Raw genomic sequence first — 53,198 nt, 5'->3', positions numbered from 1 at the left:
GTCGTAGTATGGCCTGCAAGCGTGCGACCAGCTCACGAGGGTTACAAGGTTTGGGCATGTAATCGTCTGCGCCGACTTCAAGGCCCACAATCCGGTCGGTTTCATCCCCCCGGGCTGTTAGCAAAATCACGGGAAGATGGGTTTTACCTCGCAATTCACGCAGCACATCCAGACCATTGATGTCCGGCAGCATGATATCCAGAACCACAATATCGCAATCCTGCCCCAAGGCCAGCGACAGACCGTCACGGCCATTCGCCGCCTCTCGCACACTGAAGCCTTGTGTTGTTAAATAACGCGCCAGCAATTGCCTCAGCTCATCGTCGTCTTCGACCAGCAATACCCGATTCTGCATTTCTGCCCCTCAACCTTTATCTGCAGCTAGTCTAGCACGGTGCCCCGGCGCCTCTGCTGCGCCAACTTTTCCCTTTACCCAACCTTTACACAAGCCTGACGCTCACTGACGTTTTAAGGGCGTAACATGGGTTCCGTAGACAGTCGAAAATCACGAGGAACACATCATGAAAGTACATACTTCTGTAATGACCGCGGGCGTACTGATGGCCGCTCTGCTCGCAGCCAGCCCTGCTGCATTTGCCTATGATCACAAAGGAATGGATCACCACGAAGGCAAACGGGACAAACAAGAAATGTGCGAAGACTTCCGCGAAGGCAAAGGAAAATTTAGCAAGGAGCACCGGGATGAACGCCAGAAAGAGATGCAGGAACATCGCGCCGAAATGGCCGACCGCCTGATGCTCACCGATGAGCAGCGCGTGATCTGGAGCAAGATGCACGACGAGCGCCAGGAAAAGCATCATAAGCGCATGGAAAAGTGGCATCAGAAAATGGAAAAGCGCTGCGACGACATGAAATAGTGATCAACCCTCGGGTTCTGTCGTATGGTATGGCCGTCGTTTCACAGAGCTCAATATCACCATGGCAGCACCCGAGATCACGGTAACAACCTGCGCCAGCATCGCGGACATTCCGCAAGCGGAGTGGCTGCGGCTGGCCGGTTGCACCAACCCATTTCTTCGCTACGAATTCTTTCAGGCGCTGGAGGCTTCCGGCTGTACCCGCCCGGAAACCGGCTGGACACCCAGCCACCTGATTTTCCGTCTAAACGGTCAAATCTGCGGCGTAGCGCCGGCGTACCTGAAAAGCCATTCGATGGGCGAGTATGTGTTCGATTGGGGCTGGGCGGAAGCCTATCAGCGCCATGGCCTGCCCTACTATCCAAAACTGCTGATCGCCGTGCCCTTTACGCCCTCTCAAGGCCCACGCTTACTGTTGGATGACGAAGCCAGAGCCCGGCTAGTGCCGGAAACGCTGGACGACCTGCTCACCAACCTGACGGCACAACTTGGCGCACATTCCTGGCACCTGCTGTTCCCCAACGCAGCGGATCAGGCTTTACTCGGCCATGACGAGGAGCTCCATCGCATAGGCTGCCAGTTTCATTGGCACAACCGGAACTACCAACACTTTGACGACTTCTTAGCGGAACTCACCTCCCGCAAACGCAAATCCATCCGCAAAGAACGGCGGCAGGTAGCGGAGCAAGGCATCCGCTTTCGCCATCTTCATGGGCGAGACATCTCGGATCAGGTGCTGTCAGCGTTTTACGTGTTCTATCAGGCCACCTACCTGAAGCGCGGCCAACGGCCCTATCTCAACAAAGCCTTCTTCGAACAATTACGAGAAAACCTGCCCGAGCACCTGCACGTGATCATGGCCATACGAGACGGCGAAATGATTGCCGGCGCGCTGTTTCTGGCAGGCGAATCAACGCTTTATGGCCGCTACTGGGGATGTCTGGACGAATACAACCATCTGCACTTTGAAACCTGCTACTACCAAGGCATTGAACTTGCGCTAACACTAGGCCTTCAGCATTTCGATGCCGGCGCCCAAGGCGAGCACAAACTGGTGCGAGGCTTCGAGCCTGTCATCACCCACTCTTGGCACGGCATCTTACACCCTGGCTTCCGGGACGCGATTGCGGAGTTCACCCGAGAAGAAGCCGAGCAGGTGACCGGCTATTTTGACGATGCCCACTCGGTGCTGCCCTTCAGGCAACAGGATCAGTAATAGGCTCTATACTGTAAGCCTAGAACAGGAATTCGACGGAGGTCGAACGCCATGGATGCCGGTCAATTATGGACCATGCTGCCACTCCACAATCTGGCGCTCCTGCTCGCCGCAGGAGCCTCATTGCTTGCCCTGATGGCCATGTTGCTGACTCTGGGTGCCCGAAAGCGCAACAAGCAGCAAATCGCTGCGCTGAGGGAACGGGCCGACAGCCTCTGGCGGGAAGTGGACGAAATGCGCGTGGTTGATTTTAATCAGCCGCTCGGCGCCAAAGTATCCGATCAAGGCTCACGGCTGGATCAAGAACGTTACCGCACCGAGAAGGCAGCCTATGAAATCATCTGGCCGAAAGTGTGGCATCTCCACGACCGGTTGGGCATCTTTCTCCGCGCTGTTGAAGCGGGGGAAGCGGCAAACGAATTGCGCCTTGAAGCTCGCCAAGCCGCCATTGAAGCCCGAAGTCAGCTGAACAAGGGCCGCCCGTTTTGCAGTGAAAACGTTGAAAGTCTGGCCTCAAGGCTGATAGACACAGAAATCAAAGCCCACCTGGCCGCCTGCCAGCATCTGGATCAGAAAAAAGAAGCCGCCAGCGCTCCGTCCAATCATGACCTGCGCGAGCTTCAGGATAAATGCCATACCCTGCACGATGGCGAAGCCCGGGAGCTGCTGGACCAACTAGCATCAACCATCCGTCACCGCACGATAAGACACTCCTAGTAAACGCCAGTACGGACCACTAGCCGAAGTAGCGCACCAGAGCCGCTGCCACCAACCCCACAGAAATCGCCGGAAGCGGCTTGCGGATCGCCAGCATGGTGATTGCCGTAGCCACCAAGGCGGCCAAAGCGCCCGCATCGCCGGACACGGCCATAGGCACGATGATCGCAATCAGAACGGAACTGGCCATGGCGTTGATGAAACTTTCAACCCGCGGGCTGATTTTCACAAACGACATGGCGAAAACACCACCAAAGCGGGTTACCAAGGTGACCAACGTCATGAGAAGAATCAGAACAAGAACGCCGACCGAAGTGGTTTCAATGGTCATGACAGGCTCCTTCTTGCTCCGAGTTTTCAGAGGCTCGAGGCTCCAGCCAGAACAGCCCTACCGCTCCGCCAGCCAAGGCGCCAACAACCACGTGCATGTTGGCAGGCAGCCATTTCCAGGCCGCAAGGGAGGTCACACCAGCGACCAACCAGACCACCACAACCCGAGGCGTGGCTTTGCCGCCCAACACCATCGACAGCAGGAAACAGCCAAGGACCATATCCAACCCAAACGCTTTCGGGTTCTGCAACAAACCGCTGAAGTAGGCACCAAAAGCCGTACCCAATACCCACGCCAGCCACAACACCACGCCACCGCCCAGAATAACTTCTAGATTGCGCCTGCCGTTCTGGTAGTCCTGCGCCGAGACCGCCCAATTGGCATCCGTCAGGAACAGCAACAAGCCATACCGCCGCGCCGGCGATACGTCTTTCAGCATGGGATAAAGCGAGGCTCCCATCAGCAGGTGGCGGGCGTTGATCGCAAACACCACCACAAGCATGGGAATCACCGACACTTCCGCCCCCCACAAGTCCAACGCCCCGAACTGCGAAGCGCCGGCAAATACCGTAAAGCTCATCAGAATGGACTGAAACGGGGACAGGCCGGTCTGAGTCGCCGCCAATCCGAACGCGGCACCAAAGGCGACAACGAACAGGGATATGGGCAGTAACCGGAAGAACTCAGCACGCACCTTGTGCGGCTGAAATTGGTAAGAATAAGTATGAGCAGACATCAAGAGAAACTAAGCCGAAACCTGAGAAACACGAATAGGTAAAAACCACTAACCAAAATTATTTTCCGCCCTCAACTCAAACATTTATGTGCAACACTCACATTTTTCAAAGCACACAAACTCAACACCTGTTGACGTACACGTAAACTTCATCTAGTTTATTTTTCGTCCAGTCCCAAAAGGACAACCCGGCAAATCCACCGGGTAGGACTGATGAAATCTAACATCCGGCCAAAAGCCGGGATTACAAAAACAAGACCTAACCTACCGCCGCGATCCGGCCAGGTAGTAGAGGATTTCAACATGTCAGATCTTTCACGCTCCCCCAAGGGGCTGCGTCCCGTCAGCCTTGACGATGTCTGGAAAAAAGATGCCGGCTCTGTCTACATGAACGGCAGCCAGGCTCTGGCGAGACTCCCCCTGCTCCAAGCCCAACTCGACCGTAACAACAATCTGAACACCGCCGGCTTTATCTCCGGTTATCGCGGATCTCCCCTTGGCGGTTTCGACAAGGTTCTGTGGAAAGCCCGGGACCATCTCAAAGAACGGAACATTCACTTCTTGCCCGGTGTGAACGAAGACCTGGGTGCTACCGCTGTCTGGGGCAGCCAGCAGGTCAACATTTTCGAAGGCGCACGCTACGACGGCGTGTTTGCGCTCTGGTACGGCAAAGGCCCGGGCGTCGATCGCACCGGGGATGTCTTCAAGCACGCCAACGCGGCGGGCACCTCCCGGTTTGGCGGAGTACTGGCGGTTGCTGGCGACGACCACGCCTGCAAATCCTCCACTCTGCCCCATCAGAGTGATTACGCGTTTCTCGATGCCGGCATGCCGGTACTGAACCCCGCCGGCATTCAGGACATTCTCGATCTGGGCCTCTATGGCTGGGCCATGTCACGGTTCAGTGGCTGCTGGATTGGCTTCAAAGCCCTGGCCGAGAATATGGATTCGTCCATTTCGGCCAATCTGGATCTAAGCCGGATCGACATCCGCATTCCCACACAATTTCCAATGCCGGAAGGCGGTCTGAACTCCCGCTGGCCCGACAAACCCATGGAGCAGGAAGAGCGCCTGCACCGGTACAAGTTAGAAGCGGCTAAAGCCTTTTGCCGAGCCAACCGGCTGGATCACACCGTGCTTCCGGTCAAACAGCCCCGACTGGGCATCGTCACCACGGGCAAAGCCTATCTGGATGTTGTTCAGGCGCTTGCTGACCTTGGTTTGGGCGATGAGGAACGTGAAGCCATCGGGTTGGCCGTCTACAAAGTGGCCATGCCCTGGCCTCTGGAACCCGAGGGCATTTATGAATTCGCCTCGGGACTGGAAGAAATTCTGGTGGTTGAGGAAAAACGGGGATTGATTGAAGAACAGATCAAAACCCAGCTCTACACCTGGCAGGATGGCCAGCGCCCCAACGTGATTGGCAAAAAAGACAATCAGGGCAACGACCTGCTACCGACCATCGCCGAACTGACCCCGGCCATGGTGGCACGAGCCATCGCCTCCCGCCTGGATGGCCGCTATTGCAATGACAAACTGCAACAGCGACTCGGTTTCCTGACCGAGAAAGAGAACAGTCTGGCGCAACCCAGAGAGCGACTGGAGCGGACACCTCACTTCTGTTCCGGCTGCCCGCACAATACCTCAACTCAGGTACCCGAGGGCAGTCGGGCCCTCGGCGGCATCGGCTGTCACTACATGGCCACCTGGATGGAACGGGGCACCGACACCTTCACCCAGATGGGTGGTGAAGGCGTTACCTGGCTTGGCCAAGCGCCGTTTACCAACCAGAAACACGTCTTTCAGAACCTGGGTGACGGCACCTACTTTCATTCCGGCATCCTGGCCATTCGCGCAGCCATCGCCTCCGGTGCCAACATCACCTACAAAATTCTCTACAACGACGCCGTCGCCATGACCGGTGGCCAGCCGGTGGACGGCACTTTGACCGTTCAGCAGATCAGCCATCAACTCTACGGCGAAGGTGTACGACGCATTGCGGTGGTCAGCGATGATATCGACAAGTATCCGTCCCGGGCCGATTTTGCCGACCGCACCACCTTCCATCACCGGGATGATTTGGACGCGCTGCAACGTGAAATGCGGGAGCTTGAAGGCTGCTCGGTGATCATCTACGACCAAACCTGCGCGGCCGAAAAACGCCGGCGCCGCAAGCGTGGCACCATGGAAGACCCGAACCAGCGAGTGATGATTCACTCGGATGTGTGCGAAGGCTGCGGAGACTGCGGCATTCAGTCCAACTGCTTGTCAATTCTGCCCAAAGATACGGATGCCGGGCGTAAACGCACCATAGATCAATCTTCCTGCAACAAGGACTTTTCTTGTGTGCGCGGTTTCTGCCCCAGCTTTGTCACGGTCAAAGGTGGCAAGCTGAAAAAACCGGCCGGTATCAGCGCTGACGTAGACTTCCCCGAGCTTCCGGAACCCACTCCTGTTACCGGCAGCAACCCCTACGGCATTCTTCTGACCGGCGTGGGTGGTACCGGCGTGGTTACCGTGAGTGCCCTGTTGGGCATGGCGGCACACCTTGAGGGCAAAGGCGTCTCGGTGCTCGATCAGGCCGGTCTGGCCCAGAAGTTCGGCGCGGTAGTCAGTCATATCCGCATCAGTGACAAGCAAGACAATATCCACGCCGTGCGCATTCCCGCCGGCGAGGCAGACCTGATGATTGCCTTTGACCTGATGGTCTCCGCCACGGACGATGCCCTGGCCAAACTGGATAACCGTTTCTCGCGGGCGGTGGTCAACACCGAGAAAGCCATGCCCGCGGCCTTTACCCGAGATCCGGACATCCAGTTCCCGGGCGAAGCCATGGAGCAGACCGTCAAGGAGGCTTGCCGACCCGATGGCAGCTGGTTCCTGAATGCTGGTGACCTTGCCAAAGCTCTGATGGGCGATGGCATGGCGGTGAACCTGTTCACCGTTGGCTTCGCCTGGCAACAGGGTCTATTGCCACTGAGCGCCGCCGCCATTGAGCGTGCCATTGAGCTCAACAATGTGGCGGTTGAGAAAAACAAACAGGCCTTTCTTTGGGGCCGCCGTGCCGCCCACGACCTGGACCGGGTGATGGCTTTGGCCTTCCCGAAACCGCAGGGCACGCCGGTGCAGGTCATGGAAACCACAGACCAGCTCATCCAACGCAACATGGCACACCTGACCGACTACCAGAACGCCGCTCTGGCCAAACGGTACGAAAAACTGGTGCGCCAAGCTGAACAGACTATCTCTAAAAAACTGGGCCGGGACCCGCTACTGCTCCGGGCCATCGCCGAGAACTACGCCAAAGTACTGGCCTACAAAGACGAGTATGAAGTGGCACGACTGTTCAGCAATGGCAGCCTGCGCAAGCAACTCGAGGAACAATTCGAGGGCGATATTGAGCTGGAATTCAATCTGGCACCACCTCTACTCAGCCGCGGTAAAAACGGCGAACGGCCGAAAAAGCACACTTTCGGCCCCTGGATGGAAACCGTGTTCGCCTGGCTGGCGAAAGCCCGTGGCCTGCGCGGCACCCCGCTGGACCCATTCGGGTACTCCGCCGATCGGCGCTTGGAGCGCAAGCTCATTCGGGAATATGAGGCAGACGTGGTTTTCCTGCTCAAACATCTGAGTAAAGACCACGCCGATGCGGCACGAAACCTGGCTAGCCTGCCCGCGAAGATCCGCGGTTACGGGCCTGTGAAAGAATCCGCCTATCACGCCACCCGAAAAGAACGGACGCAGTACCGGGCCGAACTGAACCCCGGGGAACGGGCCCATCAACAAATTGCCAATGCGGCGGTCTAAAACAAAAACGGCCACCGCAGGCCCCACAAGGGTAGCGGTTGGCCACCGAGAAGAGGTGAAACGCCATGAACGTATTCAGCCATCCGGAGTTCGATAACCACGAACATCTGTCTTTCGTCTGCGATGCCGAAACCGGCCTGAAAGGCATCATTGCCATCCACAATACTTCACGGGGAGCTGCACTCGGCGGTTGCCGAATGTTCCCCTACGCCAGCGATGAAGAAGCGCTGAGGGATGTCCTGCGTTTATCGAGAGGAATGACCTATAAATCTGCCCTGGCCAATCTAGACTTGGGTGGCGGCAAGTCGGTGATCATCGGCGACCCGCGAAAACACAAGACCGAAGCCTTGCTTGAGGCTATGGGCAGGCACTTGGAAAGCCTCGGCGGCCAGTACATTGCCGCTGAAGATTCCGGCACAAGCGTGCCAGATCTGAAAGTGATGGGCCGCCACACCCGGCATGTGGCCGGCGTAACGCCCCGAACCGGGTTTGATGGCCTGCCCAGCACGGGCGATCCCTCGCCGGTAACGGCCTACGGCACCTTTATCGGCCTTAAGGCTGCAGTGAAACACAAACTCGGGACTGATGACCTGACCGGTTTGAAGGTGGCGGTTCAGGGTATCGGCAATGTCGGCTTCCGCCTGGCCCGCTACCTGAAAGAGGCCGGTGCCGAACTGTGGGTCACCGACATTCACACCGACAACCTCAAGCGGGCGGTGGACGAATTGGGGGCAACGCCCGTTGCTTCCGATGAAATTCTGGGATTGCCGGTAGATGTTGTAGCCCCCTGCGCCATGGGGGCCGTGCTGAATGATCAGAGCATTCCTGCGATCCGGGCCGCTATCGTGGCCGGCGCCGCCAACAATCTCCTGGACCGTCCCGAGCACGATGCCGCTCTTAAACAGCGCGGCATCCTCTATGCCCCGGACTTTGCGATCAACGCCGGCGGCATTATTGATGTGTTTTACGAGCGTACCCAAGGCTCACCAGAGCAAATTCGAGCCCATGTGGACACCATTGGTGACACGCTGTCCGAGATATTCCAGCGCTCAGATCGCACCGGGCTTCCTACCGGTGCGATTGCCAATGAACTGGCAGAAGAGCGCTTCAGAAAGCATGCCTCGGGTGCCGGGCTTGCGCCCAAACGGCTGGCTTGCACCGGATGACCTGACTCCGGTGCTTCCCTTTGGGAGCTGCAGAGTTCTGCGGCTCCCCTTTTAACCCCTGAAACAAAAACAACACCTTCGGGAGATCACTATGTCTGTCACTTCATCCGGCTCCGCTACCTATTCGGGTGCCCTTGAGGGCTCCAACGCGAAACGGGGGCTCTGGTCCTCACGGCTCGCCTTTATTCTGGCTGCCACCGGTTCCGCCGTCGGGCTCGGCAATATTTGGAAGTTCCCCTACGTCACCGGCGAAAACGGTGGTGGCGCCTTTGTACTGGTGTACCTCGCCTGCATTGCCGTGGTTGGTATCCCCATCATGATGGCCGAAGTCATGATTGGCCGCCGGGGAGGTCGCAGTCCGGTCAACAGCATTAGGCTCATCACCGAACGCGACAGACTTAACCCAGCCTGGAAACTGGTGGGCGCTATCGGCGTTCTCGCCGGTTTCTTAATACTGTCGTTCTACTCCGTGATTGGTGGCTGGGCCATATCCTACGTAGGCACAACCGCCAGCGGGCAACTGGCCGGGCAATCGGCAGAGGCCGTGGGCGCCATCTTCTCTGGTTTGCTGAGCACCCCTTCTACCCTGTTGCTCTGGCACACTGTGTTTATGGCGTTGGTGATGGTCGTGGTGGCCCGGGGCGTTCGCTCCGGCCTTGAACGGGCCGTCAGCATCCTGATGCCCGCGCTGTTTGTATTGTTGCTGGTGGTTGTCGGATATGCGATGACCACCGGCCATTTCGGTCAGGCTGCGGCGTTCCTGTTTCAGCCGGACTTCTCCAAGCTGACCACCTCCGGCGTGCTGGTGGCCCTTGGCCATGCATTCTTTACGCTGAGCCTGGGCATGGCGGTGATGATGGCTTACGGCTCCTACCTGCCGAAGAACATTTCCATCGCCAAAACGTCCATCACCGTTTCTGTGGTGGATACCGGCGTGGCACTTTTGGCGGGCTTGGCGATCTTTCCGATTGTCTTTGCCAACGGACTGGAGCCGGGCGCGGGTCCTGGTCTGATTTTCCAGACCTTGCCCCTCGCGTTTGGCCAGATGCCCATGGGCTCGCTGTTCGGCACTCTGTTCTTCGTGTTGCTGGTGTTCGCTGCCTGGACGTCCGGCATTTCTCTTCTGGAGCCCATCGTGGAGTGGCTAGAAGAACAGAAGGGTATGAACCGGACCGTCAGCACCCTGGCCGCTGGCGTCGTGTGCTGGGCTTTGGGCATTGCGTCTGTGCTGTCACTGAACTTGTGGGCCGACGTAGCGCCGCTGGGATTCATCCCTATGCTGGAAGGCAAAACCATTTTTGACCTGCTGGACTTCTTCACCGCCAACATCCTGCTGCCGCTGGGTGGTCTGCTGGTCGCGCTGTTTGCGGGTTGGGTGATGTCTCGTCAAGCCATGGAGAACGAACTGTCGCTGTCACCGGGCATGTTCAAGCTGTGGTTTGTCACCGTCCGCTTTATCACGCCGGTCGCTGTGGCTATCGTGTTTATCTACAACCTGATGTAACCAAAAGCCCGGGCGGCGCGCTGCCCGGGTTTAACTTGGCTTTCGGGCCACGTAGACGGTGTTGAAGGATTCCCGGTTTTGGAAGGGGTTGAAGAAGCTGACAACGTGGCAGGCCACATCCTCAAACACTTCATTCAGAACAGCCATAAATTCTGCGTCTTCGCCTTCGTTTGACCACATGGCAAAAATACCGCGCGGCTTCAGCTGCCGGGCCATAAGGCTGATGTTTTTGGTGGTGTAGAAGCTGGCACTGGAGTCGTGAAGTAATGCTCTAGGCGAGTGGTCGATGTCTAATAAGATGGCATCAAATTCTTTACCGGGTGCCTCGGGATCAAAACCACCGGTAGCCGGGTCTGCTACGGCCATGTCGAAGAAGCTGCCGTGTACATATCGGTGGCGGGGGTCGTCGTTTTGTTCTTTGCCCAGGGGCACGAATTCTTGCTGGTGCCAGCCGATGACGGGCTTGAGGTATTCAACCACGACCAGTTCGGAAACACGTTGGTGTTTGAGAGCAGCGACGGCGGTGTATCCCAAACCAAGGCCACCGACTACCACACTGAGGTTGTCACCTTCGGTTTCGTTCAGGCCAATATCAGAGAGAGCAATTTCGGCGTCCACGAACATGCTGGACATGAGAAATTCTTCGCCCAACTTCACTTCGTAAATATCCCGCTCACCCAACGCCGGTATCCTGCGGCGGCGCAGTGTGATTTCCCCGATCACCGAGGGTTGGCTGTCTATTTGTTCGAAAAGCAGTCCCATTTTTTGGCTCTTCCGGTTTATCAGTTTTGGGGAACGGTTTTGTTTGGGAGTTTGCTGCCACTAGCCTTCTAGTTCGTGCAATCGCCAGTGGGTAGGGCGCTTCCAAAAACCGCTCCTTCGGCACCCCTCCGGGGTCCGGCCCGCAATCACAGATTGCGGTCGTTCATCTGTCGCATGAAGCTCCGCTTCATAAGCGCTCGGCTGAACCCATGTGACGCTTCTGCTCCGCCATCCATGGCTGCGCACATTTTTGGAAGCGCCCTACCCACCGGCTTCGTTGTTCTACTCCCCGGTTCGCTTATTTCCTGAACTCTCAAGACAAGCCTTTAGGCTATTCCGCATCTTCTCGGTGCCAAGCTCATTCATCAACGCGATATTGCGGTCGGGAATACCATCCACGTCGAGATAGTTATCAATCGCTGACTCCAAGCTCGCTTCCCGCAACAAATGCAGCATAGGGTATGGAGAACGGTTCGTGTAATTCTCTGCCGCATCGGCCTCGGTGTCGGCGAACTGGTAATTCGGGTGGAAGCTGGCGATCTGGTACACGCCTTCCAGTTCCAAGTATTCTAACAACGCATCCGCAGTATCCAAGAACTCGTTGTAGGCATAGAAATCCTGCAAAACACCCGGGTGAATCAACAATGTGGTTTCAACGTCCGGCTGATCTTCCAGCAACTGCAGCTCAGCATGCAGCGCCTGCACAAGTTCGTCTTCGGTCTTGGCTTCCGTCACCACAAACCGAACCCGGTCTTTCACCAACTCACGTTTTGCAAACGGGCATAGGTTATAACCAACCACAACGTCTTCAACCCATTTTCGGGTTGCCATAACAATCTCAGAATCACTCATGCTTTTATCTCTTGCTTAGTCGAAACCCACTCAAAAGCATGAGCGGACGTGTGGGTGGCCCCTTCCAAAAATGTGCGCAGCCATGGATGGCGGAGCAGAAGCGTCACATGGGCGTGCCGAAGGAGCGGTTTTTGGAAGGGGCCACCCACACGTCCGCCGGCACTGCAGTCTGACTACTACGAACAGCCGTCTCTCAAGTAAAGCCTAGATTAAAGGTAACCCTGACTCCGCAAGTAATCATCATAACTACCGCTAAAGTCCGTAATCCCATCCGGCTTCAACTCGATAATCCGAGTCGCCAAGGAAGAAACAAACTCCCGGTCGTGGCTCACGAAAATCAGCGTGCCCGGATAGTTCTCCAGCGCCAGGTTCAACGCCTCGATAGACTCCATATCCAAGTGGTTGGTGGGCTCATCCAACAACATCACGTTCGGCTTTTGCAGAATCAGCTTACCGAACAGCATCCGACCCTGCTCACCACCCGACAATACCTTCACCGATTTACCAATGTCATCACCCGAGAACAACATCCGGCCCAGCGTGCCGCGAACCAACTGCTCGCCGCCGGTGGTCCATTGCGCCATCCAGTCGGTCAGCGTGTCATCTCGCGCAAAGTCTGCGGTGTGGTCCTGCGCGAAGTAACTCACCTTTGCACTGTCCGTCCACTTCACTTCACCGGCATCCGGCTCGTAGGCACCGGCCAAGCACTGCAGCAGCGTGGTTTTACCAATACCGTTCGGGCCGATGATGGCCACACGCTCGCCGGCTTCAATCTGCAAATCCAGATTTTCAAACAGCGGGCCTTCGTCAAAGCCTTTGGTCAGGCCTAGCAGCGTAACCGCCTGCCGATGCAGTTTCTTTTCCTGCTCGAAGCGGATAAACGGACTGACTCGGCTTGAAGGCTTTACTTCTTCCAGCTGAATCTTGTCGATCTGCCTTGCGCGAGAAGTGGCCTGCTTGGCTTTCGAGGCGTTCGCCGAGAAGCGGCTTACGAACTGCTGCAATTCTGCAATCTGAGCCTTCTTCTTGGCGTTGTCTGCCATCATGCGCTCGCGGGCCTGAGTGGCGGCGGTCATGTATTCGTCGTAGTTGCCCGGGAACAGACGCAGCTCACCGTAATCCAGATCCGCCATGTGCGTGCACACGCTGTTCAGGAAGTGACGGTCGTGCGAAATGATGATCATCGTGCTGCTGCGAGCCACGAGAATGCTTTCCAACCAACGGATGGTGTTGATGTCCAGATGGTTAGTGGGCTCGTCCAGCAGCAGAACGTCTGGATCAGAGAACAGCGCCTGAGCCAATAGAACCCGCAGTTTCCAACCCGGTGCCAGGGCGCTCATGGGGCCGTTGTGCTGGTCCAGCGTAATGTCGAGGCCCAACAGCAGTTCGCCAGCGCGGGATTCGGCGGTGTAACCGTCCATTTCGGCGAATTCTACTTCCAGATCCGCCACGGCCATGCCGTCTTCTTCGCTCATTTCCGCCAAAGAGTAAATGCGGTCACGCTCTTGTTTAACGCGCCACAGCTCTTCATGGCCCATGATCACGGTGTCGATCACCGTGCAGTCTTCATAGGCGAACTGGTCCTGCCGCAGCTTACCCAATCGAACGTTCGGTTCCAGCATAACCTGGCCCGCAGACGGCTCGAGGTCGCCGCCCAGAATTTTCATCAGGGTAGATTTGCCGCAGCCGTTGGCGCCGATCAGGCCGTAACGGTTACCACTGCCAAATTTGGCAGAAACGTTTTCAAACAGGGGCTTAGCCCCGAATTGCATGGTGATATTGGCAGTGGAGATCAAGAAAAGAACCTATACACGTGAGGGCCAGCGCTGTGGCGGCAAAATTAACGGCGCATTGTACAGGTTTGCAGGCAGGACTGTGAGGCCGCAGAAACACGGACAAATACCACTTGCCTCAAGCGAGCGGTACGGGCAGCATTCACCTTCTGAACATTCCATCCATCCGACAACAGGATATTGATCATGGCACAAGCAACTGCACGCCACATTCTGGTAGACAGCGAAGCAAAATGTGAAGAACTGAAGAAAGCCATCGAAGGCGGTCAGGATTTCGCAGAAGTCGCCAAGCAGCACTCCTCCTGCCCATCAGGCCGCAACGGCGGCGACCTGGGTTCTTTCGGCCCGGGCCAGATGGTTCCCGAGTTCGACAAGGCGGTATTCAGCGGCGACCTGAACACGGTTCTTGGCCCTATCCAGACCCAGTTCGGCTACCACCTGCTGGAAGTGACTTCCCGCAGCTGATCCTGCCGGTTGGACAAAAAGCCAGGTCATGCCCGTCATGACCTGGCTTTTTTATTCTGTTTTGACTCGGCCGATTCATCTCTTCAACCCGCCTCCCTTTGAATTTAAGGAGCCACGTTAAAGACCGCGTGGATTACCGAGGTGGTGTCGTTGTGTTCGACCACCGCCGTAATGTCGTGTTGCCCGCTCATACCACTGACATCAAACGGTATCGCATTACGGGGTTGTGCCGACAGTGTACCGGCAAAGTCCCAAGGTGCCCGGTCCTCAACTTTGGCGGGTGCCCCCTGTCGATTGGGATCATCGAGATAAAAGGTCACCTTGTTGATACCACTCAGTGCCGGCACCAGCACATAGATCTCACCCGATACCGTGGCGCCATCCAACAGCACTGCACCACTCCGATCTGGCGCGCTACTGACCTGCAGAGTATAAGGTGACGCCTGGTCATAATTCAGACTGACCGCAATGCTGGCCTGCTCCCCTGTTGCAGCTTCGAGCACAATTTCTCCCTGATACTGGCCAGGTGCCAATGTGCTGGCGTCCGCCTGTAAGGTGAGGGTTTGCGGTAAGTCGCCGCTCGCAGGCGTGACTGTAAGCCAGGGGGCATTACTCAGACTGGTGTAGGCTTCTACCCGGCCATCACTCATCTGGGCAATCACACTGACTTCGTCACTGGTCTGCGGTGGAATGATCTGCAGCAAATGGCTGTCCGCTGACACCGTCAGCTGCGGTACATTGTTGAGAACCTGAAAATCAGCGCTGAGCTGGACTTCCAGCCCTCCATCGATGTCGAGCCGCACGCCAACGGCGTGCTGGCCATCGGCCAGCGCTGTGGTATCCAGTGCAGCTGCAGTGCCGTCGGAGGCGGTTCCGGCCAGATCAAACGGCGCGCGATTTTCGGTCTGGGTGACCGCACCCGTTGCACTCGGGTCGTCGAGATAAAAACGCACCCGCCGCACATTCAGGTCCGGGCTGGTAAAGATGTAACGGTTTCCCTGCAAGTCCGCCCCGGCCAATAACTGCGGCGATAACCTCTGTGAGTTGTCCGCCACCCACAGACTGTAATTCTCAGCGCCCACCTGCAGGGTAACCGGCAACCAGGTTGCCGTGTCAGCGCCGTCTGAAATTTCAAGAACAGCAGTATACTTACCGACACCCAGACCGGTCGCGTCAGCCGTGATACTTATGTCCGCCGGCGTAAGCGCCGCGAGTGGGGTAACCGAAAGCCACGAAGGTATCTGGCTCACTTGAAATGAAATCGCATCGCCTTCGGCCGCTAGCTGGACTGTCCGGGTTTCAGTTTCTCCCGGCTCCAAACTAAACCCCATCTGCTCAGGTTGGGCGCTTAATTCCGGGCCGCAGCCGAGGGTGGTATATCGCACCCGATCCCGGCGCCAAGGCGGTGCGCCAGTTCCGGAAATCCCATAGATATCCACATCCAGGACACCGTCATCGGACACCTTCAAGTGGGCGTAATGGTGACGAGAGTTATCCCGAACGACAGTCCACGGAGGTGCAACCGGCGATTTCCATGGCGAGAAGCCCTTGGAGATATTACTCAGCTTGCCTCCCGGGGAGATTTTTAGCCAGGTGACACCTTCACCGAGATCGTAGCAGTGACGACCAACTGACGTAGGCGTATTCGTGGCAGGCACATCCACCAACGGGTAAGTACGTTCATAAGACTGATCATGGGAGGTCAACACCACCTGCACACCCGCCTGTTCAAAGATGGGTCCCAATTGTGCTCGCAGAGTCAGTGCAGAAGGATGGTTTGTGCCTTCCGAAAAGGGAGCCGCGTGGAGTATGGGGATAAGCCAGCGCTGGCCCTGCTGGATCGCGGCGTCGAGGTCCGAGGTTAGCCAGGCCAAGGCATCCGAGGGCAGCGTTTGATATTCATCGAGGGCATACACCGCTACAAAATGAACATCCCCCACGTTAAAGCTGTACATGCGGCGACCATTCCAACCTTCGGGCGTGGCAAAGTAAGGCACCCATTTATCGAAACCTTCACCAAGCAACACTTCATGATTACCGTACACCGGCATCATCGGTGTGGCTTGTGCCACCGGCTGCATCTGGTCAAACCAAGCGGCAATGGTGCGCGCTAACGTGCCGTATCGTTTATCGGTGTCAAAGTAAGCGTAATCGCCGCCCAACAACACCATGCTGGGCGACAATGCGGCAATCTCGGCAATGACTTCTGCAGTGCCCGCCGCCAACCCATCCGCTCGGCCGATTAAGCCGGTATCGGCCACGTAGACAGCATCAAAATCCTGCGCCCCTGGCCCGGGTGCGGTGCGGCTGGTGTATACCTTGCTCCAGATAGTATCAGCCAGGGCTACCCGAAACTCATACTCGGTATCCGGCAGCAGCCCTGTTAAGCGAGTAAGCAGATAGCGACCATCCGCCACGGTCAGTCGCAGCTCACCAGCAGCAGTCTGCCACTGCTGTGCGCTCGGCAGACGATAATTCACCTCAGCAGGGCTGTTGGCCAACGGCGTAAACCACATGATACTGAGCGTACTGGCGGGATCACCATCCCAACCCAGATGCAACTGCCGGGCCTCACCGCCTGGCTGTGGTGCGGGCTGATTGGCAACCTGCAAAGTTGCTGTCAGCGTTGCGGCCGTGTTGCCACCCTGCACCAACTCAGCGCGCAAAGCATAGGCACCATCAGCGACATCGCGGGTATCAAAGGGCCTAGCTTCACTGACTGACCCGCCTTCCATATCCCAAGGCGCATTATTCTCAGTCCGAATCAGCGCGTTGTCGCGATAGAACCGCACCTGATCCACGCTATCAGCGCCACTAACAAAAACGTAGACCACGCCTTGAACAGGCTGGGAATCAACAGTAACAGGCGCACCCCGGTCGGGCTGTTTTGACAACAACAACTCGGCGGCAGTCAACGGGAAGGCGAGAGCCAACAGAACGACAATTAAAACAGCCGACCGCGCTCCACAGATTGATACGGGCAGAAAATACCGGAAGAAATTCATGAGAACACCCCCTTTGGCTCAATATCACGAAAACGACCCGATACTATCGGGCTGAGTGCCTGGGGGACTGCGGTCTTAGATATAGCTACACTCGGCAGCGATATGCCCTCTTCTTAACTGGAAGGCAGTTCACAAAAGAAAGTATTGTCCAGTGACAATAATTTTGCCACCGGACGGTAGAAATGACGTTAACCAAGCTGACCCGGACGTTGCGATAGTCTGCACAGGCAAGCTGCCCTCACTGAGCGTTTTCTTTCCCGAAGTTTCTGAACCGTGCCAGTTGATTGCCAATATTCTCAATCGGCTCCGTCACGGCCTGCTGAATACTCTCTGCAACCACCTTGGTGAACTGCTGGCCGGCATCACTTTCCAGAAACTCCAAATACATCTCCATCTCATTCGGAGTGATCTTCTGGTAGGTATACAAATAGCTGTCGTAAACTTGCTGCCCAACCACGCCCTTCAAGGCCGGGCGCTGCGTTTCTAATTGCTTGCGCACATCTTCCGTATTCGCGGGCTCACCACTTAAAGCCGCCATCGCTGAAGACAACCCCAACTGAAGCGCAATCGCGGTATCAACCGCACTTTCAGTGGCACGGGAAGCAGCATCAAAACGTTCAAACCGCTTTTCCCGATCGGTTCCCTTGTTGGCTTTATTCAACTCCGGTGCTTTCTTGCGTATTTGCGGCCAGATGGCAGGCGCCGAGGCTGCCACCTCGGCCCGGGCGATTTTTTTCGCAACCGGCTTCTGATACCAGTCGTACACTTTCGCCAGCTGTTCATCACTTAACGATGCATCGAGGTTGGAGGCGATTTTTCGCTTGATCTCTTCAGGGCGAAAACTGTTCTGCACCACATAAGCGATGGTGTCGGCCACCATAGGCGGAACCTGCGCTTTTTGTTTGAGGCCATCCCGAATCCCCTGCCCCATCATCGCCGGGTACTGAACGACGATGTCGTCCACGGGCGAAGCTTCCAGCACCTGCTGTGCACTCGGTGCCGCCTGCGCCAAACTGCTTACAAGCAGTCCGGCGATTAAAAGAGGTTTCATTAGGGCGTTCAAGGTCATGTCAATCTTATCCTGTTACGGGAACAGCGCTGTTTATGACACGCAGGCCGCCTCTTCAGCAAGCTTACAGTGCCGCTGAAGATGACGATTTGGTAGGAATGCTTCAGTGCAAGCGCGAAAATCGTTGAGATATCCGGCACAAGCACGTTAATGCAAAGGACTCAGAGCGTGTTGCTGAATTCGATGGCCGAGCCGAGCGCCTTAAGCCGCTCCACCAAAAACTCCATCACAATTCGAACCCGGGCCATTTGCTGGGTATCGTGGTTGACGTGCAACCAAAGATCGATACTTTCCCCATCCAAAGGATCAGAAAGTCGCCGCAACTCCTTCGCGGCCTCTCCTAGATAACAGGGCAAAACCGCCAGCCCGGCCCCTGCCCGCGCCAAAGCATGCATAGACTGCAGGCTATTGCAGCGGATAACGGTGTTTACGTTCTTGAGGTGCTTCCGGTACCACTTGCCCGTTGCCAGATGGCTAAAAGACTCGTCCGGGATCAGCCAGGTACAGGCCTCCGGATGATTCTCTATATCCATTTTGCGATTTCGTCGGCAGTAGTTTGTCGATCCGTATACCGCAGAATCAATTGCGGCAATGCGCTCACCTTCCAGCGTCGCCTGTGGCTTGTTTTCAGGGCGCAAAGTCAGATCGGCTTCGCGGTGGCTCAGGTTCGCAACGTCATTGTCGGTCAGTACTTCCAGTTCAATCTCCGGGTACTCCCGCACCAGCGCGGCCAAAACTGGGCTTAGCAATTCATACATCACCGCATCTTCTGCGGCGATTCTGACTTTGCCGACCGGAGCACCGTCCTGCCCAACTAGCTTGCGCTCCAGATTTTCCATGTCTACCGCCAGCCTTTCAGCCTCTCGATAAGCCATTTCACCCGTGGCGGTAAGCTGCAATCCATCGCGGTTGCGATCAAAAAACTGCACACCCAACGACTCCTCCATCTGGTCAAGTCGTCTTAAAACAGTGGTTTGGTGCACACCCAGTATTTCACCGGCTTTTGCGAAGGTTCCAGCTATTGCCAGAGCCCGTATATATCGAAGATAATCCCAGTCCATAGTCACTGCACATTTGCAACATGAGTACGAAGTTTAACGTATTCAAACTGCAAATAAGAACCTCTAGAATAGTTTATAACCTAACAAATCCAGCCACCCTAATTAAGGAGGAAGGCATCATGATTCATCAGCGTAACGTGAGCGTTCGCCCACAGCCGTCCGGCATCCTCCACAATGGCGTGGAGATGCGCCGCGAGTATACCCGCGCTGCATTCAAACTGGGGCTACAATTTTTAAGCCGTAAACTGCGCAAAGCGAATCGCGAAGCCGTAGCTGCTGTACAAGATCTGCCTCAGGCTCAAGGCGGCGTATAAACGCTCGCTTCGGCCCCACAAAAAAACCGGCATGGAAACATGCCGGTTTTTTTGTGCCTCAGGACCGTATTAGAATTCCCACACGACCTTACGATTTTGTGCGAACCACGTTTCCATCTGCTGATTGTAGAAACTCTCAATCACGTTGCGCTTGATCTTCATGGTGGGCGTTAGCATGCCGTTTTCCATCGTCCACGGCTCTTTAACGACAACCAAAAAAGCCACTTTTTCATGGGCTTCGCACTGTGCGTTTACAGCATCCAGCTCTTGCGCCAGTTCTTGCTCCAAAGCCGAGCGGTCCAAACCTGATTCCAGCGCCATGCGCGCCTCCTCAGACAATAGCAACATCAGGCACGGCTGGGGTTGATTGGCACCCGCTACACAGACAACTTCGGCCACCGGATGATTAAAGCGATTTTCGATCGGCACCGGCACAACGTATTTGCCTTTGGAGGTTTTGAACAGGTCTTTCACTCTCCCGGTAATGCGAAGATAACCTTGATTGTCTATCTCTCCCATGTCACCGGTTTTCAAAAAACCATCGAGGGTAACATCTTCCCGGGTTTTCTCTTCATTCTTGTAATAACCGAGCATTTGCCCAGGGCTTTTAACTTCAATCTCACCGCCCTCGCCGATCCTTTGTTCCACCCCGGGGTTCGCCACACCAACACTGCCGGTTTTAGCCTGCCCTGGACGATTGGCATGGGAATATCCGAAGTTCTCGGACATTCCATACACTTCCAACAGTTCAAGCCCGAGGTTCCGGTACCAGTTGATGATGTCAGCCGACAAAGGCGCCGCGCCCGTCAGTGCTACCCGGCAGTTATCCAACCCCAATTGCTTGAGCACTTTCTTTTTCACCAAACTGCTCAGAACGGGTATCTTGAACAGGACTTTCTGTTTTTTAGGTGGAAGCTTGGCATTTACGCCGAGGTAAAACTTCATCCACAGACGGGGTACCGAGAAAAACAGCGTTGGCCGAGCCCGCTGAAGATCTTCCTGAAAGGTATCCAACGAATTCGCGAAGTAAAGGTGAAAACCGTAATACAAAGACTGCGTTTCGACTGCGGCTCTTTCGGCCACATGCGCCAGAGGAAGGTAGGACAACATCCGGTCAGCGGGCGACACCTGAAACAGCTGCTGCAGCCCGTCTGCCACGGAAATCATGGTACGGAAGCTGTGCATCACCCCTTTGGGGCGACCGGTACTGCCGGAGGTATACACTATTGTCGCCAGATCATCCTGAGCTGGGAGCCTTGGTTTTGCCGGCGCATGTTCCGCAACGAGATCTAGCCACTTGGGTGTGTCATCCCGAGGCGACATCGGTAACGAAACGATGGACAGGTCCTTCGGGATGTGGCCTTTGATATCGTTCCAGCCGTCCGCCGTTCCATCCAGTTTCCCCAAAAATAACAGTCGCGCCTCGCTGTGTTCCAGCACATACGCGGCGGTTTCACCATTGAGCGTGGGATACAAAGGCACACTCACATGACCCGATGTCCAGATGGCCAGGTCCGCCAAAATCCAATGGGCACTGTTTTTGCCCAAGATCGCAATATTGCTTCGCTCCGGAAGGTCGAGGCTGGTCAGGTACGCCACCATTCGGCAAACCTGATCGGCGGCCTGCGCCCAAGTGATGTCTTCCACACGCCCATCCGGGTATGGCTGGGTCAGGTAAACGTTATCCGGGGTTTTCTCCGCCCAATAAAACAGGCAATGCGCCGACGTCAGTTTCTGGGGATCTATAGTCATGGCAAGTCCTTGTTCTTATTTTCTCGTTATATGAATCACTTACTCAATTGGCCAACCTCCATACTAGACGAGTTTTAAAAAAACGGTTGGTGACATCCATCAGGAATGGTCTACATTGGAAGAGTCCGCGTAATGATTAGCCATACCGAAGGAGGTAGCTATGATCAGACCGGCCCGCTCTTTGATGATTGTTCCAGCCTGGAGCCTTATTCTGGTTGGATCCTGCGTATTCTTTTACACCGCCTACGCAGGCATGCTCGGCTCCTGAGAAGCAGGAGCTCGATAGCAGTGACTATAACCACACGGTGACCAGCCCGGTGCTGCTGACTATCAGTAATATTGTGCCCAGTACTCGGTAAAACAGAGACGTTTCCGCGTGCAGCATACGGTCGTGCACATACAGTCCGATCACATGCCCGACAGCCGCTGCAGGCAATAGCCAGATATGGTGAATCAACTGCAGGTCTACCCCCACCCAGACAAACGCCCCCAATTTGATTAAGACCAAAATAAACCACAGGGCAAACAACGTATCCCGCAGCTTTTCTTTGGGCAGATGCTGAGCCGCAACCGCAATGATCAAAGGCGCGCCAATCAAAGAGGTGCCGCTGATATACCCGCCTAACATCAAGAACACCGCATCCACTGTTTTGCTGCCGCTACGAAAGGGCTTGTTTACGATGTACGAGACGGAATAGAGACCTACAATGATGAAGATGATCGCACTAAGAATATGGCCCGGCAGGGTAATCAAACCAAACACCCCAATGAGTTTCGGCACAATCAAGATCGCGAGCAATCGCCCCAGATACTGCCAGTCCACCGTGCTGGCTTTTTCGGCACCCTGATCATTAGAACTTTGCCGGTTGTTCATCCAGATGGTTAGCGATGAGAACACCAACAGGTGAATGGAAATGATCGGAAGGAACACCAAGGGCTCATCCAGCACCAGAAGCAAAAAAGGCAGCGAAAGAACCGCGCCACCAAATCCCAGCCCGGAACGCACAAAGCCGCTCCACACAAAGATCAGCGCAATCAGGATATACTGAATAACAGACAAGTCAGACATAACGAACAATAGACTCCAGCAAGCCTGACGGCTCGGTTTGCACGGAATTCACGAGGAGGACGATGTGCAGGATGCAACAAACTCAGCAACGAAGAAAAGCTGCCTACTGATCATCATGCTACTGGCATTCATGCAGAATGCCTACAGCGACGATCGTATTATTAGCCGCTTCGAAGCCCTGCAATCAGGTTATCCCGTCACCATTGGCGACTCGCCTCTCAATGCTTGGGCCGCACTGGCTCAATTCTATGAAGCCCGAAACTACCAGCCGGCCTGGACGTCACCCGCGGCCCAAGACGAATTGCTGAAAGCGATTAATGAAATTTCAGACGAGGGGCTAATCCCGTCCGACTACCATCAAGCAGCCTTGCGCGACATTATCCAGAGATCACAGGAAGACACCAATCCGGAACTGCCGACAGACCTTGACCTGATTTTCTCAGACGCCTTCCTGCTCCTCGCCTCCCACCTGCTAGAAGGTAAAGTGAACCCACAAACCATTGATGCCGAGTGGACAGCCAACCGCAGGCAGCGGCAACTCCACATCGTGCTGGCGGAGGCATTGCAAAGCGGCCAAGTGTACCAAACTCTGCAGTCGCTCAAGCCTCCGGCCCCGGCTTACCATCGGCTGGCCAGTTACCGCCGCCAGCTTTCAGCCCTTCTGGGTCGGCCCTGGCCTCTGCATGAAGCGGGCCCAACGATACGCCCTGGTGACAGCGACCCACGGCTACCCGCCATTCGTCAGCAGCTGATCCTGTTGGGTGACCTCCCGGTTCCCGACAACGATGCCCAGCATGAGCTTGGCAGCAGCCCGGTAAATCAACTGTATACCGGCAATCTGATTCAAGCGATCCCCGCCTTCCAGGCTCGTCATGGCCTGGACCCTGACGGCATCATTGGCCGAAAAACCTTGGCCACCCTTAACATGATGCCCATCGAGCGCATTCGTCAAGTAGACGCCAACCTGGAGCGCTGGCGTTGGCTGCCCGACTCTCTGGGCGACACCTATGTGCTGGTAAACATCGCCGGGTTCGACATGGTAATGGTGGAAAACGGTGAAGAAGTGCTGCATCAGCGGGTCATCGTCGGAGGGCCTTTCCGGCAAACCCCCGTATTCAGCGATCGCATCCGCTATCTGGTTTTCAATCCAACCTGGACCGTCCCTCGGACTCTGATGATTCAGGACCAGTTACCACGGATTAAGTCCGACCCGGGTTACCTCAAGCGAATGAATTTCAAAGTGTATAAGGGCTGGGGCGCCAACCGGGTGGAAATAGACCCCGCTGAGGTAAAGTGGGCTTCACTGTCCTCTGATAACTTCCCCTACCAGCTCGTGCAACAGCCCGGCCCCTCGAACTCCCTTGGGCAAGTGAAGTTCATGTTCCCCAACAAACATGCGGTGTATCTGCACGATACGCCCGGGCAATATCATTTTAGCCGGCTGGAACGCACTATTAGCTCCGGATGCATACGCGTAGAGCGGCCCTTCGAGCTCGCCGAAAGATTGCTCGTTGGCAACAGCAGCTGGAACCACGACAACATCACTCAGGCGAGAGAGCTTAAGGAGCCTGTTAACGTTGTTCTGAACAAACCCGTGCCCGTCCACCTTCAGTATTGGACCACTTGGGTGGATAAATTCGGCAATCTCCAAATCCGGGAAGACGTTTACGGCCGCGACCGACGCCTTATAGACGCATTGAGATCCGACGCCCAAGGAAACCTGCAACTAACCCCCAGGAGCAAGCGATGATTCGAATACTCTTTCCCCTGCTCGCAGCCGCCTCGCTGACGGCATGTCAAAACCTGCCAGGGAAAGCCCCCGACATTGGGGACAATCTGGTGCTGCTCAGCGCTCAGCATTGTCTGCAAGAGCCCGTAGGCGATAACAACCGAGTACATTACGGCCCCTGCCTGAAAATCACCGATATAAACGGGCACAAGCCGACAGTTCGAAGTGATGGTTTCATCACTCTAGCAGTCGGCCAACCCGCCACCATAGGCACGGCCTGTGTCTACCGCCTTTCTGATGGCCAGCCTATTCCCGCCACTGTGGAAACCGCAATCTTTGAGGTAAAAAGCGACACCTTCACCCGTGGCGGCCAACGCTGGTATTTGCATGCGCACAAGAAAGCCCGGGGTGTGATTGGTTGTTCGCCCACACTGGCTCGCTCGGTGTATCCGCTTGAGAAAACAGACTAAAACCTAACGGCACAATGACTATCCCTTAAGGTTCCACGCTCTGGATTGCGGGAACGCCAAAGTTGTGCCACGTTTATAGGGCATTGCAAAAAAGGAGGATAGTAAATGCTCTACTGGGCTTTAGTGTGTCTCGTTATTGCGATCATTGCGGGCGTATTGGGTTTCGGGGGGATTGCCGGGACTGCCGCGGGCTTCGCTAAAATTCTGTTTTTTATTTTTCTCGTATTACTTGTTGTCTCTGTTCTGGTGAACGTGCTCAAAGGAAAAGGCCCAAAGGTCTAGAGCATCCAGCTCACTACTGTACATGGCCCTGAGAACTCAGGGCCATGTTAAAACCTTCCCTTATTCGCTTGCCAAAACGGCTTGCAACTTCTGAGTCAACTCAACCGCTTCACACCCCAGGGGTGTCAGATAGCCGCCGTCGTTTCGAGAAATGAGCCCTTTTTCAAACAACGACTCTGCAGCCTGAACGGTTTCTGCAGCCGCTGAACTGGCATGCACCTTGATGCCTTCCTGTGTGGAAGTGGAAGGAAACTGCAACAACAGATTCAGTTCGGCAAGATGAACCGGCGAGAAAGGCATAAAAAACTCCTTATTAGGTGACTTAATTTCAGTCTAGCGGAAATAACGCCCAGCGAGCGAAATTTCTCACAAACAAACAAAAAGCCTACACTTCACGGTACATGTCCGTTGGCAATAACGGTACATTGAAGCCTCCGATCCAGCATTCCGGTCATGAAATGAAGTCGAGCCTTACCACAAGCAAATTTTTCGCTATCGCCCTGATCACCCTTATGTTTTGGGCGGCAAATACCAGCGCTGTCGCCGATACGATAAAACGGGTCGTGCACCCTGACGGACACATCGAATTCACTAACGTCAAAAGCAAAAGCCAGCCACGGCCCTCAACGAAGAGTGAAACCGTCTACCGCTACCAAGACGAACACGGCGTTATCGCCTACAGCAGCCAACGGCCCGCCAGCTCAGACTTCGACGTGATCAGTTTTCATTGCTACGCCTGCGATCCGAACTCCAAAGTCGACTGGCGCAAAACACCGCTGTTTCTTCGCCCGTTCCAGAACGAGATCAAAACCGCAGCCAAGGAATTTGGCGTAGACCCAGCACTGGTTCGCGCCGTTATTCATGCCGAATCCGCGTTTAATCCACAGGCAATTTCCCCCGTGGGGGCTCAAGGGTTGATGCAGCTGATGCCCGGCACGGCAAAAGACCTAGGTGTGCAAAACCCGATGGAGGCATCGGAAAACATTCGCGGAGGCGTGAATTACCTGTCTCAGATGCTGGCGCGTTTCAAGGGTGACACACGGCTTGCCACCGCGGCCTATAACGCTGGCCCCGGCGCGGTAGGACGGTACAAGGGCATTCCTCCTTACGCTGAAACCAAAGCCTACGTGGAACGCGTAGGCATCCTGCATCAACGTTACGCAGCCAAATAATGAGCAATTCGATTAACACGATCGCCATTCCCGGCGACATTGTTCATGTGGATCGGGATAAATACGGCAACATTCTGGTGATCGACGACCGCAAACACCGCATTCTCAGTTTCGATTCGGTGTTCGAACAAAGCAAGATCGTACGCGCTGCTCCAAATGTGCCTGTGCATGAATACAACCGCGCAATGCTCTTACCCGTCGCCTTCCACGAACCTCAGCATGTCACGATACTGGGGTTGGGCGGCGGCGTGCTCGCCCACGGCTTGCACAAGTTACTGCCCAACAGTGACATTCAAGTATTCGAGCTACGGGAGAAGGTGGCGGAGATTGCCCGCAAGTGGTTTGCCTTGCCGAACAGCAAGCGGCTGAAGGTGACCATTCAAGATGCACGTCTGGCTGTGGATAACCTGCCAGAAGCCAGCACCGACATGATCCTCACCGACCTCTACAGCGCCGATAAGATGAGCCCGGCCCAGGCCCAGAGGCAGTTCATTAAAGCCTGCAGCCGAGCCCTCACCAGCACGGGCTGGCTTGCGTTGAACTACCACAAAATGCCAGACGCCAACGGCAATCTGGTTCGGGAACTGCGGCGTCAGTTTCCGTTGCTCTTAGTGTTCAGAAGCAAAACCAACAACTGGGTGATCTACGGCAGTAAGCAAGGGTTCAGCAACGTTAAAATAGAATCGTCGCGGTGCGCGGAGTTGGAAAAGCGGTTACCCATCGGTTGGGCAAAACTGAGAAAAAAACTGGAAGTGCTGGAGCTGTAGAGAAAGGCTCAAAGCCCCTCTCTACCGTATTCAAAAACCAATATCAGGCCCGGCTCAGGAACTTACGCTCTTCCACGTTGACCTTGATACGGTCGCCTGTGGAAATGTGCTCGGGCACTTGCACAACCAGACCGGTAGTCAGGTGCGCAGGCTTGGTACGAGCCGTTGCGGAACCGCCCTTCACAGAGGGATCGGTCTCTGCAATCGTCAGCTCAACCGTTGGCGGCAAGTCCAACGCCACTGGGGTATCGCTCACCAGAATGGCCATCACACCTTGAGTTTCCTCCGTGATGAACAGCAGCTCATCTTCAATGGCGCTTTTGTTCAGCATGTACTGTGTGAAGTCCTCGTTATCCATGAAGACGTACTCGTCGCCATCGGCGTAGGAAAACATAACCGGACGGCGAACCAGGTCAGCCAGGTTCAGCATGTCTGAATCCTTAAAGGTTTCATCCAGCTTCTGGCCAGTTACCACATCGTACATACGCATGCGGTAAAGGCTGCCACCGGCGCGGCCCTGTGGCACCGAACGCTCGATGTCTTTCACGAAAAACGCACGTCCATCGTACTCAACCGCTTGGTTCTTTTTAATCTCACTCGCTTTTGGCATGTTACCCATTCCAATTAAGTTGATCACCGTGGCCGTGATATACCACGACTGGGCTAAATATGCGACTTTGCTCAGCTGTTCGCCTTGGAAAGCTGCTCGCGTGTTTGCAGGCGCCCCGCCCTGCGGATCTCGGCATTAGCGTACCGCCGGCGCTGATCATCCGTTTCAGGGATCACCTCCGGCACATCCACCGGCTTGCCGTCTTCATCCAACGCCACGAAGGTAAAAAATGCGGACAGGATGTGGCGGGTATCACCGGTATAACTGTTCTCGGCTTCCACTCGCGCGCCAATCTCCATAGAGGAGCCCCAACTGCGGTTCAGGGTCAGACTGAACAACAAGGTGTCTTTACCGGTGGCCGGCGCGCGGAAATGAATGGAATCGACCGCAGCGGTCACACACACATGCGCCGAGTGCCGCTCGGCCACAACCAGCGCCAAGCGATCGCACTTGGCCATGATCATGCCCCCGAACACCGTGTCGTGTGAGTTCATATCGTTGGGAAACACTTTATACACATGCTTCTCAATCGCGGAAGCCGAAACAGGCTTGGCCGGTTTTTCAGACATCGAAAGGTTTTCCTTCTGTTATTTACCCACAAATACTGTGGACAACTGTGTTAGCAAGGTAAGGACATAGTGCCGCAAGCCCCGGCCCTAGCGGGTTTTCGGATTTTGAATGTCATTTAACCAAGCCGAATAGCCACACATCAGAAAACATATTGGGGCGATTTTCAATGGCCAAATCACACGGAACCACCCTGTTTATCCCTGAAGGTGGGGATAACGTTATCCAGTTACGCACAATTTCTGTGGACAACCGTGTTAGCAAGGTAAGGACATATAGGCTAAAACCGCTCTACGAGCGGGTTTGCGGAATTTGTAGGTAATTTAACCAAGAAAGATATCAACACTAAAAAATACACACAAAGGGGCTCTTCATTGAAGTAATACACAGCGACTGGTCATTTACCGACCACCATGGGGATAACCTTACACAGTTACGCACAAATTCTGTGGGCAACTATGTTAGCAAGGTAAGGACATATAGGCTAAAACCGCTCTACGAGCGGGCTTACGGGATTTGTAGGTAATTTAACCAAGCAGGATACCGGATCATAAAAATACAGAATCACCTGTTTTTCACGCTTAAAAGCAAGCTAAATCGGGCATTTTTTTAGGATCACTGGGGATAACAAGATACGGTTACCCACAAACTCTGTGGAAAACTGTGTTAGCAAGGTCAGGACACACGGCTGGAAGGCTTGGTATTACTAGGCTTACGGAATATGACGGTAATTTGAGCAAGGATAACTTGAGCGGCCGTATTCTCTACGACCGCCCAAACACATCAGCCCATCAAGTCAGACTGAGCTGCGTCTTGTTCAATGGCGCGATCCAATGTGGCCAAGTATTCAGCCTTCACTTTTAGCTTGGTTTGCTTGTGCGCGCGCATGTTCAGCTGCTTGTACTGAGCGGCAACGGCTTTTGCACGTTCCATCAGCTGCTCTGGTGCAACCAATTCATCCAGAATACCGGCCGAGATTGCGCTTTCCGGATTGAAGATTTCGGCATTCACCACGGAACGGTAGAAATATGGCGCAGGCATGCGGTGACGAGCAATCTCAATACCGGCATGGTGCATGGTCATGCCGATGGCCACTTCATTGAGGCCCAGCTTGAAGTTACCTTCAACACCAATACGGTAATCGACTGACAGTAATACAAACACGCCTTTAGCAATAGCGTGACCACCACAAGCGCCAATCACCGGGGTTGGGAATGCAGCCAGGCGACGAGTCAGCGTTGAGCCAACCTTTACCAAAGCCATGGCTTCTTTCAGCCCTTTCTGCATTTCTTTCAGGTCGTACCCGCCGGAGAACATGCCCGGCTGGCCCGTCAGGATGACAATTGCTTTGTCCTCTTCGGCACGGTCGAGCGCGGCGTTCAGCGCTTCAAACACATCGTGGCTCAGCGCGTTAGCCTTGCCGTTGTTCAGAGTGATGGTGGCAATGCCGTCGTTCAGTTCGTAAGTTACGAGTTCAGTCACCGTGGTGTCCTCATCAATTTCATTAAATAAAGTGAGCGTATGTTAACTGTATAGATTAGGCCGTTCTTCGGCAACGCAATCAAGCGCCCTCTACTAGCATCAGGGTTGAACTACCCCGGATTGACGAACCAAGCAGTTCATCGTGGTAATCGAGACATCTCGAAAAACCGCATCCGACCGCACCTTATCCGGGAACCGGTCATACACGGCCCGGCGACAAGATGAGGTTCGGGATTCCGCAAGCGCAACGCACTCCTCGTGCGCCTTGGAACTCTCTGCATTCGCCGTAGCCTCTTCACACAAGTCCGAAATTCGGGAAATGGCCAGATCCACCACGGCACTGCGGTCCACAGGGCTGCCTGCGAGGTTGGCGAAATCGGCCGCCCCCACCTGTTTGGCGTCAGGCTGCGTCTGATTCCAGAACACATACCCCAGTGCTGCAACCACCAGAGTCACCGTAACAATGGGAAATTTCATCGGCAAAGCTCGCTTATCAATTAGTGTTTCGGGCGGCGGGTCAGACGGAAGATCAACTCAGGTGAGAGTCGCTTCACCCAAAGTGCCGCCATTTCCTTGCCCTTACCCACCGGAATTTCACGCTTTCGCGCTTTAAGGCCTTTAAAGATGACCGCTGCGCACTCATCCACATCCATGCCACTGGCAACGTCGTTATCCGTCTCGCCATGGGGCGTGCCATCGGCAGACAAGGAGTTTTTGGAAATGTTGGTACGGATAAAGCCCGGAAGGATGGTGGACACGTGCAATCCACTGGTTTCCACTTCCGCCCGCAGGGCATCGAAAAAGCCGACCATCGCGTGTTTGGCTGCGCAATAGCCCGTCATTTTGGGCACGCCTACTTTGCCGGCAACACTTGCCGTTACGGCCAGGTGACCTTTGCCGCGCTTTAGCATGTGTGGCAGTACCGCTTTGGTCAGGGCAATCTGACCCATTACGTCCACATCCATCAGCTTTTGGTAGACCGACATATCGGTCTCTGCGCACAACGAACCTTGCGACAGGCCCGCGTTATTCACCAGCAGATCAATCGCTCCAAAGCGATCCACCACCGTTTGCGCGGACGCTTCGTGGGAAGCCCAATCCGTTACGTCCAACGGAAGCACAAGAATATTGTCTTCCGGCAAACCCGCTTCAACACAACGAGCGGCCACGCGCTGCAACTCATCTTCACGGCGAGCCGACAACACAAGCCCGGCGCCATCTTTGGCAAACTGAAGCGCTAGCGCTTCACCAATACCCGACGACGCGCCGGTAATCCAAACGATCTGAGCCGTCATAAACAAGCCTCCAACAGGCAAAACGTACTTATTATTAGTGCGTTCGGATACTAGCAGAAAAGGGCAGCGCACTTCTCGACCACACTAAGGCATTTACCCTCTTTGACCTCAACGGCTATACGGCGGGTAATCCTTAAGCGCCTCCGGCCGTCGGAAACTGTCAAAAGCCTCGATCTCCCATGGGCGCATGGCCATCAACAGACTCACTCCGAAACGATGCTCCAAGGGCAGCGCGAGATCTTCTTCATGGCAGTGCCGAAACTCCAGAGCCAACCGCTTGAGCTTCTGCTGAACCACCTCATTGGACTGAGTGGACAGCATGCCACTCACAAACAGCCTTAATTCACCGGGGTGATTAAACCGACATTTCAGAAAATCCTGCTGCACTTCGGCTTCGAAAAAGCGTTGTATGGGCCCGCCCGGCTGCCAAGCGAAATCGTGGCTGACCAACAGCTTGAACCGGTTCCCGGGCAGCAGCTCCAGTACTCCCATGCGATCCAGCTTGGCGAGATAACCAATCAAGTCCGTTTCCGACACATCGTAAACCTGGTGGATCTCCTGAAACTGCCATCGGTTCATGGCGCAGACGGCCACCAGTAACAGTCGCACATCCGACACCAGTTCCTGCTCCTGTTCTAGGCTCAGCTGTTCGACTTTGGGCTCTGGCGCCAGCTTGCGCACAAGATCACTGATCTCCATCCCCATCAGTGTGCAAATCTGGTCAAGACGCTTGAGCGAAAACTGCTTCTCCGAAAACAGGCGTTTAACACTCGCCTCTGACAGACCCAAGGCATCAGCCACGTCCTGATAGGTCAGGCCATGAGACCGTAGTTGTCGTTTAAGCTCGCCGACAATGGCACTGGTTTGCGCCATGGATGCACCTCCCATCGAGTTCCAATCTCAGAAAGTATCATTATTCGATACTCCAGAGATATACCGCCAATACCTTTGGGGAATCACTCGCGGCGTATTCAGCGATAGCGCACAGTTCGGTTGTCCCAACAACAAAGCCAATGAGGAAGACATCATGGATAGCGAACTGAAGAGCAACTCAAACTCTTGGGTATTTTTTGTGAAGGTTTCATTCGCAATTGCACTGTTTGCCGCCGCCGCGGGTGTGGTGCTTGCACCCGTTGATATCGTGATAAAAGGCTACATGGCGATCAGCGCTCTGTTCCTCGTCAGCACCACCATCACGCTGTCGAAAACACTTCGCGATGAACACGAGCAGAGCCGAATTGCGAACCGCATTTCCGAAGCTCGCACCCATCAGCTGCTGAAAGAGTACGGGGAGTAACACCATGAGCATTTGGCGCAAACTGAACACGTTATTTCGGGCATCGGCTCACGAACCGGTGGCAAAGCTGGTGGACGCTAACGACATTCGTATCTTTGAACAGGAACTGCGGGATGCCGAGCAAGCCATTGCGCGATCAAAACGAGAGCTGGCGCACCTAATGGCTGAGAAAACCCGGCTAGAACGCGACAACACCGGCCTGCAAGCTGCCATTAGCAAACGGGAACAGCAAGCCAGCCAAGCATTGGAGCAAAACGAAGAGGCCTTGGCGCTGGAGCTGGCCAACCTGATTGCAGAAGACGAAACCGTACTGCGACGCCAGCAGCAACAGCACGCAAAGCTACAACAACAGGAAAGCGAGCTGCGCCGCCAGCTGCGGGATTCCGGCCGGGCGCTGAAACACTTCTACAGTGAAATGCGTCTGGCGAAAGCCAACCGGCACGCCGAACAGGTCACCCGCCAGCTTCGGGGCCACGCAAGCGGATTGCATAGCCATATGGAAGAACTAAACGATTCAGCCAACCGAATTCGCGCCAGGCAAACCGAGGCCGAAGACGTTGAAGCCGCCTTGACCGAGCTGGATCAGGAACAAAACAACGGGAACCTGGACGCCCGCCTGAAAGCCGCCGGCATCGATAACGGAGCGAGCAGCGGAGAAAAAGTGTTGGCTCGCTTAAAAGCGCGCTAACGCCACAATGTCTGAATACTGTCGCACAAACACGTTCACACCAACGCAGCGGCCAGCATCGATACGAGAAACCTCGTTCGTCATGGCCGCTGCAATCGTCTCCGCCTCAATCGCACGGTACTTGCGCAGCGGCCCGATCAAGGCGCGGTTGGCTGCCGGCATCACCGCCATACCCAATGCCTCTGCCGTGCGATGTTCCTCCCTCTGGCCTAGTAGCAAGCTGGGCTGATAGATGGAGAGGGAAGAAAACTGCAGAGCCCGAATGGCGTCTTCCAGCTCGCCTTTCACCCGGCTATAAAACACGGAGGAACGCGAAGATGCCCCGATGGCTGACATCAAAATACAGGCTTTCGCGCCCGCCTCTTTCGCCAAGCTCGCGGCATTCAGGGCGTAGCCGTAATCCACCTTGCGGAACGCTTCTTGAGAACCGGCTTTTTTGATGGTGGTGCCCAAGCAACACACGAGCACATCAACGCTGAACCCCCCGGCATGGGCTGCCATGTCATCAAAATCGATAACGGGCGATTCGAGATTCGGATGGCTCCATCCCAAAGGCCGGCGCACCGGCGCCACCACGGTCGTAATAGCGGGATTACCCAGCAGCTTCTTGACTAACAGACCACCCGTTAACCCGGTCGAACCCAGAACCATAACCTTCATAAAGCGCTCCGTTGCTGTTTCGCCACTTCTGATCGCGGCGCTGATTGCGTAGGATGATACTAACAGGAAGCGCAAGCTGATCATCACACCAACTATGTATGCCCTATGCTGAAAATCTCCAATGCCGTAGAAATTGCCGACTGGGAAATCGAAATCACGCAAATTCGAGCCCAAGGCCCCGGCGGCCAGAACGTCAACAAAGTGGCCTCGGCAGTACACCTTCGTTTCGACATTCAGCGCTCTTCCTTGCCGCCTTTCTATAAAGAACGGCTGATGGCGTTTGCCGACCAACGTATCAGCAAAGACGGCATTGTAATCATCAAGGCACAGTCTTCCCGCACCTTGGAACTCAACAAAGAAGACGCCCTAGAGCGCCTGAAAGAACTGATTCTGGAAGCGGTGAAAATCCAAAAAGCACGGCGCCCAACGCGACCCACCAAAGGTTCCCAGCGCCGACGCGTGGACAAGAAAACTCAGAAAGGTAAAACCAAAGCGCTTAGAGGGAAGGTCAAGATTTAAATGCCTCTGCCCTACTACCTCGGTTGTCCGCAGTGGCAAGACCCAAACTGGACCACACAACTGCCACCCGGAGCATCCGCTCTTGCCCGCTATGCTCGTGTGTTCAATACCGTTGAGGGCAACACCACCTTTTACGCCACTCCAAGCCAAGCGCAATGCGAGCAATGGCGCAACCAGGTGCCGGATGATTTTCGCTTTCTGCTCAAGTTGCCCCGAGCACTGACGCACGAGCGCATGCTCACAGGTGTCGCTTCGGAGTTGCAGGCCTTCCTCGAAGTGATCGAGCCCTTGTCGGATGTCCTTGGGCCGATGCTACTGCAATTGCCGGCTGGTTTTGGCCCGAGCCGACTCCAGCAACTCTGGCGTTTTCTGGATACAGCACCCGATACATTGGACTGGACCGTGGAAGTACGAAACCCGGCGTTCTTTGCCAAAGGCGAGGAAGAGAAGGCGCTGAATCAAGGGCTGCGCCAGCGCAAGATAGCCCGAGTGTGCATGGACAGCCGAGCCTTGTTTTCAGCCATCCCAGACAACGATGTGATCGTAGATGCCCAGCGTAAAAAGCCTCGGGTTCCGGTTCACTTGCTGCCCAACGATGCGCCACCGGTCATCCGCTACATTGGTCACCCGGACTTGGGAGCCAACCGGGACTTTCTTGCGCCCTGGGTCACTCGGGTAAAGGGCTGGGTAGATTCCGGCATCCAACCCTATGTATTCATGCACATGCCCGATAACGCTCACGCCGTTGCGCTGGCCGAGCTTTGGACTGAGTTGTTACGGGAGCAACTTCCCAACTTGGAACCTCTCCCCGTGGATGTGTCCAGGCCCCAACTCGGGCTGTTCTAAAACGGAGAAGGCCTGAAAACGCGTTGTTTTTTGACTATACCTTCTGGTACTAATTGAGCATCAGAGGTTCAAAATCAAACACTAACGCTACAAGGAGTCTGCCATGGGAAGCTCAAAGTTGATTGGAATTGTAATGCTGGTTGTCGGCATCATCTTGCTGTATTTCGGCTATCAATCCACCCAATCCGTCGGAAACCAACTCACCGAAGCGGTTAGCGGACGCTTCACTGACGAGACCATGTGGTATCTGATTGGCGGTGCGGCCATTACCGTTGCAGGTGCGTTTCTTACGTTTCTGAAGAAATAACCCATCGCGATCACGTCCGCCTGGAGCCGCGGCTCCAGGCGGGCTCTAGAACAGCAGTGTTAACCCACCCGTAACCACAGCGAACAGCACGGATAACCAAATCAAGGTTTTCCAGGGGAATGGCGGCGCAGGCGGTTCGATCTCGAGCTGTTTCTCCAGATAGTTTCTCAGCAACCGCGTATTGCGAGTATTCGCCTTATAAATCGCATCAAAGGCATCACCGACTACCGGCAGAAGACCGCCTAAGAAGTCGATGCCCATATTCCGGAGCATGCGCAACTTAACCCCTTTGCTCGCCCCTGCTCGCTGAGCCTCCACCAACACATAGCTCGCCAGCACCAGGCCTGCCACATCGCCCAACACCGGCACCACACCAATAATGGCCTCCGCACCGATTTTGAATTTGGTGAAGGGTATGCCAATGCTGCTGTCCGTAAAGCGGCTGAACTTATCCAGCCGTTCAAGGGTCGCCCGCTGGCGAGCTTTCGTGGCGTCTGTTGCCATTTCGTCTCCAAACTCTGGGGAAGCCATCCGATTATTTCGTCATCTGCCCAACGTACGCAGCCGTAAACGCTGTTTCCTGAAACACCTTCAGCCCGGTCTCGGAGAACGGAATCGGCAGCGGCTTGGAAGCCAACGTGGATTTGATCAGTGCGGGCGTCAGCAATCGAACGTCTATGTCCACATCGGTAATCAACTGAATAGCCGCCTCCAGCTTGAAGCTGATCGCGCCGCCGGCAAACTTACCTTTCGGCATCCGCTCTTTTATCGAGACACTCGTCACCCCGTGTTCCGTCATCAACTCGGAAAATGCCTTTTGGAATTGTTTCAGGTCTTCCCGGGTGTGATTTTTGGGCAGCGACAGCTTGCGCACCTTACACTCTGGCAAACTGAACTGGCCCCGATCCAAACTCAACAAACACACCACGGCATCGCTACCGCTCAGTTCAACACCACAAATCGTCATATTAACGTTCTCAACCTCAAACCAGCATCAACCACAGCACTTCTTGAACTTCAGCCCACTGCCGCAGCTGCACGGATCATTGCGAGAAGGCGTTTTCGTTACCGTAACGGTCTCACCTTTGCTCAGAATCGCCGTCAGCTCCGCAATCGATTCAACCGCATCGTCTCGGGTATCAACCGTAATGTTGGCGTAGAGGTTAGCTTCAGCCACTTGAGCTTCCACCTCTTGTTTCCGAGCCTCACTGGTTACCACCAAGCTTAGCGGGAATTTCTTGCTGCCACTCTTTTGGCTGGCGTTGGTTTTAAAGCCGCCGTACTCGGTATGATGCTGGCGCGCGTCTTGCCGGCCTTTGTAGAAAAATTTGTCTGACATGCTGAAATCCTGATAAATGAAAATGCGCCCTAAATCGCCACCCATTGCTGACCATGGCTGGGCGACGACGTTTTAGCACGCTTAAGGAATGGGATATATAGGCAACTGTGTATATCTTTGAGAGCCTCAGCTATCAGCGGCGTCGTTCGCCGCTTTCGAGACCTCTCCCTCTCCCGCGTCATTTCCCTGCTGCCGTTCCGCCTCCTTCGCGAGCGCCATGCCACCTTGCATCAACAAAGACTTCATACGCGGATCCCCTTGCTCAACCAAGCCAAGGGCAAAGGCTGCCAACGCTGCTTCCAGCGGGTTTTTCTGGATGAGCCGTTTAACGGCTCCAATGGGGGTACCACTCGACTGATCATCAGAGCCCTCTGACGGTTTCGAAGGCAGTGGACGAGTCATGCGATAAAAAAAAAGGAACAATAACAATAGGCAGGACAAGCCCGTCACCGCCAGAGCGCCAGCCCCTCCCAAAGAAGGAGTCAGCGCTAATGCGGCGGCGTTGACGAGCAAGTAAAAGCCGGTAAGCAACAAGGCAACCAGCAACACAAAGCCCAGCATAAATCCGAGAAATGCGGCGATGGCTTTGCGCAGGGCGCCTTGTAACCAATCCGAATCAGGCATGATCAGCGATCCAGAAACCGACCGACCAACACACCGGCAAGGAACATAAGAACAATACTGAGGAAGGGCCGCTCCTCAATCTTATGTTCAACGCTCTCAACGGCCTTACCGCTGGCGTCTCTTGCCCTAGTGAGGGCTTCATCGCCACGCTGCTTTACCTGATCAAAAGCCGCGAGACTTTCCCGGCGAATTTCATCTCGCAGATGACTGATGTTGCCCTTCTGGCCATCAGCAACACTTTTCGCGAGTGTGGAAAGGTCTTCCTGAAGCTTTCTCAGATCCTCTCGAACCTGTTCGTACTCGTTGTTACCCGATTTCGCTTCCATTACTTGCCTCCTTATCAGTATCGATTACTGCTATTTCGGCTTCGCCACCCTCGGTTGTACACGGGGGGCTAACCTCAATCTAGCACAAGGATCGAAACCTGAAATGAGGACTTGTTAATCTCCCGTTCAGAACGAACCGGACAACACTTCCTGAAGGTCGCTCTTCAGCGCCTCGGGTTCAGTAATCCAGAGTTCGCTGTCAGCACCGGGGAACACGCCAACCTCGAGCTTGTCTCGGGTTAGGCCGGGCACCCACTTCTTGAAGAAGTCCGGCAGTGACAGTGCTTTCGGAGACAGATCGCCGGAACCACTGGCGTAATCGGCCGCAAAATCCTCACTCGGCCATACCGGGAGATAACCAACGCCGTCTTCCTCTGACACAATCTTCAGAAACTGGTTGTCTGAATTGACCAGTATCCAGAGCTCACGCTCTTCCACGACGGCGTCCAGAAAATAGTCGTATCGTTCCTCGCCATCCATCTCGAGAATCTGGGCTAACGGGTTATCGCTCATCAATGCTTCCTTGTGGGAATGCGGCCTTTCGACCTGAATTTATGCCAGAGCAGCCCGAACTTTTTGGCTCAGCTGCCCCATATCCACCCGACCGGTTACCTGGGGGCGCAATTCGTTCATCACCTTGCCCATGTCCTGCATGCCCTGAGCGCCGGTTGAACTCACCGCGTCACGGATCAAGCCTTCCAACTCTTCGTCGGTCAAAGCTGCGGGCATGAACTCTTCAATGATCTTCATTTCCGCGCGCTCTTTATCGGCCAACTCAGCACGACCGGCGTCATCATACTGACTAGCAGCATCGCGGCGTTGTTTGAGCATCTTATCGAGCACTTTCAGAACGTCATCGTCACCAAGCTCGCGGCGCTCATCAACTTCGATCTGTTTCACAGCCGCCTGCGCCATCCGCAAGGTAACCAAGCGCTCCCGCTCCTTGTTGCGCATCGCCTCTTTTACCGCAGTGCCAAGCTGTTCCTTGAGTGATGTTTCTGCCATCGTCGGGCTCCTGTTCTATGAATGTAGGGTAAGCGTTGTAGGAAGACCGGCATAATAACCGCACCGGGGGGCTGCGTCCTACCCTGATAGCATCATCTCTCCAATCAAGCCCAGCAGGAAACCGGCCACCGCACCCAGAGGTGGCCCCCAGTGTTTCTCCAGCCGCGACTGAGGTGCGATGTCCTGAAAGATAATGTAGAGAATGCCACCCGCCGCAAACAGCATAATCCCGGACACCAGCTGATGGGAGTCCGACAAAAGGAAATAACCCGCGGCCCCTGCGGCGGGGCCGAGTAGCGCCATCAGGGCAAAAATACCCACGATCTTAAGCCCGCGATAATGGGTTGACTGGGCTAGCTCCCGATACGAGTTGAACCCTTCCGGTAAATTCTGAAGTGCGATAATACCGGCCAGCAGCACTCCGCCCTCGCTGGAGACAGAAAAAGTCGCCCCGAGCGCCAAGGCCTCCGGCACAAAGTCTGTCAGCATCGCCACCAACTGGCTGGCCGACGTGCCTTTGGCCGCCAACCAACGGTCGATCAGCATGAAGGTAATCCCGCCCGCGGCAAAACACACAACCACCCCTGGTATCGGCAGATTAGCGGTTCCCTCTGGCACCAGAACCAACGCGACAGCGGCCAAGAGTGCGCCACCACCAAAAGCAATCACGCTGTGATGCAGCTCGGATTCCAGCCACCCTGGGTGAATTCGCTCCACCGATGCCAGAGCTGCTCCCAAGGGCATTGCCACTCCGGCCATCAACGTGAGTAATAAAATCTGCAACAAGCCGTTAGCCTGAAGGGCCTCAACCATATCTTTCACCTACCCTCGCCCACCTGTTAAGCGCCCGAGAAATACGGGGCAATCGCTCGAAGAATGAGTTCTCCACTTTTTAGCAGAATATTGCATAAGGATGGACAACATAGCAGAAAAACAAAACAGTGGGCTTTCCGGAAAGTTTACTCCGGCTTCGAAGACTTGAGTGTATTGAGGTAAGGCCCGAAGCCGTCATCCCCCAGCCAGTAGCGCAGCAAACCGGTGACACTGCGGCTCGTCCTGGTGGCACCTGACAGTCCGTCTACTTCATAGGCGGCGGCCGGGCTTGACGCTGGCACCTGCCCCCTTGCCACACCAATGCGAATGTCACCATCCGAATCGCGCACTTGCTTCCCTTGCCATTGCTGGAGCCACTTGGCGTCTCCGACTCGAGCCCCAAGCCCAGGTGTTTCAGCGTGCTCGTAAAAAGTTAAACCAACAACCGTGTTGGCATCGGCCGCCAGCCCGAGATAGCCATACAGAGTAGAAGCATACCCGCTACCGTATACCGGCAGGATGATCATTTTTATCTCGCGATCTTTACTGACCAGATAAATCTTCGCGTACTTTTCCCGCCGTTTGATCTTCGCAAGGTCCTTATCTACCGGTATCTCGATACTTTGGTCCGGGAGCTTCGCCGCTGCCCGCTGGTCAAATTCATTCGGGTCGATTGCCCGCATGTACTGCCCTGTTTCCAGTTCGATCACATGCGCTTTCACGTGCTCTGCCGAAACCTCCTCAAAAAGCTCTTGTATACCGGGCTGGTTTCTCACCATATCAAGCAGGTTTTTCTGTTGATCCCACTCCAGGTTTGCAAGGTGTCGGGGCTTCAGAAGAACGTTCGAACTGGTCACCAGATAACCGCAGACCAGAGCAATCACGCCTGCGACAAGCAGAGCTTTAGGAGTACTGTCTATTGGCAGCGCCCCCAACTTCTTTTTCACCTTTCCCCATATCCCGGCGGCCTCTTGGCCGCCGCCGGAATCAATGGACTTTTTCGGCATAGGATTGCGCCCACTTTCTATCTTTGTTGACGTGACAGGACAAGCACACGTAATCCAGAGTCAGGTACGCCTTACCGGCATCATCCACACGCACAAACGCGCCGTCATCGGTAAACATCTTCCAGTTCGGATCGGTGCTGATGCGCTGAATGTGTGTTCGCAAGTCGCCTTTTGGCACACTGCCACCTTCATACGCCACGGTGGTAGATACTGCAGATTTAGCGACGTGTGGCATATGGCAAGTCTGGCAGGCCACATCCTTTTTAGCCGCCAGCTTGATCTCGACGTTTTGATGGCAGGCCTTGCAGGTATTGCCGTCTCCCCGATAACCGCCCGCCTGATAGAGGGTGCTCTTATGTGGGTCATGGCAAGTGCCGCAAGCTAGCGTTTTGTGAGGAGAGGCTAACAAATCCTCGTATTGCTCATGATGCCGGATGAGCCCTCCCTGTGCGTCGATTTGGCTGGGGTCACCCCGCGAATGGCAGGTGCCACAGTTTTCCTCAACGGTCGGTTTGAACTCTTTGGGACTGGCAACGTGCCCAGCACTGGCACCATGACACGCTTCACAGGTTACGCCGGGTTCAGCCCAGGTACCATGAATGCCGGGCAATCCTGCCTGGTGGGGCCCATCGGCCCCCGTGGGTTCCCATCCTGTGGTATGACACCCGCCACAGGTGTAGGGCTTTCGCGATAACGCGTCGCCCTCGTAGGCAACCCAGTGCGCATCCATGCCCAGAGCCATATTCGGCAAATTGTATTGGCGGTTGTCACCCGTAAGAATATAGCCCTGCGAGTCCATGAAACGCGCCTTCCAACCGAACCCACCAATGACGTAACTGATGGTTTTCCAATCTTCCCCCGTCGGGGGATGAGGAACACCGGGCGAGGTGCCGGAAGGATAGAAAGGCGGCAGGCCCTTCACGGCTTGAATTTTGTAGGGATGGCCAGACCGTTCGTACTGCTCAAAGATTGCTTTATGGCAGCCCTTACAGCTTTCCGAGCCAGCAAAACTCTCCGCAAGAGCGCCAGCGCCGCTCAAGAGTAACCAAAGACCAACCACAAACCTGAATCCCAAGAGGCCCTGGCTCATAACACTCTCCCGAACATGAATGGCGCGCCATCAGTAGGAAGAAGCTGTTAGAAAAGAATAGTACATATTTCAACCAAACACCTGGAACTGCCGATGATATCCTGCCCTGCTGAACGATTGCTTTCGGCCCTATTTCGGTTTCCCTCACTAGAAAAACGCACCCGGCGCCCCAATATGTCGTGCTAGAACCCGATAATTCAGACTCAGGACACCTGCATGAACTCAATCCTCAAGCAATTTCTTTTAATCTCCAGCATCTACCTGCTCTCGCCCAGCGCCAGTGCTTTCGGCCTGAACGATGCCCTTTCTACCGGCGCGATGGCCCTTTCTCAGACCACCGAAGTCAACGGTGAAGCCAAACAGCTGGTAGGCCAGCTAACCAACGAGCTGGGTGTGACCCAAGCGCAAGCCGTGGGCGGCACCGGTGCCTTGCTTCAGCTAGCTCAGAACCAGCTGGGACAAGAGACCATCAGCAACCTGAGCAGCGAAGCTTCCGGCCTATCCAGCCTTCTGGGTGGCGGTGGCGGGCTGGCCGAAGGCCTGCTTTCGAATATTTCATCAATGGATGGGGTTCAGTCAGCCTTCTCGGCTTTGGGAATGGATGCCGCCATGGTGCAGCAGTTTGTACCCGTTATTCTGGGCTTCCTGGGCAATCAGGGCATTGGCTCTTCACTGCTGGGGCAACTGCAGGGTCTGTGGGCACCGGCTGAATAATCCGGCACCCGAGTAAACTTTAGAGCCCGCTTATCCGAACGCTTTACCCAGCGTTCGAATACAGGCGATGGGCTGGTCAATCAGCGGCACATGCCCGCTGTTCTCAAGCGTCACCAGCCTCGCGTTGGGCAGTAAATCCGCCATGATCGCTTGACCAGCCCAGGGATACATTTCTGAACGACGGCCTGCTATGACGGTCGTCGGTACTTCCAGTGTTGGCAGAAGATCTCGGAAATCGTACTCCCGCTCCGTGTAGGCGCGCATGTGCTGGTACAAGGTATACCAGTTATCCAAAGGCACGAGCTGCCTCGCAATGTGCGGCACACGCATTAGCTGCCCCGCTGTCCATTTCATCCAATCGCGACTCAACGCCGCTCCCATAAAGCCGGCAAGGTCTTCGTGCAATTTCTTCCGTAGCGATACGGGCAATGCTTCATACGGTGTCTGCGGATCAATCTTCGCAATGAGATCCAGCATCGGCCGCCAGCCACGAATTCGCTCCGGCCCAGACTCACCAAAAATCCCCCAAGGCCAATCCGGGCCGTGAGAAATGCGCGGTGCCTGATCAATGTGGACGTAATGGCGAATAGCCTCGGTGCCGAACATTTCCATATAACGCAAAGAGGTACTGGCGCCCATGGAAATACCGCCCAAGCCAACCGGCTTGCCGTGACTGTAGGCACGGATGACGGCATCCAGATCCTTGGCGTGGCTGGTCAACACACAGGGTTCACTGCAGGTCAGCCGCGAAGACCCGCCAAAACCTCTAAAGTCGGGAAGCACAAATCGGAATTTATGCGCCAACGGCAACACAATCGGCAACCAATGGCGGCTCTCCATGCCAAAACCATGAAGTAAAATAACCACCGGGCCCCGACCGATTTCCCGTACTTTCAGCTTGGCACCGTCGTGCGCGGTTACTCGTGCCATCTTTGCGTTAACTCCATTGCGATCGATGGAGGCCATTGTCTATGCGGTGTTTAGGCCAACACAATGGGTTTAAAAGGCCAACCGAGCATCCATGCTGTTTTGTGCCAGCTGCCGGGCCTGCTGTTCGGTCATTCCCAAACCATCTCGCAGTGCCAGGAAGTTCTCCAACACATAACCACCGAAATAGGATGGGTCATCCGAGTTCACGGTGACCTTCAAGCCACGCTCCAACAACTCCAGAATGTTGTGGTGGCTCATGTCAGGGAACACTCGCAGCTTGGTGTTCGACAGAGGGCACACCGTTAGCGGAATCTGCTCATCCGCCAGCCTATCGAGCAATCTCGGATCTTCTGCGGCACGCACGCCGTGGTCAATACGGCTCACTTTGAGCAAATCCAGTGCCTGCCAGATGTATTCGGGCGGCCCTTCCTCTCCGGCGTGGGCAACTGCCAGTAAGCCCTCAGCCCGCGCCTTGGCAAACACCCGTTCAAACTTGCTGGGAGGGTTGCCCTGTTCAGAGCTGTCCAGCCCCACCGCAAAGAACTGATCACGAAACGGCATCGCCTGCTCAAGCGTGCGGAAAGCATCGTCTTCCGACAAGTGCCTCAGGAAGCTAAGGATCAGCCCGCTGGAAATGCCTAACTGTTCGCGCCCATCACGCAGGGCAGTGCAGATGCCATTGATAGCCACCTCAAAGGGAATGCCGCGCTCAGTATGGGTTTGGGGGTCGTAGAAAGGCTCAACATGCACCACGCCTTGCGCCTGACATTTCTGCAGGTACGCCCAGGTGAGGTCGTAGAAATCCTGCTCCGTGCGCAGCACGTTGGCGCCCTGATAATACAGATCCAGAAACTCTTGCAGGTTATTGAAGGAATAAGCTTGGCGCAGCGCATCAACATCGCTCCACGGCAACTCAATGCCATTACGCCGGGCCAGCGTAAACATCAGTTCGGGCTCAAGGGCGCCTTCAAGATGCAGGTGCAGCTCCGCCTTGGGCAAAGCTTTCAGCCAGTTTTCATTCATCGCCGCCTCCGGGATCGTTGTAACGTAGATTTAGCCATCATCCCGAAAAGCCCTAACATCATGCAAATACCTGCTCGGCTCTTTCAATGAATGGCATTCAAAGCGACATATGGATCAGCCAAACCGGCTCTATGCCCAGAGCCTGCCGCGCGCTTTCGGCCGCCGGCCAGGTCAGCAACCAGCCAAGCACCGCGAGGTTCAGAAGTACTTGAAACCAGAAGGTCGCCTGAAACGAAGCCTTTCGGGTTTTGTGGCGAAAGAACTGCTGGCCCACCAAAGCCCCCGGCCAGCCACAGAGAAGCTCGAACAAATGCAACCGCCCCTCCGGCACCCGCCGATTACCCCGTTCCGCTGCGCCTTTATCAACGGCGTACATCAGAAATGTAATCAGGCTCATCACGCCATAAACCGCGGGTACCAGCAGTGGTACATAACCCAGCCAACTCAACAGCGAAAGCGCGCCTAACACCCCAGCCGCAATCAACAACGCCCACCAAACACCGGGCGCGACGGAGGCACCCAAGCGCGCCGCTCCGGCATACTGAAACTGCGACGCCCGCAGCCGCCCCTGTTTGTCTTTGGTGAGCGCGAAATTCACTTGGCGCCCGGAAGAAGGCCGGCCCTGCCCCTGATAAGCGCTAATGTGTGCGAAGATTCGATCGCCACCGTTTTCCGGAGTGATGAAGCCAAAGCCCTTGGCGTCGTTCCATGACGTGAGTGATCCTTTCTGATTCAATGTATGCTCCTTCAAGATGGCAACGATGTCGGTTTTCTTCATCGGTATCATCGCATTATATGCACACGCAGCCCCAACGGGATTCGTTTTCACAGGCGCTTAACACGCATAACCTGAAAACAGTGTTCAGCAACAGGAGATGTAACTCAATGACCACAGACCTCCCCTTTTCCCAGGCTTGTGAGAACAACAAATCACCAATTCTGGAAAGGCTGCGTGAGATTTTCGATGCGCCGGGCAAAGTATTGGAGGTCGGCACTGGCACCGGGCAGCACGCGGTGCACTTCGCCAAGGCCATGCCTCACCTGCAGTGGCAACCGACCGATCATCCATACGCGGCGGACACCTGTCGCCCTCGGTTGGCGCAAGCTGCGTTACCCAATATCCTGCCCGCGATTGAACTGGACGTGGCCACTCCCCCCTGGCCCGTCGAATCCTTTACTTGGGCGTTCTCGGCAAACACCACTCATATTATGGCCTGGGAAGAAGTCGAACAGATGTTTCGTAACATTGGTGAGCGCCTGCCCAACGACGGCGCCTTCTGCCTGTACGGCCCTTTCAACAACCAAGGCCGGTATACCAGTGAAAGCAACCGTCAGTTTGACCAACACCTGAAAGCCAACGCGGCTCACATGGGCATCCGGAATTTGGAAGACATAAGCAAGCTGGCGAACGATGTGGGGTTAACCCTGTCGGAAAAGCATGCCATGCCCGCGAACAACCGACTGCTGGTTTTCAGGACGAAAATGAGCAGGCAACGTAATCTCGCGAAACATAACCAAAAGTGATCCAAAAAAGCAGTTTCAGACTACTCTTTCAGTCTTCTTCTCATTCCAATGCAAATGGAGTTCTGCATGATTACCGTCCACCACCTGAACAACTCTCGCTCACAACGCATTCTCTGGATGCTGGAAGAGTTGGGCGTGCCTTATGAGATCAAGCGTTACGAGCGCGATGCCAAAACCATGCTGGCACCGGAAAGCCTCAAGAAGGTTCACCCACTGGGCAAATCGCCGGTGATTACCGACGGTGATCTGGTGGTGGCGGAGTCAGGTGCAATTATCGAATACCTTGCCCACACCTATGGCAAAGACACCATGCTGCCAGAAACCGGTGGCCAGGCCTGGCTGGATTACACCTACTGGATGCATTACGCCGAAGGTTCCCTTATGCCCCCCCTGGTAATGCGTTTGGTCTTCGAGAAGGTAAAAACCAGCCCGATGCCTTTCTTTATCAAGCCCGTGGCCAAAGGCATCTCAGACAAAACCAATGAAGTTTTCATCGGCCCGATGATCAAAACACACCTGGATTTTGTCGAAGCGCATCTGGCGAAAAACACCTGGTTTCTGGGGGATACTCTCAGCGCGGCAGATATTCAGATGAGCTTCCCGCTTGAAGCCTCAGTCGCTCGGGGCATCGTTGGTAAGAACCGACCAAACATCACCGCCTGGGTAGAGCGCGTACACGCCCGGCCTGCTTACAAATCAGCTCTGGAGAAAGGCGGAGAGTATGATTTTGCCTGAATGATTGGCCGAGCCTTTGGACGTATGCATGGCGATTGGGTAGGCTGGTCGCCATCCGTTTGAAAGGACACCATCCTGTGGCACTCACCCGCTGGGCCAGAAACCTGCGCCCCCAAAAACTACCGTTCCGGCGACGCGTCACCCGCGCATCCGTGGCGTTGGTCTATCGAAAGACCGAGCACGGTGGAACGGAATTGCTGTTCATCCAGCGGGCGCGCCGAGACGGCGATCCGTGGTCGGGGGACATGGCGTTCCCCGGAGGCCGACTGCAACCGGAGGATCCCTCCACTCGAGCGGCCGCCGAACGGGAAACCCTCGAAGAAACCGGCGTCGACCTTAAGCAACATGGCCGCTTCCATACTCGGTTATCGGACCTGCTCACACGACATCACAGCCGCTGGCGGCCGATGGTCATTACACCGTATGTGTACGAATGGCTTGGACCTTCGTCCGTCATGCTGAACCACGAAGTGCAACAAGTGGTGTGGGTTCCGCTATCCTTCCTCGCTAAAAAGGAAAATCAGAGCACCCTGCCCTGGCGCACACCGCTCGGCACCTTAAACATGCCCTGCTGCCGGTATAAGGATTACTGCATCTGGGGCCTGAGCTACAGCATGCTGCGAGAGCTGTTAACGCTAATACCGACGCTTGATCAAAGCGACTGACGCATGACGTTTCCTATGAATTCTGCTTGCAGCCCAACAAAGACCGACACACCGCCCGATCACAACGTATCTGAGGCGGAGATAGAGCAGGCCATCCACTCTGGCACCGAGCGCTATTTTGACGACTGCCGGGCACGGGTACCGGCGTTTATTGACCGCCACTTCCATTACCCCGGTGCTTGGGCCACCAATCGAATGGCGCTGGGCTGGGACATGTTGCGGGCACCCATCAATCTGCTGTGGGCGCCGATTTACGCTCTGGCATGCCTGGTGAAAATTCTGGTTCGCAATCGAGCCGGCCTTGGCTGGTTGTACCGCTTGGCCGATCGCGTACCCGCGGGTTTTACCACCCGGGTACAGGCGCACATATCAACGCTGATTCAGGAAGAGCTACTGAACAACGGCCAGCCGACCAGCAGGCCGGACGAAAATCTGCTGGAAAGCTACCTGATTGAAGCTCTGGAGGCAGTTTACGCCCGCCATAGTTCTGAGGCAGCGGATCACCAACAGTTCATCAAGCTGATCGAGCCTCTGGTTGCTGATGCGCTCAGTCAGTATCGGATAACCCGAACCGCATCTGCCGACATCACCAACAGTATTTCTTGCACGGTGCTGGGCGCATTCGCTTTCCAGAAGTTTACACCGGGTGGTATTGGGCTCGGGGTGGTGCTGGCGTCCATACTCGCCAAGACCATGGCCGCCCGTGACTTTATTCTGGGTGAAACCATCGGCGGTTGGTACTACAGCGTATTTCCGCCGGAACCGTCACTAGCAACCACCGTCAGCGTCATGATCGCAGTGATGGCGGCCTTGTCTGCGTTTGCAGCCTTATCCGGCGTAATTTTCGATCCGGTGCAGGCTGCAACCGGCCTGCATAGACGGCGCCTGAACAAACTGCTGAAGCATCTACAGCAAGACGTGACACTCAGCACCCAAAGCAGCTTCCGGCCGAAAGACCAATATGTCGCACGCATTCTGGACACCTTCGACATGATCCGATCCGGTTTGATCTAACCGTGATTCAACAGCTGCGGCGGTCAAAGTTGACGTAGTTCTCAGCAAAAATCGGCCGACTTATTCCCCGGCAACCTCAGAAAAGAACTATCTTGCCTAATAGACGTTTGCTGTTACCATAAATGTTCAATTGAACATCTAGAAATAAAAACCAATGGAGCCGGCCCTCCCAGATGTTCAATAAAACCGCATGGACCGCTCCCGACGGAGAATCACAATGAATTTCCATAAGAAAAAGCTTCCCGGGGTACTGCCCTCTGCCGCATTGGCGGCATCCGTTTTAATGACAGGTTTTAGCGGTCAGGCATTGGCTGACTGCGAAAGAGGCGCACTGGATACTCTGTACTGCGACGAAAATGGCGACATGGTTGCAGACCTGCCAAAAGACAAGTCCAAGTGGAATGACCCCGACACTCTGATCTTTGCCTACACCCCGGTTGAAGACCCTGCCATTTACTCTGACATCTGGCAGCCGTTCATCGATCACCTGTCGGAAGTGACCGGCCGTGATGTTCGCTTCTTTGCCGTTCAGTCCAACTCCGCTCAAGTAGAAGCTATGCGCAGTGGCCGCCTGCATATTGCTGGCTTCTCCACTGGTCCAACACCTTTTGCGGTTAACTTGGCCGGCGCCGTTCCCTTCGCACTGATGGGTTCAGACTCGGGTCAGTTCGGTTATACGCTGCAGGTTTACACCCACAGTGATTCCGACATTCATGAAATGAAAGACCTGAAAGGCAAGCGTGTAGCCCACACCTCCCCAACGTCTAACTCCGGTAACCAGGCTCCCAGAGCGCTGTTCCCAGAGCTGGGTATCGTTCCTGGGGAAGACTATGAAATCACCTTCTCAGGAAGCCACGACCAGTCCATGCTGGGCGTTGTTGCAAAAGACTATGATGCGGCTCCGGTAGCCTCTGAAGTGGTAGAGCGTATGGCAGCTCGTGGTCTGTATGACACAGACGACGTACGTCTGGTTTGGGAATCCGATCGTTTCCCAACAACCTCATACAACTACGCACATAACCTGCACCCTGATCTGGTTGAGAAGATCCGTGAGGCCTTTTACACCTTCAAATTCGCCGGCACTGAGCTAGGAGAAGAATTTGAAGGCGTCGAGACCTTCATTCCGATCAACTACAAAGACAACTGGAAGGTCATCCGCACCATCCAGGCCTCCAATGGTGTCCAGTACACCCGCGAAAACCTCAAATAAGCAGACCAAGAGCCTCTGGCCACACGCCAGAGGCTCTACCCGGAGTGAACCACATGTTAGAGATTACCAACCTCGTAAAACGTTACGGGCAAAACGAGCCTGTGCTTAAAGGCCTGAACCTGAAGGTCGAGGGCAGCAGCGTTGTTTCCATCGTCGGCGCATCCGGTGCCGGTAAAAGCACCCTGTTACGCTGCATCAACCGGTTGGTCGAGCCGACCTCGGGTTCGATCAAGCTGAACGGCCACGAGCTGGTCAATCTTCGCGGAAGCGAGCTGCGCCATTCTCGCCGGCGCATCGGTATGGTATTTCAGGGCTTCAACCTGATTGACCGTTTAACCGTGATGGAAAACGTGCTCTCCGGGCGCTTGGGCTATGTGTCCTTCTTCCAGGCATTGACTCGCCGCTTCCCGCAATCGGATATCGACCGCGCATTCAACCTCATGGAGCGTGTGGGTATCGCGCACTACGCCGATAAACGTGCCGACCAACTGTCTGGTGGCGAACGCCAGCGCGTTGCAGTGGTTCGTGCACTGATGCAAGAGCCCGAAATTCTTCTGGCCGACGAGCCCACAGCCTCGCTCGACCCAAAGACCTCACAGCAGATCATGAGCCTGCTGCAAAGCCTTGCCAGTGAAATGTCCTTGCCTGTACTGATCAACATTCACAACGTCACGCAGGCGCGCATGTACACCGACCGTATTGTCGGCATGCGTCATGGACAGATGATTTTTGACGGTGAACCCAAAGACTTCAATCAGGATGCACTGGATGCCATCTACGGTGGTATCGAATCGCCGGAAGAAGATGCCGGTGAGCAAACATCCCCGGCTGAGGAGGCTTCCGCATGACATCCGGCAGAACTGCATCCGATGCACAGTCGGGCAGGGTCTGGAAAAAGCCCCCTTTCATAGCAAATCCCTGGATTCGCTATGGTTTGGTCGCAATCACCCTGGCCTACCTGTACTGGGCATTCTCGACACTGCCCTTTGACTGGCAGCGTATCGCCGAAGGCTTGCCCCGCGCAGGTAAAATTTTTGGCGGCGCTTTCCCTCCCAGCTTTGAACGTGCAGGGCTGTTATGGACCGGCTTCAAAGAAAGCTTCCAGATCGCCTTTTTGGCGACCATGCTGGGCGTTCTTCTGTCTGTACCCATCGCGGTCATGGCGGCTCGTAACGTAGCCCCCCTGCCCATTTACCTGCTGGGGCGGACGCTCATTATCGTCTCCCGCAGTTTTCACCCGGTGATCGTCGCCATTCTGTTTGTTGCGGCGGTGGGCTTTGGCCCCATGGCGGGCATTCTTACCCTAACCCTCTACTCCATCGGGTTTGTGGCCAAGTTGCTGGCTGAAGAAATTGAAGAAATCGACTGGGGCCAGGTGGAAGCCATGCGCTCTGTCGGCGCCGGTTACATGAAAATCCTGATTTATGGGGTTTTTCCGCAGATCATGCCACGTCAGATCGGCCTGTCTATGTACCAGCTCGACAGTAACCTGCGTGCATCCGCCGTGGTTGGCATCGTCGGTGCCGGTGGTATTGGTGGCACCTTGATGAATGCATTCGGACGTTACGATTACGATTTCGCTTTTGCCATTCTGCTGATGATTATTGCGATCATTCTGCTCAGTGAAGGCTTAAGTGGATGGGTGAGGAAAAAAATATGGTAGATCACGCAGCAAAACTGACCGATCGAGTCTGGTCACGTTACGACCGTAAAGAACAGCTTACGCGCTATGTGGTCTATTTGGTCACGCTGATGGCGGTTGTATGGGCCGTGAGTGACATCGACATCTTTTGGCCCTGGGTGTGGGATGCGCCCAACCAGATCCAAAGCTTGGGCGCACGTATGTGGCCACCGGAGTTCAGCAAATGGGATGCGATATTCTCCGCCATGCTGGAAACGGTCCACATCGCCACGCTGTCCACCATGCTGACCATTTTCATCGCCTTGCCGGTGTCTTACATCGCGGCTCAGAACACCACACCGAACAAGGCCACACTGTGGATTGGTCGATTCATTCTGGTGTCTAGCCGTTCGGTGAACACCATCATCTGGGCCTTGCTGTTCGTGGCCATTTTTGGCCCCGGTGTTCTGGCTGGTATCTTGGCGGTAATGTTCCGCTCCGTTGGCTTCATCGGCAAGCTGATGGGCGAAGCGATTGAGGAAATCGATCGTCGCCCGGTTGAAGCGATGGAAGCAACTGGTGCCAGCAAAATGAAAGTGGTGCTGTATGCGATTGTGCCTCAGGTCATGCCGGCATTCTTCGCCATCATTATTCTGCGTTGGGACATCAACATCCGTGAATCCACGGTATTGGGCTTGGTAGGCGCCGGCGGTATCGGCGTGCTGCTGCAAGGCTCCATCGACATGTTCGCATGGCAAACCGTTGCAACCATCCTGCTCGCCATCGTTGTATTGGTCATTCTGGGCGAGGCGCTGACCAGCGTCCTGCGCAAGAAAGTTATTTGACCTTGAAGTGTTTGTCGCCTGAATACGTTTGGGCGACAAACACTCGCGCTGTGAACTGGAAAACCGTTTCTATGAAAGACCTTATCGATTTTGGCAACGCCGACATTCTTTTCACCGATGTGGACGACACGCTCACCACCGGTGGCCGGCTACTGCCAGAGACCTATCTCGCCATTTGCCGTTTGGCGGAGGCCGGCATCAGCGTGATCCCGGTAACCGGTGGCTGCGCAGGCTGGTGTGACCAGATCATTCGTACCTGGCCGGTAAAAGCGGTGATTGGTGAAGGCGGTGCCTTCTACGCTGAGCGCACGGCCCCGCAGACCGTTAGCTGGCACTTCTGGGAAAACGAAGCCAAGCACCGCCGCGACCAGCAAGCGATCTTAGACGCGGTAGCAGCGCTGGATCTGGACTTTGAAGCCAAGCTGGCCACAGACCAACCCTTCCGCTTTGTGGATGTGGCCGTGGACTACAACCAGCAGGAATCGCTGACACCGGAACAGGTGGCCGCCATTCATGACCCGCTGGTGGCTCAGGGCTTCAGCGTTCGGCAGAGTTCTATCCACATCAACATCTGGCTCGGTGAATTCGACAAATCCACCATGTCCCTTCGGGTCGGGCAGGAGTTGCTGGGGCTGGATACCGAAGCTTTACAGAAGCGCGCCATCTTCATTGGTGATGCGCCGAATGACGAGAGCATGTTCCGCAGCTTTCCAATGAGCGTCGGGGTCGCTAACATTCGCAAGCATTTACCCGTGATGACACACCAGCCGGCAGCCATTGCCAGCCAGCCATCGGGGCTGGGTTTTGCTGAAATGGCAGAGGTCTGGCTGCAACATCGCACTTGATTGAGCACGGAGTCTGATGAGCGCCAAAGAACGCCAGCGCTGCATTCTTGAATGGGTGCATGAACAAGAGCATGTCGAAGTTGAAGACATTGCTCAGCGCTTTGGCGTCACCACGCAAACCATTCGCCGCGACATCAACAAGATGTGCGAGCTAGGTTTATTGCGGCGCCGTTATGGCGGTGTCAGCCTGCCGCCCAAGCCCGTCCCGGCCCTGGTACCCCTGCCCGAAGAACCTGTTCCCAATCTGCTCGCTAAACAGCGAATAGCCCAACGCGTGGCCGCCGACATTCCAGAAGGTGCCGCGGTAAGCCTGGGGGTTGGCAGCACCATAGAGTTGATCGCCCAAGCCCTAATTGGGCACACTTCTCTGCGCATTTTGACCAACAACTTCCGGGTTGCGGCAGCGCTTTCGGGGAACCCCGGCATCGAAGTGATTGTGTCGGGTGGCATCTACCGCCACGCCCATCACGACGTGGTTGGGCCCGAAGTCACTAACTTCTTCAGCTCCTTCACAACCGATTTTGGCATCGTCAGCACCGGCAGTATGGACTTGGTAAACGGCCTGATGGATCACGAGATACGGGAGGCGGAAGTGAGCCGGGCAATCATTGCCAATACCAAAGCCCGCCTACTGGTCGCCGATCACAGCAAATGGACGCACGACTCCCACTGCAAAGTCG

61 protein-coding genes (2 of these 61 only partly in view) are annotated in these 53,198 nt (G+C 55.2%); 29 read left to right on the top strand and 32 right to left on the bottom strand.

What is annotated here, in order from left to right:
- Window positions 1-355, bottom strand: the 5' portion of a protein-coding gene (locus tag ACNQ6O_RS03875; protein WP_418051921.1) for a response regulator transcription factor. Its footprint begins 335 nt before the window's first position; 355 of the gene's 690 nt are visible here — the first part of the coding sequence; the start codon lies at window positions 353-355; its stop codon lies off the left edge, out of view.
- 166 nt (window positions 356-521) lie between these two features.
- On the opposite strand from ACNQ6O_RS03875, the gene ACNQ6O_RS03870 reads away from it, so the two are divergent.
- The 3 genes from ACNQ6O_RS03870 (at window position 522) to ACNQ6O_RS03860 (ending at window position 2,811) form a co-directional block, all read left to right on the top strand.
- Window positions 522-878 (top strand): hypothetical protein, encoded by a 357-nt coding sequence (locus ACNQ6O_RS03870; protein ID WP_418051920.1) that lies wholly within the window; start codon window positions 522-524, stop codon window positions 876-878.
- 61 nt (window positions 879-939) lie between these two features.
- Window positions 940-2,094 carry a GNAT family N-acetyltransferase gene (locus ACNQ6O_RS03865; RefSeq protein WP_418051919.1) on the top strand — a complete coding sequence of 385 codons (1,155 nt, stop codon included), beginning with the start codon at window positions 940-942 and terminating at the stop codon, window positions 2,092-2,094.
- Between the two features lie 51 nt (window positions 2,095-2,145).
- Window positions 2,146-2,811, top strand: a complete 666-nt coding sequence (locus ACNQ6O_RS03860; protein WP_418051918.1) for a hypothetical protein — start codon at window positions 2,146-2,148, stop codon at window positions 2,809-2,811.
- 19 nt (window positions 2,812-2,830) lie between these two features.
- Here the strand turns inward: ACNQ6O_RS03860 and ACNQ6O_RS03855 are convergent, their stop codons facing one another.
- Window positions 2,831-3,142, bottom strand: a complete 312-nt coding sequence (locus ACNQ6O_RS03855) for an AzlD family protein (RefSeq protein ID WP_418051917.1) — start codon at window positions 3,140-3,142, stop codon at window positions 2,831-2,833.
- Complete coding sequence (locus ACNQ6O_RS03850; RefSeq protein ID WP_418051916.1) at window positions 3,132-3,878, bottom strand: AzlC family ABC transporter permease; 747 nt, start codon at window positions 3,876-3,878, stop codon at window positions 3,132-3,134. The genes ACNQ6O_RS03855 and ACNQ6O_RS03850 overlap by 11 nt, the downstream gene beginning before the upstream one ends.
- 303 nt (window positions 3,879-4,181) lie before the next feature.
- Between ACNQ6O_RS03850 and ACNQ6O_RS03845 the strand changes: the two genes are divergently transcribed.
- From ACNQ6O_RS03845 to ACNQ6O_RS03835, 3 genes are all read left to right on the top strand, one after another.
- Entirely contained in the window at window positions 4,182-7,685 is a 3,504-nt protein-coding gene (locus ACNQ6O_RS03845; protein ID WP_418051915.1) for an indolepyruvate ferredoxin oxidoreductase family protein, read from the top strand.
- 65 nt (window positions 7,686-7,750) lie between these two features.
- Window positions 7,751-8,851 carry a Glu/Leu/Phe/Val family dehydrogenase gene (locus tag ACNQ6O_RS03840; RefSeq protein ID WP_418051914.1) on the top strand — a complete coding sequence of 367 codons (1,101 nt, stop codon included), beginning with the start codon at window positions 7,751-7,753 and terminating at the stop codon, window positions 8,849-8,851.
- Window positions 8,852-8,942: 91 nt separating this feature from the next.
- Window positions 8,943-10,355 carry a sodium-dependent transporter gene (locus tag ACNQ6O_RS03835; RefSeq protein WP_418051913.1) on the top strand — a complete coding sequence of 471 codons (1,413 nt, stop codon included), beginning with the start codon at window positions 8,943-8,945 and terminating at the stop codon, window positions 10,353-10,355.
- 30 nt (window positions 10,356-10,385) lie between these two features.
- On the opposite strand, the gene ACNQ6O_RS03830 is transcribed toward ACNQ6O_RS03835, so the two are convergent.
- The 3 genes from ACNQ6O_RS03830 to ACNQ6O_RS03820 all read right to left on the bottom strand — a co-directional run bounded on the left by ACNQ6O_RS03830 (window position 10,386) and on the right by ACNQ6O_RS03820 (window position 13,765).
- Window positions 10,386-11,117 (bottom strand): spermidine synthase, encoded by a 732-nt coding sequence (locus tag ACNQ6O_RS03830; RefSeq protein ID WP_418051912.1) that lies wholly within the window; start codon window positions 11,115-11,117, stop codon window positions 10,386-10,388.
- 282 nt (window positions 11,118-11,399) lie between these two features.
- Window positions 11,400-11,969, bottom strand: coding sequence for a DUF1415 domain-containing protein (locus ACNQ6O_RS03825; RefSeq protein ID WP_418051911.1), 570 nt, complete (start codon window positions 11,967-11,969; stop codon window positions 11,400-11,402).
- Between the two features lie 209 nt (window positions 11,970-12,178).
- Complete coding sequence (locus tag ACNQ6O_RS03820; RefSeq protein WP_418051910.1) at window positions 12,179-13,765, bottom strand: ABC-F family ATPase; 1,587 nt, start codon at window positions 13,763-13,765, stop codon at window positions 12,179-12,181.
- A gap of 183 nt (window positions 13,766-13,948) precedes the next feature.
- On the opposite strand from ACNQ6O_RS03820, the gene ACNQ6O_RS03815 reads away from it, so the two are divergent.
- On the top strand, window positions 13,949-14,227 hold the full coding sequence (locus tag ACNQ6O_RS03815) for a peptidylprolyl isomerase (RefSeq protein ID WP_323751382.1): 279 nt from the start codon (window positions 13,949-13,951) through the stop codon (window positions 14,225-14,227).
- Window positions 14,228-14,331: 104 nt separating this feature from the next.
- Here ACNQ6O_RS03815 and ACNQ6O_RS03810 read toward each other — a convergent pair whose 3' ends face one another.
- The 3 genes from ACNQ6O_RS03810 to ACNQ6O_RS03800 all read right to left on the bottom strand — a co-directional run bounded on the left by ACNQ6O_RS03810 (window position 14,332) and on the right by ACNQ6O_RS03800 (window position 19,362).
- On the bottom strand, window positions 14,332-17,232 hold the full coding sequence (locus tag ACNQ6O_RS03810; protein ID WP_418051909.1) for a fibronectin type III domain-containing protein: 2,901 nt from the start codon (window positions 17,230-17,232) through the stop codon (window positions 14,332-14,334).
- A 238-nt stretch (window positions 17,233-17,470) separates the two neighbouring features.
- The gene (locus tag ACNQ6O_RS03805; RefSeq protein WP_418051908.1) at window positions 17,471-18,301 is read right to left on the bottom strand and encodes a DUF2059 domain-containing protein; all 831 of its coding nucleotides are present in this window, start codon (window positions 18,299-18,301) and stop codon (window positions 17,471-17,473) included.
- Window positions 18,302-18,462: 161 nt separating this feature from the next.
- Window positions 18,463-19,362, bottom strand: a complete 900-nt coding sequence (locus ACNQ6O_RS03800) for a LysR family transcriptional regulator (protein ID WP_418051907.1) — start codon at window positions 19,360-19,362, stop codon at window positions 18,463-18,465.
- Between the two features lie 119 nt (window positions 19,363-19,481).
- Between ACNQ6O_RS03800 and ACNQ6O_RS03795 the strand changes: the two genes are divergently transcribed.
- The gene (locus tag ACNQ6O_RS03795) at window positions 19,482-19,676 is read left to right on the top strand and encodes a hypothetical protein (RefSeq protein WP_418051906.1); all 195 of its coding nucleotides are present in this window, start codon (window positions 19,482-19,484) and stop codon (window positions 19,674-19,676) included.
- Between the two features lie 69 nt (window positions 19,677-19,745).
- Here ACNQ6O_RS03795 and ACNQ6O_RS03790 read toward each other — a convergent pair whose 3' ends face one another.
- The gene (locus ACNQ6O_RS03790) at window positions 19,746-21,428 is read right to left on the bottom strand and encodes an AMP-binding protein (protein ID WP_418051905.1); all 1,683 of its coding nucleotides are present in this window, start codon (window positions 21,426-21,428) and stop codon (window positions 19,746-19,748) included.
- A gap of 292 nt (window positions 21,429-21,720) precedes the next feature.
- Entirely contained in the window at window positions 21,721-22,497 is a 777-nt protein-coding gene (locus ACNQ6O_RS03785) for a TSUP family transporter (RefSeq protein ID WP_418051904.1), read from the bottom strand.
- Between the two features lie 64 nt (window positions 22,498-22,561).
- On the opposite strand from ACNQ6O_RS03785, the gene ACNQ6O_RS03780 reads away from it, so the two are divergent.
- The 3 genes from ACNQ6O_RS03780 to ACNQ6O_RS03770 all read left to right on the top strand — a co-directional run bounded on the left by ACNQ6O_RS03780 (window position 22,562) and on the right by ACNQ6O_RS03770 (window position 24,978).
- The gene (locus tag ACNQ6O_RS03780; protein WP_418051903.1) at window positions 22,562-24,247 is read left to right on the top strand and encodes a L,D-transpeptidase family protein; all 1,686 of its coding nucleotides are present in this window, start codon (window positions 22,562-22,564) and stop codon (window positions 24,245-24,247) included.
- Entirely contained in the window at window positions 24,244-24,696 is a 453-nt protein-coding gene (locus tag ACNQ6O_RS03775; RefSeq protein ID WP_418051902.1) for a hypothetical protein, read from the top strand. Before ACNQ6O_RS03780 ends, ACNQ6O_RS03775 begins: the two co-directional genes overlap by 4 nt.
- Window positions 24,697-24,801: 105 nt before the next feature.
- Complete coding sequence (locus ACNQ6O_RS03770) at window positions 24,802-24,978, top strand: DUF1328 domain-containing protein (RefSeq protein ID WP_418051901.1); 177 nt, start codon at window positions 24,802-24,804, stop codon at window positions 24,976-24,978.
- A 60-nt stretch (window positions 24,979-25,038) separates the two neighbouring features.
- Here ACNQ6O_RS03770 and ACNQ6O_RS03765 read toward each other — a convergent pair whose 3' ends face one another.
- A complete protein-coding gene (locus tag ACNQ6O_RS03765) occupies window positions 25,039-25,278 on the bottom strand; it encodes a TIGR02647 family protein (protein ID WP_418051900.1) in 240 nt (79 codons plus the stop codon).
- Between the two features lie 212 nt (window positions 25,279-25,490).
- Between ACNQ6O_RS03765 and ACNQ6O_RS03760 the strand changes: the two genes are divergently transcribed.
- Together ACNQ6O_RS03760 and ACNQ6O_RS03755 are read left to right on the top strand one after the other, a co-directional pair.
- Window positions 25,491-26,150, top strand: coding sequence for a lytic transglycosylase domain-containing protein (locus ACNQ6O_RS03760; RefSeq protein WP_418052262.1), 660 nt, complete (start codon window positions 25,491-25,493; stop codon window positions 26,148-26,150).
- Window positions 26,150-26,917: a spermidine synthase gene (locus ACNQ6O_RS03755; RefSeq protein ID WP_418051899.1), complete on the top strand. Its 768-nt coding sequence runs from the start codon at window positions 26,150-26,152 to the stop codon at window positions 26,915-26,917. Before ACNQ6O_RS03760 ends, ACNQ6O_RS03755 begins: the two co-directional genes overlap by 1 nt.
- 43 nt (window positions 26,918-26,960) lie before the next feature.
- On the opposite strand, the gene yeiP is transcribed toward ACNQ6O_RS03755, so the two are convergent.
- From yeiP to ACNQ6O_RS03725, 6 genes are all read right to left on the bottom strand, one after another.
- A complete protein-coding gene (yeiP, locus tag ACNQ6O_RS03750) occupies window positions 26,961-27,527 on the bottom strand; it encodes an elongation factor P-like protein YeiP (protein ID WP_418051898.1) in 567 nt (188 codons plus the stop codon).
- Window positions 27,528-27,598: 71 nt separating this feature from the next.
- Window positions 27,599-28,096, bottom strand: coding sequence for an acyl-CoA thioesterase (locus tag ACNQ6O_RS03745; RefSeq protein ID WP_418051897.1), 498 nt, complete (start codon window positions 28,094-28,096; stop codon window positions 27,599-27,601).
- A gap of 781 nt (window positions 28,097-28,877) precedes the next feature.
- The gene (locus tag ACNQ6O_RS03740; protein ID WP_418051896.1) at window positions 28,878-29,576 is read right to left on the bottom strand and encodes a crotonase/enoyl-CoA hydratase family protein; all 699 of its coding nucleotides are present in this window, start codon (window positions 29,574-29,576) and stop codon (window positions 28,878-28,880) included.
- Between the two features lie 99 nt (window positions 29,577-29,675).
- Window positions 29,676-30,053: a hypothetical protein gene (locus ACNQ6O_RS03735; protein ID WP_418051895.1), complete on the bottom strand. Its 378-nt coding sequence runs from the start codon at window positions 30,051-30,053 to the stop codon at window positions 29,676-29,678.
- A gap of 20 nt (window positions 30,054-30,073) precedes the next feature.
- Window positions 30,074-30,871 (bottom strand): SDR family oxidoreductase, encoded by a 798-nt coding sequence (locus ACNQ6O_RS03730; RefSeq protein WP_418051894.1) that lies wholly within the window; start codon window positions 30,869-30,871, stop codon window positions 30,074-30,076.
- A gap of 108 nt (window positions 30,872-30,979) precedes the next feature.
- Complete coding sequence (locus ACNQ6O_RS03725; RefSeq protein ID WP_418051893.1) at window positions 30,980-31,744, bottom strand: helix-turn-helix domain-containing protein; 765 nt, start codon at window positions 31,742-31,744, stop codon at window positions 30,980-30,982.
- Between ACNQ6O_RS03725 and ACNQ6O_RS03720 the strand changes: the two genes are divergently transcribed.
- On the top strand, window positions 31,743-32,168 hold the full coding sequence (locus ACNQ6O_RS03720) for a YiaA/YiaB family inner membrane protein (RefSeq protein ID WP_418051892.1): 426 nt from the start codon (window positions 31,743-31,745) through the stop codon (window positions 32,166-32,168). The genes ACNQ6O_RS03725 and ACNQ6O_RS03720 overlap by 2 nt on opposite strands.
- 4 nt (window positions 32,169-32,172) lie before the next feature.
- Window positions 32,173-32,856, top strand: a complete 684-nt coding sequence (locus ACNQ6O_RS03715; RefSeq protein ID WP_418051891.1) for a PspA/IM30 family protein — start codon at window positions 32,173-32,175, stop codon at window positions 32,854-32,856.
- On the opposite strand, the gene ACNQ6O_RS03710 is transcribed toward ACNQ6O_RS03715, so the two are convergent.
- Window positions 32,842-33,516: an NAD(P)H-binding protein gene (locus ACNQ6O_RS03710; RefSeq protein ID WP_418051890.1), complete on the bottom strand. Its 675-nt coding sequence runs from the start codon at window positions 33,514-33,516 to the stop codon at window positions 32,842-32,844. The two genes, ACNQ6O_RS03715 and ACNQ6O_RS03710, sit on opposite strands and share 15 nt — an antisense overlap.
- Window positions 33,517-33,621: 105 nt before the next feature.
- Here ACNQ6O_RS03710 and arfB point away from each other — a divergent pair, with 105 nt between their 5' ends.
- From arfB to ACNQ6O_RS03695, 3 genes are all read left to right on the top strand, one after another.
- Window positions 33,622-34,035 (top strand): alternative ribosome rescue aminoacyl-tRNA hydrolase ArfB, encoded by a 414-nt coding sequence (arfB, locus tag ACNQ6O_RS03705; RefSeq protein ID WP_418051889.1) that lies wholly within the window; start codon window positions 33,622-33,624, stop codon window positions 34,033-34,035.
- Window positions 34,036-34,881, top strand: coding sequence for a DUF72 domain-containing protein (locus ACNQ6O_RS03700; protein ID WP_418051888.1), 846 nt, complete (start codon window positions 34,036-34,038; stop codon window positions 34,879-34,881).
- A 103-nt stretch (window positions 34,882-34,984) separates the two neighbouring features.
- Window positions 34,985-35,188, top strand: coding sequence for a DUF3185 family protein (locus ACNQ6O_RS03695; protein ID WP_418051887.1), 204 nt, complete (start codon window positions 34,985-34,987; stop codon window positions 35,186-35,188).
- Window positions 35,189-35,233: 45 nt separating this feature from the next.
- On the opposite strand, the gene ACNQ6O_RS03690 is transcribed toward ACNQ6O_RS03695, so the two are convergent.
- The 10 genes from ACNQ6O_RS03690 to ACNQ6O_RS03645 form a co-directional block, all read right to left on the bottom strand.
- On the bottom strand, window positions 35,234-35,692 hold the full coding sequence (locus ACNQ6O_RS03690) for a DUF4112 domain-containing protein (protein WP_418051886.1): 459 nt from the start codon (window positions 35,690-35,692) through the stop codon (window positions 35,234-35,236).
- Window positions 35,693-35,723: 31 nt separating this feature from the next.
- Window positions 35,724-36,155 (bottom strand): DUF3010 family protein, encoded by a 432-nt coding sequence (locus ACNQ6O_RS03685; protein ID WP_418051885.1) that lies wholly within the window; start codon window positions 36,153-36,155, stop codon window positions 35,724-35,726.
- Window positions 36,156-36,182: 27 nt separating this feature from the next.
- Window positions 36,183-36,527: a PBPRA1643 family SWIM/SEC-C metal-binding motif protein gene (locus ACNQ6O_RS03680; RefSeq protein WP_418051884.1), complete on the bottom strand. Its 345-nt coding sequence runs from the start codon at window positions 36,525-36,527 to the stop codon at window positions 36,183-36,185.
- A gap of 126 nt (window positions 36,528-36,653) precedes the next feature.
- The gene (locus ACNQ6O_RS03675) at window positions 36,654-37,151 is read right to left on the bottom strand and encodes a hypothetical protein (protein WP_418051883.1); all 498 of its coding nucleotides are present in this window, start codon (window positions 37,149-37,151) and stop codon (window positions 36,654-36,656) included.
- Between the two features lie 2 nt (window positions 37,152-37,153).
- Window positions 37,154-37,477, bottom strand: coding sequence for a DUF883 family protein (locus tag ACNQ6O_RS03670; RefSeq protein ID WP_418051882.1), 324 nt, complete (start codon window positions 37,475-37,477; stop codon window positions 37,154-37,156).
- A 126-nt stretch (window positions 37,478-37,603) separates the two neighbouring features.
- Window positions 37,604-37,990 (bottom strand): DUF2750 domain-containing protein, encoded by a 387-nt coding sequence (locus tag ACNQ6O_RS03665; protein ID WP_418051881.1) that lies wholly within the window; start codon window positions 37,988-37,990, stop codon window positions 37,604-37,606.
- A gap of 39 nt (window positions 37,991-38,029) precedes the next feature.
- Window positions 38,030-38,482, bottom strand: a complete 453-nt coding sequence (locus ACNQ6O_RS03660) for a GatB/YqeY domain-containing protein (RefSeq protein WP_418051880.1) — start codon at window positions 38,480-38,482, stop codon at window positions 38,030-38,032.
- Between the two features lie 78 nt (window positions 38,483-38,560).
- Window positions 38,561-39,295 (bottom strand): ZIP family metal transporter, encoded by a 735-nt coding sequence (locus ACNQ6O_RS03655; protein ID WP_418051879.1) that lies wholly within the window; start codon window positions 39,293-39,295, stop codon window positions 38,561-38,563.
- Between the two features lie 146 nt (window positions 39,296-39,441).
- On the bottom strand, window positions 39,442-40,302 hold the full coding sequence (locus ACNQ6O_RS03650) for a Na(+)-translocating NADH-quinone reductase subunit C (protein WP_418051878.1): 861 nt from the start codon (window positions 40,300-40,302) through the stop codon (window positions 39,442-39,444).
- Window positions 40,283-41,392, bottom strand: a complete 1,110-nt coding sequence (locus ACNQ6O_RS03645; RefSeq protein ID WP_418051877.1) for a cytochrome c3 family protein — start codon at window positions 41,390-41,392, stop codon at window positions 40,283-40,285. Before ACNQ6O_RS03645 ends, ACNQ6O_RS03650 begins: the two co-directional genes overlap by 20 nt.
- Window positions 41,393-41,608: 216 nt before the next feature.
- On the opposite strand from ACNQ6O_RS03645, the gene ACNQ6O_RS03640 reads away from it, so the two are divergent.
- Entirely contained in the window at window positions 41,609-42,106 is a 498-nt protein-coding gene (locus ACNQ6O_RS03640) for a DUF2780 domain-containing protein (protein WP_418051876.1), read from the top strand.
- Window positions 42,107-42,136: 30 nt separating this feature from the next.
- On the opposite strand, the gene ACNQ6O_RS03635 is transcribed toward ACNQ6O_RS03640, so the two are convergent.
- From ACNQ6O_RS03635 to ACNQ6O_RS03625, 3 genes are all read right to left on the bottom strand, one after another.
- Window positions 42,137-43,036 (bottom strand): alpha/beta fold hydrolase, encoded by a 900-nt coding sequence (locus ACNQ6O_RS03635; protein ID WP_418051875.1) that lies wholly within the window; start codon window positions 43,034-43,036, stop codon window positions 42,137-42,139.
- 69 nt (window positions 43,037-43,105) lie between these two features.
- Window positions 43,106-44,059, bottom strand: a complete 954-nt coding sequence (locus tag ACNQ6O_RS03630; RefSeq protein WP_418051874.1) for an adenosine deaminase — start codon at window positions 44,057-44,059, stop codon at window positions 43,106-43,108.
- 97 nt (window positions 44,060-44,156) lie between these two features.
- The gene (locus ACNQ6O_RS03625) at window positions 44,157-44,795 is read right to left on the bottom strand and encodes a DUF1294 domain-containing protein (protein WP_418051873.1); all 639 of its coding nucleotides are present in this window, start codon (window positions 44,793-44,795) and stop codon (window positions 44,157-44,159) included.
- A 149-nt stretch (window positions 44,796-44,944) separates the two neighbouring features.
- On the opposite strand from ACNQ6O_RS03625, the gene ACNQ6O_RS03620 reads away from it, so the two are divergent.
- The 10 genes from ACNQ6O_RS03620 to ACNQ6O_RS03575 all read left to right on the top strand — a co-directional run.
- Window positions 44,945-45,583, top strand: coding sequence for a DUF938 domain-containing protein (locus tag ACNQ6O_RS03620; protein WP_418051872.1), 639 nt, complete (start codon window positions 44,945-44,947; stop codon window positions 45,581-45,583).
- 66 nt (window positions 45,584-45,649) lie between these two features.
- Window positions 45,650-46,318: a glutathione S-transferase family protein gene (locus tag ACNQ6O_RS03615; RefSeq protein WP_418051871.1), complete on the top strand. Its 669-nt coding sequence runs from the start codon at window positions 45,650-45,652 to the stop codon at window positions 46,316-46,318.
- Between the two features lie 77 nt (window positions 46,319-46,395).
- Window positions 46,396-46,983: an NUDIX hydrolase gene (locus ACNQ6O_RS03610; RefSeq protein WP_418051870.1), complete on the top strand. Its 588-nt coding sequence runs from the start codon at window positions 46,396-46,398 to the stop codon at window positions 46,981-46,983.
- Between the two features lie 3 nt (window positions 46,984-46,986).
- Complete coding sequence (locus ACNQ6O_RS03605; RefSeq protein WP_418051869.1) at window positions 46,987-47,997, top strand: DUF6635 family protein; 1,011 nt, start codon at window positions 46,987-46,989, stop codon at window positions 47,995-47,997.
- A 217-nt stretch (window positions 47,998-48,214) separates the two neighbouring features.
- Entirely contained in the window at window positions 48,215-49,207 is a 993-nt protein-coding gene (gene phnD / locus ACNQ6O_RS03600; RefSeq protein WP_418051868.1) for a phosphate/phosphite/phosphonate ABC transporter substrate-binding protein, read from the top strand.
- Window positions 49,208-49,260: 53 nt separating this feature from the next.
- The gene (gene phnC / locus ACNQ6O_RS03595) at window positions 49,261-50,055 is read left to right on the top strand and encodes a phosphonate ABC transporter ATP-binding protein (RefSeq protein ID WP_418051867.1); all 795 of its coding nucleotides are present in this window, start codon (window positions 49,261-49,263) and stop codon (window positions 50,053-50,055) included.
- Window positions 50,052-50,870 (top strand): phosphonate ABC transporter, permease protein PhnE, encoded by an 819-nt coding sequence (gene phnE / locus ACNQ6O_RS03590; RefSeq protein WP_418051866.1) that lies wholly within the window; start codon window positions 50,052-50,054, stop codon window positions 50,868-50,870. Before phnC ends, phnE (ACNQ6O_RS03590) begins: the two co-directional genes overlap by 4 nt.
- A complete protein-coding gene (phnE, locus tag ACNQ6O_RS03585; protein ID WP_418051865.1) occupies window positions 50,864-51,673 on the top strand; it encodes a phosphonate ABC transporter, permease protein PhnE in 810 nt (269 codons plus the stop codon). Before phnE (ACNQ6O_RS03590) ends, phnE (ACNQ6O_RS03585) begins: the two co-directional genes overlap by 7 nt.
- A gap of 71 nt (window positions 51,674-51,744) precedes the next feature.
- Window positions 51,745-52,518 (top strand): HAD-IIB family hydrolase, encoded by a 774-nt coding sequence (locus ACNQ6O_RS03580; protein WP_418051864.1) that lies wholly within the window; start codon window positions 51,745-51,747, stop codon window positions 52,516-52,518.
- 16 nt (window positions 52,519-52,534) lie between these two features.
- Window positions 52,535-53,198: the 5' portion of a DeoR/GlpR family DNA-binding transcription regulator gene (locus ACNQ6O_RS03575; protein ID WP_418051863.1), read on the top strand. Its footprint extends 146 nt past the window's final position; the window shows 664 of its 810 coding nt (coding positions 1-664); the start codon lies at window positions 52,535-52,537; the stop codon falls past the right edge of the window.

Source organism: Marinobacter sp. SBS5 (genome assembly GCF_048285575.1).
GTDB lineage: Bacteria > Pseudomonadota > Gammaproteobacteria > Pseudomonadales > Oleiphilaceae > Marinobacter.
The sequence above is the reverse complement of the archived record's forward strand: the minus strand, read 5'-3'. Positions and strand labels throughout refer to the sequence as shown.

What these genes read in the sequence shown, in the direction of transcription:
- ACNQ6O_RS03805 (WP_418051908.1), bottom strand. Translation starts at nt 18,301, where the DNA reads ATGACCTTGAACGCCCTAATGAAACCTCTTTTAATCGCCGGACTGCTT.
- ACNQ6O_RS03850 (WP_418051916.1), bottom strand. Translation starts at nt 3,878, where the DNA reads ATGTCTGCTCATACTTATTCTTACCAATTTCAGCCGCACAAGGTGCGT.
- phnE (WP_418051865.1), top strand. Translation starts at nt 50,864, where the DNA reads ATGGTAGATCACGCAGCAAAACTGACCGATCGAGTCTGGTCACGTTAC.
- ACNQ6O_RS03670 (WP_418051882.1), bottom strand. Translation starts at nt 37,477, where the DNA reads ATGGAAGCGAAATCGGGTAACAACGAGTACGAACAGGTTCGAGAGGAT.
- phnE (WP_418051866.1), top strand. Translation starts at nt 50,052, where the DNA reads ATGACATCCGGCAGAACTGCATCCGATGCACAGTCGGGCAGGGTCTGG.
- ACNQ6O_RS03860 (WP_418051918.1), top strand. Translation starts at nt 2,146, where the DNA reads ATGGATGCCGGTCAATTATGGACCATGCTGCCACTCCACAATCTGGCG.
- ACNQ6O_RS03685 (WP_418051885.1), bottom strand. Translation starts at nt 36,155, where the DNA reads ATGACGATTTGTGGTGTTGAACTGAGCGGTAGCGATGCCGTGGTGTGT.
- ACNQ6O_RS03680 (WP_418051884.1), bottom strand. Translation starts at nt 36,527, where the DNA reads ATGTCAGACAAATTTTTCTACAAAGGCCGGCAAGACGCGCGCCAGCAT.
- ACNQ6O_RS03715 (WP_418051891.1), top strand. Translation starts at nt 32,173, where the DNA reads ATGAGCATTTGGCGCAAACTGAACACGTTATTTCGGGCATCGGCTCAC.
- ACNQ6O_RS03700 (WP_418051888.1), top strand. Translation starts at nt 34,036, where the DNA reads ATGCCTCTGCCCTACTACCTCGGTTGTCCGCAGTGGCAAGACCCAAAC.
- ACNQ6O_RS03710 (WP_418051890.1), bottom strand. Translation starts at nt 33,516, where the DNA reads ATGAAGGTTATGGTTCTGGGTTCGACCGGGTTAACGGGTGGTCTGTTA.
- arfB (WP_418051889.1), top strand. Translation starts at nt 33,622, where the DNA reads ATGCTGAAAATCTCCAATGCCGTAGAAATTGCCGACTGGGAAATCGAA.
- ACNQ6O_RS03800 (WP_418051907.1), bottom strand. Translation starts at nt 19,362, where the DNA reads ATGGACTGGGATTATCTTCGATATATACGGGCTCTGGCAATAGCTGGA.
- ACNQ6O_RS03830 (WP_418051912.1), bottom strand. Translation starts at nt 11,117, where the DNA reads ATGGGACTGCTTTTCGAACAAATAGACAGCCAACCCTCGGTGATCGGG.
- ACNQ6O_RS03770 (WP_418051901.1), top strand. Translation starts at nt 24,802, where the DNA reads ATGCTCTACTGGGCTTTAGTGTGTCTCGTTATTGCGATCATTGCGGGC.
- ACNQ6O_RS03650 (WP_418051878.1), bottom strand. Translation starts at nt 40,302, where the DNA reads ATGCCGAAAAAGTCCATTGATTCCGGCGGCGGCCAAGAGGCCGCCGGG.
- ACNQ6O_RS03615 (WP_418051871.1), top strand. Translation starts at nt 45,650, where the DNA reads ATGATTACCGTCCACCACCTGAACAACTCTCGCTCACAACGCATTCTC.
- ACNQ6O_RS03660 (WP_418051880.1), bottom strand. Translation starts at nt 38,482, where the DNA reads ATGGCAGAAACATCACTCAAGGAACAGCTTGGCACTGCGGTAAAAGAG.
- ACNQ6O_RS03755 (WP_418051899.1), top strand. Translation starts at nt 26,150, where the DNA reads ATGAGCAATTCGATTAACACGATCGCCATTCCCGGCGACATTGTTCAT.
- ACNQ6O_RS03815 (WP_323751382.1), top strand. Translation starts at nt 13,949, where the DNA reads ATGGCACAAGCAACTGCACGCCACATTCTGGTAGACAGCGAAGCAAAA.
- ACNQ6O_RS03825 (WP_418051911.1), bottom strand. Translation starts at nt 11,969, where the DNA reads ATGAGTGATTCTGAGATTGTTATGGCAACCCGAAAATGGGTTGAAGAC.
- ACNQ6O_RS03620 (WP_418051872.1), top strand. Translation starts at nt 44,945, where the DNA reads ATGACCACAGACCTCCCCTTTTCCCAGGCTTGTGAGAACAACAAATCA.
- ACNQ6O_RS03865 (WP_418051919.1), top strand. Translation starts at nt 940, where the DNA reads ATGGCAGCACCCGAGATCACGGTAACAACCTGCGCCAGCATCGCGGAC.
- ACNQ6O_RS03645 (WP_418051877.1), bottom strand. Translation starts at nt 41,392, where the DNA reads ATGAGCCAGGGCCTCTTGGGATTCAGGTTTGTGGTTGGTCTTTGGTTA.
- ACNQ6O_RS03695 (WP_418051887.1), top strand. Translation starts at nt 34,985, where the DNA reads ATGGGAAGCTCAAAGTTGATTGGAATTGTAATGCTGGTTGTCGGCATC.
- ACNQ6O_RS03745 (WP_418051897.1), bottom strand. Translation starts at nt 28,096, where the DNA reads ATGTCTGAAAAACCGGCCAAGCCTGTTTCGGCTTCCGCGATTGAGAAG.
- ACNQ6O_RS03725 (WP_418051893.1), bottom strand. Translation starts at nt 31,744, where the DNA reads ATGGCGCAAACCAGTGCCATTGTCGGCGAGCTTAAACGACAACTACGG.
- ACNQ6O_RS03835 (WP_418051913.1), top strand. Translation starts at nt 8,943, where the DNA reads ATGTCTGTCACTTCATCCGGCTCCGCTACCTATTCGGGTGCCCTTGAG.
- ACNQ6O_RS03655 (WP_418051879.1), bottom strand. Translation starts at nt 39,295, where the DNA reads ATGGTTGAGGCCCTTCAGGCTAACGGCTTGTTGCAGATTTTATTACTC.
- ACNQ6O_RS03765 (WP_418051900.1), bottom strand. Translation starts at nt 25,278, where the DNA reads ATGCCTTTCTCGCCGGTTCATCTTGCCGAACTGAATCTGTTGTTGCAG.
- ACNQ6O_RS03640 (WP_418051876.1), top strand. Translation starts at nt 41,609, where the DNA reads ATGAACTCAATCCTCAAGCAATTTCTTTTAATCTCCAGCATCTACCTG.
- ACNQ6O_RS03795 (WP_418051906.1), top strand. Translation starts at nt 19,482, where the DNA reads ATGATTCATCAGCGTAACGTGAGCGTTCGCCCACAGCCGTCCGGCATC.
- ACNQ6O_RS03840 (WP_418051914.1), top strand. Translation starts at nt 7,751, where the DNA reads ATGAACGTATTCAGCCATCCGGAGTTCGATAACCACGAACATCTGTCT.
- ACNQ6O_RS03690 (WP_418051886.1), bottom strand. Translation starts at nt 35,692, where the DNA reads ATGGCAACAGACGCCACGAAAGCTCGCCAGCGGGCGACCCTTGAACGG.
- ACNQ6O_RS03785 (WP_418051904.1), bottom strand. Translation starts at nt 22,497, where the DNA reads ATGTCTGACTTGTCTGTTATTCAGTATATCCTGATTGCGCTGATCTTT.
- ACNQ6O_RS03735 (WP_418051895.1), bottom strand. Translation starts at nt 30,053, where the DNA reads ATGAAATTTCCCATTGTTACGGTGACTCTGGTGGTTGCAGCACTGGGG.
- phnD (WP_418051868.1), top strand. Translation starts at nt 48,215, where the DNA reads ATGAATTTCCATAAGAAAAAGCTTCCCGGGGTACTGCCCTCTGCCGCA.
- ACNQ6O_RS03845 (WP_418051915.1), top strand. Translation starts at nt 4,182, where the DNA reads ATGTCAGATCTTTCACGCTCCCCCAAGGGGCTGCGTCCCGTCAGCCTT.
- ACNQ6O_RS03630 (WP_418051874.1), bottom strand. Translation starts at nt 44,059, where the DNA reads ATGAATGAAAACTGGCTGAAAGCTTTGCCCAAGGCGGAGCTGCACCTG.
- ACNQ6O_RS03855 (WP_418051917.1), bottom strand. Translation starts at nt 3,142, where the DNA reads ATGACCATTGAAACCACTTCGGTCGGCGTTCTTGTTCTGATTCTTCTC.
- ACNQ6O_RS03760 (WP_418052262.1), top strand. Translation starts at nt 25,491, where the DNA reads ATGTTTTGGGCGGCAAATACCAGCGCTGTCGCCGATACGATAAAACGG.
- ACNQ6O_RS03635 (WP_418051875.1), bottom strand. Translation starts at nt 43,036, where the DNA reads ATGGCACGAGTAACCGCGCACGACGGTGCCAAGCTGAAAGTACGGGAA.
- ACNQ6O_RS03605 (WP_418051869.1), top strand. Translation starts at nt 46,987, where the DNA reads ATGACGTTTCCTATGAATTCTGCTTGCAGCCCAACAAAGACCGACACA.
- ACNQ6O_RS03580 (WP_418051864.1), top strand. Translation starts at nt 51,745, where the DNA reads ATGAAAGACCTTATCGATTTTGGCAACGCCGACATTCTTTTCACCGAT.
- ACNQ6O_RS03775 (WP_418051902.1), top strand. Translation starts at nt 24,244, where the DNA reads ATGATTCGAATACTCTTTCCCCTGCTCGCAGCCGCCTCGCTGACGGCA.
- ACNQ6O_RS03665 (WP_418051881.1), bottom strand. Translation starts at nt 37,990, where the DNA reads ATGAGCGATAACCCGTTAGCCCAGATTCTCGAGATGGATGGCGAGGAA.
- ACNQ6O_RS03675 (WP_418051883.1), bottom strand. Translation starts at nt 37,151, where the DNA reads ATGCCTGATTCGGATTGGTTACAAGGCGCCCTGCGCAAAGCCATCGCC.
- phnC (WP_418051867.1), top strand. Translation starts at nt 49,261, where the DNA reads ATGTTAGAGATTACCAACCTCGTAAAACGTTACGGGCAAAACGAGCCT.
- ACNQ6O_RS03730 (WP_418051894.1), bottom strand. Translation starts at nt 30,871, where the DNA reads ATGACGGCTCAGATCGTTTGGATTACCGGCGCGTCGTCGGGTATTGGT.
- ACNQ6O_RS03810 (WP_418051909.1), bottom strand. Translation starts at nt 17,232, where the DNA reads ATGAATTTCTTCCGGTATTTTCTGCCCGTATCAATCTGTGGAGCGCGG.
- ACNQ6O_RS03720 (WP_418051892.1), top strand. Translation starts at nt 31,743, where the DNA reads ATGGATGCACCTCCCATCGAGTTCCAATCTCAGAAAGTATCATTATTC.
- ACNQ6O_RS03870 (WP_418051920.1), top strand. Translation starts at nt 522, where the DNA reads ATGAAAGTACATACTTCTGTAATGACCGCGGGCGTACTGATGGCCGCT.
- yeiP (WP_418051898.1), bottom strand. Translation starts at nt 27,527, where the DNA reads ATGCCAAAAGCGAGTGAGATTAAAAAGAACCAAGCGGTTGAGTACGAT.
- ACNQ6O_RS03790 (WP_418051905.1), bottom strand. Translation starts at nt 21,428, where the DNA reads ATGACTATAGATCCCCAGAAACTGACGTCGGCGCATTGCCTGTTTTAT.